The sequence below is a fragment of the Achromobacter sp. HZ34 genome, assembly GCF_002209485.1.
GTDB lineage: Bacteria > Pseudomonadota > Gammaproteobacteria > Burkholderiales > Burkholderiaceae_B > Bordetella_C.
Genome location: NZ_NJIX01000006.1, coordinates 402,222 through 459,892, shown reverse-complemented (window position 1 = coordinate 459,892; position 57,671 = coordinate 402,222). Strand labels below are relative to the sequence as shown.

The 57,671-nt window shown below is 59.6% G+C and carries 46 protein-coding genes (2 of these 46 cut by a window edge); 27 read left to right on the top strand and 19 right to left on the bottom strand.

Annotated features, from left to right (window positions below; all coding sequences use genetic code 11):
- The 3 genes in view from drmA to drmC are tightly spaced (at most 2 nt apart) and all read left to right on the top strand, a layout consistent with a single transcriptional unit that may run on beyond the window.
- On the top strand, positions 1 to 2,356 hold the 3' portion of the coding sequence (gene drmA, locus CEY05_RS24075; protein WP_088599778.1) for a DISARM system helicase DrmA. 1,712 nt of this gene lie to the left of the window's left edge; the window shows 2,356 of its 4,068 coding nt (coding positions 1,713–4,068); its start codon lies beyond the left edge, outside the window; it ends in the stop codon at positions 2,354 to 2,356.
- A 2-nt stretch (positions 2,357 to 2,358) separates the two neighbouring features.
- Positions 2,359 to 4,218 carry a DUF1998 domain-containing protein gene (drmB, locus tag CEY05_RS24070; protein WP_088599777.1) on the top strand — a complete coding sequence of 620 codons (1,860 nt, stop codon included), beginning with the start codon at positions 2,359 to 2,361 and terminating at the stop codon, positions 4,216 to 4,218.
- Position 4,219: 1 nt separating this feature from the next.
- Positions 4,220 to 4,981, top strand: a complete 762-nt coding sequence (gene drmC, locus CEY05_RS24065) for a DISARM system phospholipase D-like protein DrmC (protein WP_088599776.1) — start codon at positions 4,220 to 4,222, stop codon at positions 4,979 to 4,981.
- Positions 4,982 to 4,999: 18 nt separating this feature from the next.
- Here the strand turns inward: drmC and CEY05_RS24060 are convergent, their stop codons facing one another.
- Positions 5,000 to 5,629, bottom strand: coding sequence for an inovirus-type Gp2 protein (locus CEY05_RS24060; protein WP_088599775.1), 630 nt, complete (start codon positions 5,627 to 5,629; stop codon positions 5,000 to 5,002).
- A gap of 413 nt (positions 5,630 to 6,042) precedes the next feature.
- Between CEY05_RS24060 and CEY05_RS24055 the strand changes: the two genes are divergently transcribed.
- From CEY05_RS24055 to CEY05_RS24030, 6 genes are all read left to right on the top strand, one after another.
- A complete protein-coding gene (locus CEY05_RS24055; protein ID WP_088599774.1) occupies positions 6,043 to 6,891 on the top strand; it encodes a hypothetical protein in 849 nt (282 codons plus the stop codon).
- A 634-nt stretch (positions 6,892 to 7,525) separates the two neighbouring features.
- On the top strand, positions 7,526 to 8,194 hold the full coding sequence (locus tag CEY05_RS31070) for a DUF6538 domain-containing protein (RefSeq protein ID WP_143220619.1): 669 nt from the start codon (positions 7,526 to 7,528) through the stop codon (positions 8,192 to 8,194).
- A 501-nt stretch (positions 8,195 to 8,695) separates the two neighbouring features.
- Positions 8,696 to 9,823: an ABC-three component system protein gene (locus CEY05_RS24045; RefSeq protein WP_088599772.1), complete on the top strand. Its 1,128-nt coding sequence runs from the start codon at positions 8,696 to 8,698 to the stop codon at positions 9,821 to 9,823.
- Positions 9,775 to 10,326, top strand: a complete 552-nt coding sequence (locus CEY05_RS32020; protein WP_369825985.1) for an ABC-three component system middle component 2 — start codon at positions 9,775 to 9,777, stop codon at positions 10,324 to 10,326. The genes CEY05_RS24045 and CEY05_RS32020 overlap by 49 nt, the downstream gene beginning before the upstream one ends.
- Position 10,327: 1 nt before the next feature.
- Positions 10,328 to 12,175, top strand: coding sequence for a hypothetical protein (locus CEY05_RS31065; RefSeq protein ID WP_143220617.1), 1,848 nt, complete (start codon positions 10,328 to 10,330; stop codon positions 12,173 to 12,175).
- 84 nt (positions 12,176 to 12,259) lie between these two features.
- Positions 12,260 to 13,408 (top strand): helix-turn-helix domain-containing protein, encoded by a 1,149-nt coding sequence (locus CEY05_RS24030; RefSeq protein ID WP_158219409.1) that lies wholly within the window; start codon positions 12,260 to 12,262, stop codon positions 13,406 to 13,408.
- 263 nt (positions 13,409 to 13,671) lie between these two features.
- Here CEY05_RS24030 and CEY05_RS24025 read toward each other — a convergent pair whose 3' ends face one another.
- From CEY05_RS24025 to CEY05_RS23995, 8 genes are all read right to left on the bottom strand, one after another.
- Complete coding sequence (locus tag CEY05_RS24025; RefSeq protein ID WP_233161687.1) at positions 13,672 to 14,304, bottom strand: hypothetical protein; 633 nt, start codon at positions 14,302 to 14,304, stop codon at positions 13,672 to 13,674.
- Positions 14,305 to 15,577: 1,273 nt separating this feature from the next.
- Entirely contained in the window at positions 15,578 to 17,041 is a 1,464-nt protein-coding gene (locus CEY05_RS24020; protein WP_088599769.1) for a hypothetical protein, read from the bottom strand.
- 1,116 nt (positions 17,042 to 18,157) lie between these two features.
- Entirely contained in the window at positions 18,158 to 19,528 is a 1,371-nt protein-coding gene (locus tag CEY05_RS24015; RefSeq protein WP_088599768.1) for an adenylate/guanylate cyclase domain-containing protein, read from the bottom strand.
- Positions 19,529 to 19,537: 9 nt separating this feature from the next.
- Positions 19,538 to 20,095, bottom strand: a complete 558-nt coding sequence (locus CEY05_RS31060; protein ID WP_143220615.1) for a Pycsar system effector family protein — start codon at positions 20,093 to 20,095, stop codon at positions 19,538 to 19,540.
- 530 nt (positions 20,096 to 20,625) lie between these two features.
- Positions 20,626 to 20,871: a hypothetical protein gene (locus tag CEY05_RS24010; protein WP_088599767.1), complete on the bottom strand. Its 246-nt coding sequence runs from the start codon at positions 20,869 to 20,871 to the stop codon at positions 20,626 to 20,628.
- Positions 20,872 to 20,995: 124 nt separating this feature from the next.
- Positions 20,996 to 21,646: an isoprenylcysteine carboxylmethyltransferase family protein gene (locus CEY05_RS24005; protein ID WP_088599766.1), complete on the bottom strand. Its 651-nt coding sequence runs from the start codon at positions 21,644 to 21,646 to the stop codon at positions 20,996 to 20,998.
- A 174-nt stretch (positions 21,647 to 21,820) separates the two neighbouring features.
- Positions 21,821 to 23,869, bottom strand: a complete 2,049-nt coding sequence (locus tag CEY05_RS24000; protein WP_088599859.1) for a TonB-dependent siderophore receptor — start codon at positions 23,867 to 23,869, stop codon at positions 21,821 to 21,823.
- A 340-nt stretch (positions 23,870 to 24,209) separates the two neighbouring features.
- Positions 24,210 to 24,812: a TetR/AcrR family transcriptional regulator gene (locus CEY05_RS23995; protein WP_088599765.1), complete on the bottom strand. Its 603-nt coding sequence runs from the start codon at positions 24,810 to 24,812 to the stop codon at positions 24,210 to 24,212.
- A gap of 236 nt (positions 24,813 to 25,048) precedes the next feature.
- Here CEY05_RS23995 and CEY05_RS23990 point away from each other — a divergent pair, with 236 nt between their 5' ends.
- The gene (locus tag CEY05_RS23990; protein ID WP_198952885.1) at positions 25,049 to 28,492 is read left to right on the top strand and encodes an acyl-[ACP]--phospholipid O-acyltransferase; all 3,444 of its coding nucleotides are present in this window, start codon (positions 25,049 to 25,051) and stop codon (positions 28,490 to 28,492) included.
- A gap of 6 nt (positions 28,493 to 28,498) precedes the next feature.
- Positions 28,499 to 29,002, top strand: a complete 504-nt coding sequence (locus CEY05_RS23985) for a hypothetical protein (RefSeq protein ID WP_143220614.1) — start codon at positions 28,499 to 28,501, stop codon at positions 29,000 to 29,002.
- 19 nt (positions 29,003 to 29,021) lie between these two features.
- Here the strand turns inward: CEY05_RS23985 and CEY05_RS23980 are convergent, their stop codons facing one another.
- Both CEY05_RS23980 and CEY05_RS23975 read right to left on the bottom strand, forming a co-directional pair.
- A complete protein-coding gene (locus CEY05_RS23980; protein ID WP_088599762.1) occupies positions 29,022 to 29,597 on the bottom strand; it encodes a YceI family protein in 576 nt (191 codons plus the stop codon).
- A gap of 89 nt (positions 29,598 to 29,686) precedes the next feature.
- Positions 29,687 to 30,217, bottom strand: a complete 531-nt coding sequence (locus tag CEY05_RS23975; RefSeq protein WP_088599761.1) for a helix-turn-helix domain-containing protein — start codon at positions 30,215 to 30,217, stop codon at positions 29,687 to 29,689.
- A gap of 126 nt (positions 30,218 to 30,343) precedes the next feature.
- Here CEY05_RS23975 and CEY05_RS23970 point away from each other — a divergent pair, with 126 nt between their 5' ends.
- A complete protein-coding gene (locus CEY05_RS23970; RefSeq protein WP_088599760.1) occupies positions 30,344 to 31,525 on the top strand; it encodes an MFS transporter in 1,182 nt (393 codons plus the stop codon).
- A gap of 44 nt (positions 31,526 to 31,569) precedes the next feature.
- Here the strand turns inward: CEY05_RS23970 and CEY05_RS23965 are convergent, their stop codons facing one another.
- The 3 genes from CEY05_RS23965 to CEY05_RS23955 form a co-directional block, all read right to left on the bottom strand.
- Complete coding sequence (locus tag CEY05_RS23965) at positions 31,570 to 32,211, bottom strand: GntR family transcriptional regulator (RefSeq protein ID WP_233161686.1); 642 nt, start codon at positions 32,209 to 32,211, stop codon at positions 31,570 to 31,572.
- 186 nt (positions 32,212 to 32,397) lie between these two features.
- Positions 32,398 to 33,363 carry a tripartite tricarboxylate transporter substrate binding protein gene (locus CEY05_RS23960; RefSeq protein WP_088599758.1) on the bottom strand — a complete coding sequence of 322 codons (966 nt, stop codon included), beginning with the start codon at positions 33,361 to 33,363 and terminating at the stop codon, positions 32,398 to 32,400.
- A gap of 91 nt (positions 33,364 to 33,454) precedes the next feature.
- Positions 33,455 to 34,366 carry a TauD/TfdA family dioxygenase gene (locus CEY05_RS23955; RefSeq protein WP_088599757.1) on the bottom strand — a complete coding sequence of 304 codons (912 nt, stop codon included), beginning with the start codon at positions 34,364 to 34,366 and terminating at the stop codon, positions 33,455 to 33,457.
- Positions 34,367 to 34,774: 408 nt separating this feature from the next.
- Between CEY05_RS23955 and CEY05_RS23950 the strand changes: the two genes are divergently transcribed.
- Genes CEY05_RS23950 through CEY05_RS23940 form a run of 3 tightly spaced genes read left to right on the top strand, consistent with a single transcriptional unit; the run spans position 34,775 to position 38,746 of the window.
- Positions 34,775 to 36,280: an MBOAT family protein gene (locus tag CEY05_RS23950; protein WP_088599756.1), complete on the top strand. Its 1,506-nt coding sequence runs from the start codon at positions 34,775 to 34,777 to the stop codon at positions 36,278 to 36,280.
- Positions 36,281 to 36,287: 7 nt separating this feature from the next.
- A complete protein-coding gene (locus CEY05_RS23945; protein WP_158219408.1) occupies positions 36,288 to 37,547 on the top strand; it encodes a DUF459 domain-containing protein in 1,260 nt (419 codons plus the stop codon).
- 5 nt (positions 37,548 to 37,552) lie between these two features.
- Positions 37,553 to 38,746 carry a GDSL-type esterase/lipase family protein gene (locus CEY05_RS23940; RefSeq protein WP_088599754.1) on the top strand — a complete coding sequence of 398 codons (1,194 nt, stop codon included), beginning with the start codon at positions 37,553 to 37,555 and terminating at the stop codon, positions 38,744 to 38,746.
- On the opposite strand, the gene CEY05_RS23935 is transcribed toward CEY05_RS23940, so the two are convergent.
- From CEY05_RS23935 to CEY05_RS23925, 3 genes are all read right to left on the bottom strand, one after another.
- Positions 38,731 to 39,069, bottom strand: a complete 339-nt coding sequence (locus CEY05_RS23935; protein ID WP_088599753.1) for a hypothetical protein — start codon at positions 39,067 to 39,069, stop codon at positions 38,731 to 38,733. The genes CEY05_RS23940 and CEY05_RS23935 overlap by 16 nt on opposite strands.
- A 599-nt stretch (positions 39,070 to 39,668) precedes the next feature.
- Positions 39,669 to 41,033: a ParB/Srx family N-terminal domain-containing protein gene (locus tag CEY05_RS23930; protein ID WP_088599752.1), complete on the bottom strand. Its 1,365-nt coding sequence runs from the start codon at positions 41,031 to 41,033 to the stop codon at positions 39,669 to 39,671.
- A 239-nt stretch (positions 41,034 to 41,272) separates the two neighbouring features.
- A complete protein-coding gene (locus CEY05_RS23925; protein WP_088599751.1) occupies positions 41,273 to 41,995 on the bottom strand; it encodes a CerR family C-terminal domain-containing protein in 723 nt (240 codons plus the stop codon).
- Positions 41,996 to 42,109: 114 nt separating this feature from the next.
- Here CEY05_RS23925 and CEY05_RS23920 point away from each other — a divergent pair, with 114 nt between their 5' ends.
- The 4 genes from CEY05_RS23920 (at position 42,110) to CEY05_RS23905 (ending at position 46,910) form a co-directional block, all read left to right on the top strand.
- Positions 42,110 to 43,360: an HlyD family secretion protein gene (locus CEY05_RS23920; RefSeq protein WP_088599750.1), complete on the top strand. Its 1,251-nt coding sequence runs from the start codon at positions 42,110 to 42,112 to the stop codon at positions 43,358 to 43,360.
- Positions 43,353 to 45,032 (top strand): MDR family MFS transporter, encoded by a 1,680-nt coding sequence (locus CEY05_RS23915; RefSeq protein WP_088599749.1) that lies wholly within the window; start codon positions 43,353 to 43,355, stop codon positions 45,030 to 45,032. The genes CEY05_RS23920 and CEY05_RS23915 overlap by 8 nt, the downstream gene beginning before the upstream one ends.
- Positions 45,033 to 45,039: 7 nt before the next feature.
- Positions 45,040 to 46,569: an efflux transporter outer membrane subunit gene (locus CEY05_RS23910; RefSeq protein WP_369825984.1), complete on the top strand. Its 1,530-nt coding sequence runs from the start codon at positions 45,040 to 45,042 to the stop codon at positions 46,567 to 46,569.
- A gap of 119 nt (positions 46,570 to 46,688) precedes the next feature.
- On the top strand, positions 46,689 to 46,910 hold the full coding sequence (locus tag CEY05_RS23905; RefSeq protein WP_088599748.1) for a hypothetical protein: 222 nt from the start codon (positions 46,689 to 46,691) through the stop codon (positions 46,908 to 46,910).
- A gap of 193 nt (positions 46,911 to 47,103) precedes the next feature.
- On the opposite strand, the gene CEY05_RS23900 is transcribed toward CEY05_RS23905, so the two are convergent.
- Complete coding sequence (locus tag CEY05_RS23900; protein ID WP_088599857.1) at positions 47,104 to 48,453, bottom strand: MFS transporter; 1,350 nt, start codon at positions 48,451 to 48,453, stop codon at positions 47,104 to 47,106.
- A gap of 163 nt (positions 48,454 to 48,616) precedes the next feature.
- Here CEY05_RS23900 and cyoA point away from each other — a divergent pair, with 163 nt between their 5' ends.
- From cyoA to CEY05_RS23865, 7 genes are all read left to right on the top strand, one after another.
- Positions 48,617 to 49,660: a ubiquinol oxidase subunit II gene (gene cyoA / locus CEY05_RS23895; RefSeq protein WP_088599747.1), complete on the top strand. Its 1,044-nt coding sequence runs from the start codon at positions 48,617 to 48,619 to the stop codon at positions 49,658 to 49,660.
- Positions 49,661 to 49,713: 53 nt separating this feature from the next.
- Entirely contained in the window at positions 49,714 to 51,717 is a 2,004-nt protein-coding gene (gene cyoB, locus CEY05_RS23890; protein WP_088599746.1) for a cytochrome o ubiquinol oxidase subunit I, read from the top strand.
- Complete coding sequence (gene cyoC, locus CEY05_RS23885) at positions 51,710 to 52,345, top strand: cytochrome o ubiquinol oxidase subunit III (protein WP_088599745.1); 636 nt, start codon at positions 51,710 to 51,712, stop codon at positions 52,343 to 52,345. Before cyoB ends, cyoC begins: the two co-directional genes overlap by 8 nt.
- Positions 52,342 to 52,746, top strand: a complete 405-nt coding sequence (gene cyoD, locus CEY05_RS23880) for a cytochrome o ubiquinol oxidase subunit IV (RefSeq protein WP_088599744.1) — start codon at positions 52,342 to 52,344, stop codon at positions 52,744 to 52,746. The genes cyoC and cyoD overlap by 4 nt, the downstream gene beginning before the upstream one ends.
- Positions 52,747 to 52,880: 134 nt before the next feature.
- Positions 52,881 to 53,804 (top strand): SURF1 family protein, encoded by a 924-nt coding sequence (locus CEY05_RS23875; protein ID WP_088599743.1) that lies wholly within the window; start codon positions 52,881 to 52,883, stop codon positions 53,802 to 53,804.
- Positions 53,805 to 53,826: 22 nt separating this feature from the next.
- The gene (locus CEY05_RS23870; RefSeq protein WP_233161693.1) at positions 53,827 to 55,308 is read left to right on the top strand and encodes an ATP-binding protein; all 1,482 of its coding nucleotides are present in this window, start codon (positions 53,827 to 53,829) and stop codon (positions 55,306 to 55,308) included.
- On the top strand, positions 55,298 to 55,858 hold the full coding sequence (locus tag CEY05_RS23865) for a response regulator transcription factor (protein WP_198952884.1): 561 nt from the start codon (positions 55,298 to 55,300) through the stop codon (positions 55,856 to 55,858). Before CEY05_RS23870 ends, CEY05_RS23865 begins: the two co-directional genes overlap by 11 nt.
- A gap of 1 nt (position 55,859) precedes the next feature.
- Here the strand turns inward: CEY05_RS23865 and CEY05_RS23860 are convergent, their stop codons facing one another.
- Positions 55,860 to 56,843: an AraC family transcriptional regulator gene (locus CEY05_RS23860; RefSeq protein ID WP_088599742.1), complete on the bottom strand. Its 984-nt coding sequence runs from the start codon at positions 56,841 to 56,843 to the stop codon at positions 55,860 to 55,862.
- A 342-nt stretch (positions 56,844 to 57,185) separates the two neighbouring features.
- Between CEY05_RS23860 and CEY05_RS23855 the strand changes: the two genes are divergently transcribed.
- Positions 57,186 to 57,671: the 5' portion of an aldo/keto reductase gene (locus CEY05_RS23855; protein WP_088599741.1), read on the top strand. Its footprint extends 564 nt past the window's final position; only the first 486 of its 1,050 coding nucleotides appear in the window; it begins with the start codon at positions 57,186 to 57,188; its stop codon lies beyond the right edge, outside the window.

Sequence of the window (57,671 nt, the reverse complement as noted above, 5' to 3'; positions counted from 1 at the left end):
ACGCGTGCGCAGCCAATACGCGCTGGCCATGCGCCGGGGCGAGGATGTCACCATCGACAAGTTCGATGTGCTGAAGAACCGCAGCTGGCGTCCATTCCAATTGGCGTTCCTGCTGCTCTCGATCCCATCACTGGCAGACCCGAGTCACCCGGATCGCGTCCAGCCCGTCGAGGCCTATGCCGATCTGCTTTGGTTCCCCACCGGTGGTGGCAAAACCGAAGCCTATTTAGGCGTGGCCGCCTTCACCATGGCCATTCGACGCATGCAGGGCAATCTCGGCGGGTTCGACAGCTCGCGCGGTTTAGCCGTGATCATGCGCTACACGCTGCGCCTGCTGACGCTGCAACAGTTCCAGCGTGCCACGGCATTGATTTGTGCCATGGAAGTATTGCGACGTGAAGCCCTGGACATGGGCGACAAATCCCTCGGCACGGAGCCCTTCACCATCGGTCTGTGGGTTGGCAACAAGGTTACGCCGGGCACTACCGAGGACAGCCACCGCGCCATTGAGGATGTGCGCAACCCCGGCAAATACAACGCCGGAGTGGCCTCACCCGCGCAGCTTACTAGTTGTCCGTGGTGCGGCTCGGAAGTGGCCCCCGGACGCGACGTCGAGGTCGACAAAGGCGCTGGTCGCACCTTCGTATTCTGTGGCGACAAGAAAGGTCGCTGTAATTTTTCCAAGGGTAAGTCCAGCAAGCAGCCGCATCCGGGGATTCCGGTGCTGGTGGTCGACGAAGAGATTTACCACCGCCCACCGACGATGATGATCGCCACCGTGGACAAGTTCGCCATGATGGCGTGGCGTGGTCAAGTGCGCACGCTCTTTGGTCGCGTCGGGCAGGAATGCGAGCGCCACGGACTGCTTTGGCAGGGTGCCGATTGCAATGGCAATCATCAAGCGGCCAAGGGCCAACCTTCCTCCAAGGTGAAGGCCATCAACCCGATACGTCCGCCAGATTTGATCATTCAGGACGAGTTCCACCTGATCAGTGGGCCGCTGGGCACCATGGTAGGCTTGTATGAGACCGCCGTGGACGAAATGTGCGGCTGGACGCTCAATGGCAAGACGGTCAAGCCCAAGGTCATCGCCTCCACGGCGACGGTGCGAAAAGCGAAGCAACAAATTTCTGGAGTTTTCAACCGGCAAATTTCAATCTTTCCGCCATCTGGATTGGATGTGGAAGATAACTATTTCTCAGTCCAGAGATCTATCAAGGACAAGCCGGGGCGACGTTACCTTGGAGTGTGCTCACCCGGTAGTTCGCGCCCCGCGATGTTGATCCGCGTCTACACCGCGTTCCTGACAGCAGCGCAGGAACTGTTCGATCACTTTGGCGAACCCGCTGATCCTTACATGACCATGGTCGGCTATTTCAACTCTTTGCGTGAGCTGGGCGGCATGAAGCGCTTGGCAGAGGACGATGTGCAGACACGTTCTTATCGCGTACAGATGAGCATGGTAGAGCGCCCTGCACTGGCACAACGCAGCATCAGCAACATTCGCGAACTGACGTCCCGAGTATCAAGCCAAGACATTCCCAAGTATCTCGATAACCTGGAGGTCAAGTTCAAGTCCGAGTTCGACACAACAAGCGGCAAGTATATGACCCGCTGGCAGGACGGCGACACGCGCGCCATAGATGTGGTGCTGGCGACCAACATGCTTTCCGTCGGTGTCGACGTAAACCGACTCGGCCTGATGGCCGTGAACGGGCAACCCAAAGGAACTGCTGAGTACATTCAGGCCACCAGCCGTGTCGGGCGTTCTTTCCCGGGCCTGGTCTGCACGGTGCTGACGTGGGCCAGACCACGCGACCTGTCTCATTACGAAACCTTCGAGCACTACCACGCCACTTTCTATAAGCACGTCGAGGCGCAATCGGTAACGCCGTTCTCGCCACGCGCGATGGATCGTGGTCTGACGGGATCGTTGTTGAGTTTGATGCGTCTGGAGAACGACGGGTTCAGCCCGAACGAAGGCGCTGGCCAATTAAATATGTCCAATCAGGCCGAGATCGTCGATGCCATCAAGGTGTTGGCGACTCGCGCAGGCAATGTCGCTGAAGACAACTCACGTAAGCAGTTGGCTGAGACCGAGCTGAAAGAGCGCGCCGACGAATGGGCGAAAGAAGTCAGCAAGGGCGGACGGATCTTGGCCTATGAGAAGCGCGGCCCCGAAAAAGACAAGACCGTGGCATTGATCAAGTCGCCAGGACTTCAAGCCTGGGACAACTGGACCGTGCCTATGTCGATGCGAGAGGTCGAGCCCGGCGTGCGTCTGATCATGAACACGAGCCATATCACGGACTATCACGATTGGAAGCCTCGTCCCGCAGCGAAGGATGAGGATTGAACATGATCATCAATAACAAAACGCCAGTCGGCGAAGTACGACCCAGCCAATTGCTGTGGACATATGGCCCCGGTGCGCTGATCGACCTGCCCAGCCTTTCCGTCGTGACGCTTGGTATCGACCGCTGGGAAAAGGATCGCTGCCAGCCGATTCAGGAGGCGCGGCTGCTCGCTGCAGTTCGGAAGGTTCTGGGAACGCAGGTCGAAAACCTGCGGATGCCGCCTTTCCAGAAGAATGAACTCGTCGACGTCTGGTCTGCCGAGGCCAATATCGGCGTTCCCGTCCGGCCATTCCCGCGCTGGATGCGTTGCGTGAAGTGCGGCCTGCTGTCGCCCTTTGATGCAGGTCTGTTCGAGATCAAGGAGAACCGTTTCAGGCCAGAGCGAACCCGTTTCGTGCACAAAGGCTGCCGTGGCTCCAAAGGCGACCAACCGGCCAAGGACGCAGATGCCGTCCCCGCACGTTTCCTGTTGGCCTGTCGCGACGGCCATCTCGATGACTTCCCTTGGCACTACTTCGTTCATGGCGGCATCAGTCCGTGCAAGGGCACGCTGCGCTTCTTCGAGAGTAGCGCGTCGCTGCAAACGGAAAACCTGTGGGTGAAGTGTGATGCCTGCGGGGCGTCCAGAAGTATGGCGCACGCCTTTGGAAAAGCCGGGAAAGAGAATCTGCCAGGGTGCCGAGGACGCCATCCGCATCTGGATCACTTCGACAACGAATGCGACGAGGAAGCGCGCGCCGTTCTGTTGGGGGCCACGAATAGCTGGTTTCCGATCACGCTCTCGGCGCTCGCGATTCCGCAGACCAAAGACCCGCTCAGTCAGCTGATCCAGGATGGCTGGGAATTTTTCGAAGATCTCGATTCCGAAGCCGAGGTGTCGGTGACGGTGAAGACGTTGAAAAAGACCGGGGCGCTGCCAGGCATCGACAAGTATGAGGTGGCCTCAATCTGGTCGGCCATCGAGGCGCATCGCTCCGGTGGTGGACAAGATGTCGTGGGTGAAGCCGACATCAAAGGGCCCGAGTGGGACGTGTTGACCGAAGCCAACCCGCCCACGGACTACCCGCACTTCATGAGCAAGAAGGTCGGTACGCCAACGGGACTCGGTGGTCATGTCAGTCGAGTCTTGCTGCTCGAACGTTTGCGCGAGGTGAATGCGCTGCTGGGTTTCACTCGTGTCGAAGCACCCGAAGAGTCTGGCGACCCCAATGAGCGTCCGCAGATGGCCAGCCTGTCACGCAGCAAGCCGGATTGGGTGCCAGCCAACCAGGTTCATGGTGAAGGAATCTTCATCCAGTTCGACGAAGCTGCGCTCGTCAAGTGGGAGGCTCTGGATGGTGTCAAGAAAGTCGACCAGATGCTCCGAGGTGGTCATAGGGGATGGCGCAATTCACGTCATCTCGACCCGAACGAGGGCTACCCGGGCATTCGTTATGCAATGCTGCACACGCTCTCTCATCTACTGATTCGGGAGTTGGCGCTGGAATGCGGGTACAACGCTGCGAGCATTCGTGAACGCATCTATGCCGACACTTCTGGCGATACCCCGCAGGCAGGCATCCTAATCTACACGGCAGCCGCCGATTCGGACGGCACCTTGGGCGGTCTCGTCGATCTCGGCAAGCCTGAAAACCTCGGTCGCTTGTTGGAGCAAGCGTTGAATCGCTCGAAGATCTGCTCCTCTGACCCACTCTGTTCGGAGCATGATCCGGAGAAGGATCGCTCCCTGCATGGTGCTGCCTGTCATGCGTGCAGTTTGGTAGCGGAGACCTCTTGCGAGCGAGGCAACCGCTATCTGGATCGATCGCTGCTCGTGCCCACGCTCGAACGCACCGACGCTGCTTTCTTCAAGGGTTTCTGAAATGGACGAACTCTTGGATGCCATTGCAGCATTGGTTTCTCTGGTTTCTCCCGAAAAGGTGCAGGCCATTGCCGCACGCATTCGTCGAACCGAAGCCAGCAAAGCTGCGTCGACGTTACCGAGCGTGGTGGGAACCCCGGTGGCCAGCACCGTGGTCGAGCAACTTGCAGCCGCATGGCAAAACACCGAGGTCGGTTCGGGCGAACTGGCGTTGATGCTTCTCGCTGCCAGCCACGTCTATACCAAAGCTGCGTTGGAGCAATCCACCGAACTCGTGTGGACTGGCCCGACGACGCCTTTCGTATCGGCTCGCCGAACAGAGCAGGCGCTTCTTCAGGTCATTAATTCCGCTGAAAGATCCCTATTTATTACGAGCTTTGTGGCCTACGACGTGAGCACGATCGTCCAAGCATTGAACGCTGCTAATGAACGGGGGACGGGCATTAATATTTTGCTCGAATCCTCACAAGACCATGGTGGCAGCATTAATATTGATGTCATTGGCAAGATGCGAGATCTTGTGCCTGGCGCGGCATTCTACGCTTGGCGCGAACGAAAAACCGCATACGTAAATGGGAAAGTTCACGCCAAGGTCGCTGTGGCCGACAGCACCATGTGCTTCATCACAAGCGCGAATCTGACGGGGCACGCGATGGAGCTAAATATGGAGGCAGGGGTTCTAATTACAGGCGGAAAAATTCCAAAATTGCTGGACGAACACTTGCAGGCATTAATCGATACAAAGACGGTATCACCGGCATGAACGGTTTGCATGTGGTAACTAGCGCTGGCTGAAATACCTCACCCCGAACAGCTTGTCGTCATCGGTGCGATCCTTCGGCACTTGGTTGGACTTCGCCATGTAGTTTTCGATGAAGAGGCGCAGGGAGTCACGCTTCGGATCGTTATGACGATTGACCTGCCCGAGGCCTACGCCCCATTGATGTTGTAGATCGGCCTTATGGGCATTGGAATTCCAATAATCCCCCCATCCCTTCGTGATGTCGTGTTCCCAGTATTCGCCGAGCATCCTGCAAATGGGTACATCAGCTCTACGATCACCTCGATAGAAGACGAGTAGATGCAGATGCAAGCCTGAGCGCTTGCCTTCTTCGAGCTTCCAGATCAGTCCTCGAATGTCATGCAGCAGTTCGCTGTCGTAGTCTTCGATATGACGGAAGAGTCGATCTCGATGATGCTGGATCGTGCCGAGCATCACGTCTTCGCGATACCGCTTCTTGTAGGTCAGCGTGGGGAAGAGAATTAGATGGCGTGAGCTATCTTCGAACATGTCCTCTTCGAATGCCAGACCTGTACGTCTGTTCCTGCGGACTCTGGCTTGTTCAGCCTTACGGCGTTTGATCTCGTGGTCACGGCTGATGTCGTGGTCATAGCTGCTTTCATCGAACATGGTTGATCTCGTTGGTTATGCCAACGGATCACCTGTGTTGATATTTTTTTATTCGATGTGAGGGTCGTGTAGCTGATCGCTACCCTCATCCATCTGTCGATGAAGGGCTTGATCTACATGCATTGACCTGATGTTCATTTCCCTTACTCGGCTACTTGTGCTTTATCCCATAGATTGAGATTGTTTTTTCTATTACATAAAAAGCAATGACGAAGGACAGGGAAGCAGCCTGCCGCAAAGACAAATCCCCGATGCAGCTCAAAGCTAACGTCAGGAAAATATGGTTTCTAGCTCGGGCTTTTATGTCACCATCCAGAAGAAAATTGTCGCACCAGTAGTGGTAGCCTGTTGATGGAAGCGAAGTGCGTTCTCGCAGCGCATCGGAAGGGAACATTTTTGGGATGAGACTGGCGATGTTTGAAGAAACAATCCGCGCACTGGAAAAGCTTGGCAACGAAAAATCTACTGTTTCCATCTCAGCCGACGATGACAACTACTTCGACCGCGAGTGTCCCGCGCCAGAATGTTTGGCTCAGTTCAAGGTGTTGATGGCTGACTGGAAGGACAAGGTCAGGGACGAGGAGGTTTTTTGTCCATTCTGCGGCCACACCGCCGATGCACAGAAGTGGTGGACACAGGAACAGCTTAACCACGTTCGGGACGTTGCGCTGGCGAATATTCAGGGAGCAATCGATGGTGCGCTTCGCCGTGACGCGCAGAAATTCAACCAGAGACAGCCCAAGGGCGGATTCATCTCGATGAGCATGAGGGTGGACAGCCGACCGCAGCATGTACTGATTCCCTATACTGCGGCAGCGCCCATGCGTCTCAAAATCACTTGTACTGAATGCGGATGTCGGTATGCCGTTGTCGGCGCGGCGTATTTCTGTCCGTCTTGTGGAGCAAACGCAGCGGAGCTTGTTTTCGATCTCACGGCCCAGGGCATCCGGCAGTCGCTCGAAGCCATTGACACTATCAAAATTTCCATTCCAGATGCGGACACTGCGGAAAACACGTGCCGTCTGATCGTCGAGAGCGCTTTACAAAACGTGGTGACTGCATTCCAGCGGATTGCAGAGGCGCTTCACGCACGTGTTGCACCGACAACCAAAATCCGGCGCAACGCATTTCAGAACCTTGCCGAGGGTTCAGCTCTTTGGGTTGCCGCCATTGGGCACGGATACGACAAGCACCTCACTGTCGCCGAGATGGAACAGCTGACAACGGTTTTCCAGCAGCGTCACCTGCTCGCCCACACATAGGGCATCGTCGATGATGATTACATTAGGAAAACTGGCGACACGCGGTATAAGTCTGGGCAGAGATTGGTGATCAAACACGAGGCTGTGGCTGAAGCACTAACTCTGGTCGAGCAATTGACGCACGGTGTTCGTGAAGACGCCAAGGGTAACGGGTGACCTCATTAGTGACTGCTCTTGGCTGAACTCAACCCGTCAATATTCGTGGGCTGCTTTTGCCATAACCTCTAGAGGTCCCCTATTTGCTCAGGGCCAGTGATTCCGCCAAGCCATCCATTGCCCCTGAGCAACGGATGGTTGGTCGCGTAAAATACGTTCCCAAGATTTTAAGCCTGATAGCGTGTGTGTAGACTTTGTCCGAAGCGCTCCGACTGAAGCCAACATCTTTGCGGGTAGTAAAGGGGGTATCTCGGCTTTCGTTTTTTTAGAAAACCCATCATCTTCAATGGCTTGCGATTCCGATAGGAATGACACCCTCTCCGCCAAATTTTTGTAGGCTTTTGAATTCTCAAGAATTCAGTAGAACGCAGGGTGTTTTTGACACCGCGTTCTACACAAAGCCTCTACACATCGGCCAGAGCTTAGGTCATGACTTTTTCTTTTTCCTATACCAGGAATTTTGGAAGAGTCACGACCCATGCCAGTCCTGCCCACAGGCCTTCAGCGCCACTCAAAATCCGGAACCTACTACCTTCGTAGGCGCATTCCGACCGACCTACTGACTTGCTACCCAGGCAAGAAAGAGGTGATTCATTCCCTGAAGACCAAGGACTACCGCACGGCGCTTGAGCGACACCGGCAAGGTGAAGCCGAGTTGACTCGTGAGTGGCAACTGCGTCGACAGAAGATGGCACGCGAGTTCCGGCAGCAGGCTAAAGCCACTGCAGCCCAACAGGGTTGGCCGCCAATCCGCATCGACGACCTGACGGCCCCTGCCATCTCGAGCATTTGCTCGCACTATCAATCCGCCAGCTTGGCGGGTGACGAGCGCAGGCGCACCAACTCAGGCTACGACCTTGAAGACGTTCACGAGTATCGGCAAGGATATGCCGAGGTCTTGCAGACGCTCAAAGACGCAACGGCCACCAACGACATCAAGATGCTGCAGCAACCCCTTGATGAGTTCCTGCGCTTCTACCGCTACGAAATCAATCATTCTTCCACCGCCAGATGGACGCCCTACTCCTCGAGTTCGGGCACACGCTCATCCGCACCAACGAGAGCCTTCTTCAGCGCTTCAACGGGCAAAGGGTCGCGACGCCGGTCGCCGCGCAGTTCGCCGAGACCCCTCGCCTGTCAGAGGTGACGAAGGCCTACCTTGAGTACTACGAAAAGCTCGAGCACAGCGCGATGCTGCGCAAAGTCCAGACAGTCATGCCCCTGCTAGTGTCTCTGGTCGGTGACAAGCCGATTGGAACACTGAGGCAATCCGACTTCGAACACTTCTTCGAAGCCATCCAGCAGCTTCCTCTCGCTGGAAAGATGCCTGCCGCCAAAGGGGGATTTCCCCGTCGGAGCTCGCCAAGCTGAAAATCGGGGAAATCAGTAAGGGGACCAACCATTCAATAGCAAGACCGCCTTCACACTAACTGCGAGTGCAATGAAGCAAGCTGTGCCCAAAGTGCAAAGCCCGAAGCAAAGCCAGCTCAATACCGACTAACAAGACCCGAGTGATAGCTCGCTGTCAAACTTTGCGGCCGCTAGGTGAAATAAGCTGGCAACAATAATGCTAAGGCGCCTACGGGAAACTGCCCATTTATAAAGCCTCGGAAGGCGTTACACTTCGGCAAAATCATCAGATTCTTCTATGACTACCAAATCTCAACTAGCACAGCGCCTCGAACTGGATTGCCTACCAGCCCCAACGCCCTGGCCCGGTGCCAATGCTCGACTTTTGGGCCACGGCTTAGGGCTACCCATAAAGCCATTAGACCGCTTGGCAGGATTCAGCCCGGACGAGTTTGAGCGGTTTACGTTGGAGTGGGCCTGTGATTTCCTCGCAAAGCAGGATGACATTTACGAAGTTCAAGCTCGCGGAGGAGCTGGGGACAAAGGAAGAGATGTGATTGTTTGGCTAGATGCCCCAGGAATAGCGCCCAGGCGAAGTCGCTTTTATCAGTGCAAACGGTGGCAGGATAAACTTGGGCTAGGCTCGGCCGGCGTCGAAATCGCAAAACTACTTTTCTATACGCATAGGGGTGATTACCCCATCCCGCTTAGTTATCATTTCGTCACACACAAAGGGGTTACCGGCCCGCTCCAAGACCTGCTCGATGATGGCAAAAAACTAAGGAATGAAATTATTGCCACATGGGATGACTACAAAACCAAGGTTCGAAAAGACCCGCCCATCGAATTAACAGGCGAATTTCTAGACTATGTAAATAATTTTGATTTCAAAATTTTCCATGCAAAGCAACCGCATGAACTGATAGAAGAACATTCGAAGACCCGATTTCATCTAACGGTATTCGGCCTACCTCTGATTGAACGTGCGCCACCCCCAAGCCCGCCCTCTACGGCAGCCGCTAGCGAATCCAAATATATTCAATGCCTCTACAATGCCATTGCCTTCGATTTGAAAAGAACAATAATTAAAGAGGCAGATTTTGATGAACACTCTAGCCACCAAAGGCTGTTCAAGCGTTCCCGCCTAACTTTCTACAGTGCAGAGGGGCTGCGCGAATTAGCCAGGGACAACATGAGCAATTCGCAGTACTTTGACACTCTCTTAGAAGAGTTTTCTGGCGGACTTTATCATTGGTACGCTGACCCGACAGGAAGCCCGCTCGGTCGCCTGCACCAGACAGTGAAAGGCGCACAGAGCCTTGCCCTAGCTGCGCATCCACTCACTCCGCACGTCAATGCAAATGACCGTGAAGGAATGTGCCATCAGCTTGCCAATATTGGACATATCGACTGGTGCAAGCCGTGACGCCAAGTATTGAAAGAGTGCCATACAAAAGACCCTATAACTCGCCATTAGAGTGTGGGCTACGCGCGCTATTCATACTTAGTGCGAGCCCATGCGCTCTTGATTTACAGCGACTAATCTCCTACGACTATTTTCTCGTGCACTCGGGTGATGTTCCAAGCGGTCCTATGAGCTTACACCCCGCAGTTCCACATCGGAGCGGAGAATTCCTAGTTCGGCGGGAGATTCTTCAAGCAGGGCTTCATCGGATGCTATCCAAAGAACTCATCGAAGTAGAGTTCTCAAACAAAGGTTTCTTTTATAAATCCACACCCCTCACACAAGCATTCATAAAGCTTCTAAAAACGCCATATTGCAAGCACTTACAGGACAGGGCAAGGTGGGTGAGCCAGCATTTTTCTGGAACCACTGATGACCAGCTCAATGATTTTATGGCAAAACGCATTGGCGAATGGGGTGCAGAATTTGAAAACCTGACCGCCATGGACTCCCTGGAACTCTAAAATGCTTCAGATTTCAAAAATACTACTCCGTGGCCATGGAGTTAAAGATGCCGAAGTTGTTTTCGAGAGTGGTGCAAATGTACTCGCGGGAGAGTCGGACACCGGGAAGAGTCATATCATTACGTATGTTGACTACGTACTTGGCGCTAAGGACTTGGCAACAGAAGATGCCGGCGCGGAATACAATATATTTCTTGTAGAATTTAAAAACCTATCGGGAGAGCGTTTAACACTAGCGCGCAAGCGCGGAGAGAATTCTCTTCAAGTACACAGAAAAGGTATCGACAACATAGCAGAGGCCGGCGACTTTATTCAGGCCTATCGAACCGGGAAGAGCACAAAACCAGACGTATCCTCAATACTTCTCCCCTTCGCAGGGATGAAAGAAGCGCGACTGCGTAAAAATGTTGATGGGCACACTCAGCGCCTCACAATTAGAACTCTTTCGCTTTTGTTTCTGATTGATGAAGTCTCGGTAATTAACATTTACTCCCCGGTAACGGGAAAGAAAGACTTTGACTTTACGCCAAGAAAGCGGGCTTTTTCATACTTGCTGTCGAACACCGACGACAGTGCGGTCCAGGCGACTGAAAGCGATGAAATTGCAAAGGCTGGTCTCAGAGCGAAGCTCGACTTAATCGCGCTCCTTATCGAACCATTAGAGAAGAAGAGGCTTCGAGGACTTGGCGAGGCTGACGAGCATTTCGACGATGAAGCTCTGGATAGAGCTATAAAGACCTTGGAGGCTGAGCTCGAGCGCGTCAGCGAACTTCGGGACATTTACCATCAGGACTCGCTAGAAAACGCGAACCGCGCCATAAAAGTGGAGTCCCAAATATTGGGCTCGGAGCAGCTTCTATCTAGGTACGATTTATTAAAGCAACGGTACAAATCGGACCTTAATCGTCTCGATTTCATCACAGAAGGTGCTTTTTATTTAAATGAGCTTCAAGATGTCGCCTGCCCTATATGCGACCAACTCATAACTCCCGAGCACGCTCTTACACATCAAGAAGGTTTTGGTTTAATTAGAGATTCTGCTGTAGCAGAAGCCACCAAGATTCGAACCCTTGGAGAGAGCTTAGACAACGCAATAGCAGACTTAAATTCTCATCGCACCAAATTCCTTCGGGAAAAGCAGCAACTTGAGCGAGAGCAGAATTCCATAGATTTGAAATACAAGCTTTCCATATCTTTAGGAATTGAAGATGAGCTTCAACGGCTCAACAAACTCATTTCAGAACGCACGGAACGCGAGGCTTACCAAAATGATATGGAGCGGCTCGACAACTTTATAGCTCTTCGTCAGGAGATTTCAGACCAGCTTGGACGCAGCGCTGCTCCTAAGCGCGAATGGTCTGCCCTCCCAACAGAGAACCTGAGAAAACTCTGTGCTCATGTTGAAAACGTGCTAAACGACTGGAACTGGAAGGGAAATAGAACAGTTGAATTCGATGAAAAGAAATTTGACATATTGGTTGGAGGCAAACCTCGACACTCACACGGTAAAGGTGTTCGAGCCATCCTTTACTCGGCTTTTGCGATTGGCCTACTCAAGTATTGCGCAGCCGAAGGATATCCTCATCCTGGATTTGTCATAATCGACTCGCCATTAACAAGCTACATGAAGAAGAAATCGCAAAGCATAACCGGCCAACTCGGAGAAATAGAATCAGACGTAGAAATGGCATTCTGGAAATCTTTAGTCGATATACCCAAGGATATTCAGATAATAATTATTGAGAACAAAGAGCCGCCTAGCGATGTGGCGAAGAAAATTCACTACGAGTGGTTTGCAGGCGAGCACGCCGTGGGAGGCCAGCGCGTCGGTCTCATTCCTACTATTTAGTCAATAGTATTAGGCACCTTTGCGCCCAACTAGCAGCCGGACTTTTCCATGCCATTACCGTCAAAGCTAAGCGATACTTCCCAAGTGCATCTCGAACAACTCATCTCCGAGCAAACGCAGGAAGGACCAAACCTAGACCTCAAGCGGCAACTGCCCACTGCATGGGATGGCGGTGCGAAGCATGAGCTATTTGCTGACGTATCTGCATTCGCAAATGCCGGCGGCGGCGACCTGATTTATGGGATGGAAGAAGACGACGAAGGTAGGGCGACTGCGTTGGTTCCATTGCAGGACAATTCCGACGAAACCACTCTACGCATCGCCGACCTGCTCATGACAGGCATCGAACAGAGAATCCCTGGGATGCAAGTGCAGCCCGTTCCAGTAACGGATGGTGGCGTGGCCGGGACAGTCTTCGTCATCCGAGTACCTCAAAGCTGGGCCGGGCCACATCGTGTGAAGTCGAACTTCAAGTTCTACATCAGAGAAGGAAATCGAAAGCGAGAAGTCGATGTCCCCGAGCTACGCGGGCTCTTTCTCCGCACAGAAAGCCAAGCCCAGAGAATTCGTGATTTCCGGACCCAACGTCTCGGCAGGATTCTCACGGGCGAGCTTCCCTGCCGATTAATACCGGGTCCCAAATGGGTGCTTCATGTGATACCCACACAAGCCGCCCTTGGCATAGGAAGCCTGAACCCACTCCCTTATCTCGATTTCACGCGACAAATCCCGTGTCTCGGAGTGGAGCATCCTGGGCATCCTCGAATAAATATCGACGGTGCGCTCGGCGTCAGAAATACAAACTCTGAAGGTCTAACCCACGGATACACTCAGCTCTTTAGAGATGGATTTGTTGAAGCTGTTTATACCCTTCCGTCGCGCGGTGGGGAGACATTCCTTCCTGGTGTCGCGTACGAAAAATACGCTGCTGACTTTGTGACAAGAATTCGTACCGAGCTTATCTATGCGGGATATGACCCAGAAATGGCGATTCTGATGTCACTTTTGGATGCCGACCGAGTCGAGCTTTCATTTAACCGGTTCAACTGGAATGTCGACATGAGCCAGGGCTTTTTCGACCGAAAAACGGTCATCCTGCCTGAAGTGCTAATTTCCGGGAATGAGCCCCCGCTAATGGCGTTGAAACCCATGTTTGACCTGGTATGGCAAGCTGCAGGAATGCAAGGCTCAATCAATTTCGACGCAGGCGGAGAGTGGCGGGCTCATGCATAAGAGCTAGTAACTCCGGAGTTGCGGCCATTGCATCGCGAAGCTATGGGCTTTGGGCTTGTGCCCTTTTCCTCAACGAAGGCGCGTGTACGCCTGTGTTCATCATAGCAGTGCGCAACGTCCACTCATAAGTCAGTCTTCAGAGCACGACTGTTGCATTGCCCGCAAAACCTCACTCACAAATCTACGAATTACGTAGTTTTGCGTTACATTACCCACTGTACAAGACACCTTGTGTGCGTAGCCTCGGGCTGACAATAATTGCGCTATGCAATGGCAATTCGCTTCCCATGGCCAATCTTCTGGATGTAGAACAGGAACGGGAGCTCTTCTGGGTACCCCCGAGTGCGCGCTTCTTGGCAGAGGCGCCAGGACTGCCCCCGAACCCCATGAAATCCCGGCTGCGCCGCCACCCGCTCGAGTGTCGACTTGACTGCATCCCATCGTCTTCGCCGTAGTTGGTCGTCTAGCAGGATGTACAGGTCCTGCATCTGCCCCGGCTCTCGACGCCAAGTCCATCGCACGCCGCCCTTGTAGTTGTACCGAGTGAGCTCGTAGCCCAACCACCTGAGTCGTGGCTTTTCAGAGACGCTTCGTAGCGCCTCATGGGCACCCAGCTCGCCATCTGTGAAGAGCATCAACCAGGAGACATATTCAGCGCCATCGGGGAAGAACACAGCGAGCACGGCATTGGCCTTCCCGTTCTTCTTTCTGGTGATGCGCTGAGCAGCGGATGCAGCGACTCCGTAGAGGTTATGAAACTTGCTGACCAGGGCACCCAGTTTGGAGGCCGCAACGGTTCCGGAGGTGTACCGGGTGTAGCCCCGCGGGATGCAGTCAAGAACGCGGGCGAGCGCAGCCGCTGTAGTGCGGGCCAATGGGGTTGTAGGTGCACGCATGGAAGGCTTCCAAAAAATATTCTTACCTTCGTATAGCGCGCGCAGTGCGTGTGATTCGCTTTGCTGTTGTTCTATGCAGGTGAGACAAATAGATGTTCCGAGCGAAGCTCGGGCTATACGCTCATAGGAACACAATGCGCGGAGCTGAAGCTCACGCGATTTACATCAGGCAGTTCTGCGTTGTGCACCTTCCCGCAGGGTGCACAACGCAGGACCGCCAACTTGCAAACACACACGGGGGAGACCCCACGCGAAGGCTCGCCAAGCCTTCGAAAACCGCCGTAGCTCTATGCCTCTTAATGGGGGCTGGTAGGGCTGCAACGGGCGCTGCAATGGGACACCATTGCTTCGACCCACTCCGACGCATAACGGGCCAGGTAGCTTGTTTGCCGGCGACGTTGGGCGACACGGAAACGGGAGCTGTGGCAACACAGACGAACCCTGTTCAGCGTGAAGCAGTGTGAATCTGCATTGGGGGGTGTTCGGAAATGAACGGCACAACCCAGTCTCGGCAGGTAGGCTGATGAGGTCGCAGAAATGCGGCAGGGGCACGAGGGGAAACCTGGACTGCTCGGCACCACGCGGAAATGCGTGGGTCTCTAGATAGCTTAAGCCTGTAATTGCCAGTGAGAGTCTGGCATCCGAGTAAAGACCCTTGGATATGCGCCCCTGTGGCGTGATGAGCTGATGAAGGTTCGGGACGGTAACCCGATGCTATGGAACATCGTAGGGCGAAAGCGGCGACAGCCGTGAAGCGTATGCGACTCCTTGAACCTGAGGCTCCATATCTCAAATCGTGAGTCTGACACGATGAACTAACGTGGGAATCTCTGACGGCCAATTGACCAGGGTGGCACCTGGGACGGCGCAAGAGAGGGAGAGGCGGATAGTAGAGTCTGAGCGACAGACAAGACCTAATCAGTCGAGTCTGAAGCGAGCGTGCAAACGCACTCGAAAACTGCCAGCGGTTGAAATGTGTGTGCCCCGCAAGGGGATTTGAGCTTGGCGGCTCACTGCAAGTCGATAGCTGGAAGTGCTTGGCGGCACCGACAGCGAAAAGCCCATCGCTTGGCGGCAATGGGTCAGCAAAACGTGGAACGGACAAGGCGGCCTGGAACACTCGCGCGCCATGTGGACAAACAGCGTCAATAGGAGGAAACCTTCGAATCTCGCCCCCCAATTCTTTGGGGGGTTATCCCCATCTACCAGATGGATTCTCGCAGAAGTCTCGCGAGACACTAGGCTACGGGTCTGCTCTGCACGGCTTTCCCGCTCATCGCGGAAACAACGCCTGCCGAACCCCGTGCCGTGCAAACAATCTATCAAAGAACTCAGCAACACGCTGCTCTGCTTCGGGACCGACATGGGGTTTCTCAGAGAGATTCACGTCCCGGAACTCGTATCCACCAAAGCGGTACACCTCGTAGCCCATCAGCCTCAGCCGGCGGTCCTCTATCGCCATCTCGGCGTAGAGTTTCGCGTTCGCGATGTAATTCTGTGGAGAGCGCCTGTCTAGCACTCCGTAATGGTGACGCCCATCTATCTCGATGACGATGCGAACGCCGTGCTCAAGCATGAGAAGGAAGTCCATACGCTGCCGCGCCAAGAATTTCTCATCGCCTCGCTCGCGGAGTGTATATGGGTCATAGTGTAGGTAGACCTGGGGGACTAAAGCAGGCAACCTATCACCAAGCAATTTGGCAAATCGGTCGTAATAGCCACGAAAAATTGCATACTCCCCGGGGGAATTAGCGCCGATGACGGATTGCCGCAGGCGCCCGTACAACATCTTCGAGCCCTCGGCTGGGTCTACCGCTTGAGTCTCAGCGTACCAGTCGCGGAGGTCATTCCACAGCAGCATGCCCGAGCTCGGAAGCGGCCGGTCGTACACCAGCACTTTGTCGGCGTGCTTCGTGATTTCGACGTCGTTGTTCAATGCGTCACGAATGACCAGTTCAGGTTTCTCACCAGTCGATGCAAAAATTAGGTTCTTCATCGCGCCGGCGACGCCGGCCTCAGCACGAATAACTCTGTAGATAGGATATCCGGATTCGACCGCAGCTTGCTTCAGCACAAAACCGTCTCGCTTCAAGGCGTCACTAATAGCCCCGGCCAGCGTAGCCTGCTCCGCGTCGCGGCGGGTCATAGGATGGACAATTTTCTCGAGTAGCGCGAAGAAGCGAAACTGAGTGCACGTCAAGGCACCGCATTGAATGAGCATCTCCTCATTGGACAAATCCGGGTGACGAATGTAGTGCTGCTCTATCTGCGCCCTGACGCTCGAGTTGCCAAGCCGCAACGAGTCCCTCTCCTGTAACGCTGCAATGCCAAACACTTCTTCCAGGCATTCCATGACGGACGAATCACCGAACAGCGAGTCAAACCGGTTCAGGACCTTAAGGACGTCGCAACGAACAAGCTTGCTCACTCGATGCCGACTATGCTCAGTTAACTCCACTAGCGCCTCCCGAAGGTCTTCGCTCGGATATTCGCAAAGTACCTTGCCTGCAAGCTCGACTAGGCCATCCGCGCTCAAGTCGGCAATTCTCGCTAGAACATAGGACCTTTTGCTGGAGTGCGCCTCTGCCTCGTCATCTGGAGCAACGGACGCCTGAATGCCCAGATGCATGCACACCCGAGGAAGCTCATACGACTTGACGTCGTGCAGAACATTGGGAATCAGTGCCCTGATAGCCTCGAAAGAGGCTTCCGGGAGCTTGGCGCTCGACCCGGCCATGAAATATATCTCCAAGTTTTCGCGATGTAGATTGCCCCACCAGAGGGCTCACCGAAAGAAAGTAGGCCTACACTCTGGAGGAATAGCAATCGCTACAACGGGAGTCAAAGGCCTGATGGTATGCGCACGTAGCCCACTTCCCCAATGGCGACCAAAGGCGCAAGCCGAAGAACCACCGCGTGGTCAACAATTGCACGACAACTCGCCTCCTCCCCCGACCTCCAGGCTCGCAGGCCATCGTTTCGTCATGTCGGCCGTCGCCCCGACGCGAAGGTCCTTAATTGTTTCCCGCACTGCCGTTTGGGCAAGCAAAGCCCCCTTAATTGTTCTCCCCAATGCCGTTCGGGTGAGCAAAGCCCCCTTAATTGTTCTCCGAAATGCCGTTCGGGTGAGTCAACAATGGGCTCGCCCAATTCCGGGGGCCATTCTTGATAAATGCATGTGCAGAACAGCCGAGGGAGCCTTCGTAGTTCCACACCCTATGCGAAACTGCCACCTTAGAAAAATTCATAGATAACAATCACTTAAAAAGATTTTTTTCGGAAAATCCGCCCTTTTCGCGGGATTCTACGGTGGCGTGTCCGCATACGCCGAACAGGAATGGGGGATACAGCAAGTCGCGTGGGAGTTGGACTCAGCTACCTGGACAGCAGCTAAGCCCCCTAGTCTGATGCTGCAAGATGCAGAGGACTTGCTCAAAATGCGCCCAGTGCCGCAGCAACGTGTGAAAAGCCGCATGCAAGCAGCGCTAGATGCCCGGCATCTCACGTAGAAATCCGCGGCCCTGACACCACCAAATGGGCCAGCGCTCCTGAAAGTTGTAGACCTGCTTTACAAAGCTGGAGCGCGAAGGTTGCACCGTTAAAGCGCTTCCTCGCGCCGACGCGGAACGACTGCCTAGGTTTCCGAACATGGCTTTCATCTCCACTACGACGCTGGGCAACGAACAAGCCAAACTGGACTTCTTTGCTAGCGAGAAGCAAAAAGCAGGTCATTGATGCGCAGTACGGACGCATGCGACGGAATTTATGACAGCATTTCTGCGTAAACCGCAAACGTCACGGTCCGATGCCCCAAGAGCAGTTGAGCCCCTGCTGACTGTACGCATTATTGCAGTCAGCGGATATGAACACCTATGACGTCAGAGAACACGACGGTGCCGTTGCCATCAGATATCTTCACCTCCATAGTATGGATGCCACGAAATGAAGCATCGCGAGACCAACGGTACTTCTTAGGCAAACCACCTCGCGCACTCGTGCTCTGTTGAACATCAAATGTATTGCGCTCATCCGCAGTCATGCTTGCATTCTCTGCCTCTGCTCCGTAGTTTTTTCTAATCCACAAACAATTCAGTGGCGCACGCAGTCCGTCGAGAGCATGAGGAGCTATGGAAACCTCAAAGTGCAACTCGGAATCTTTATCCACACACCAAGCGACAGACGGGTAAGGTGTTAAGCCATGCTTTGTTTCAACAAACGCTTTGAATTCAATCCCCGGCCTGGACTTAAGCCCAGACGCCAAGCTCTGCCTCATACCGAGAGGAATCGGCAATATTTTTGCAAACTTATCGATATCTAATTCATGAATCTTGTAGTTTAGAGTCGTGCCATCCGCGAGCTGGTAATTTGGCCTCAAATAAGGAACATTCACAGGCTCCCCATTTTGAAGCTCCGTTTTTATGGCAGTAAATGCGTCGGAGAGGTCTAAATAGCTAACAAGGTTGTGACCTAGCATCGTCTTATCCTTAGATGCCATTGACTGCAATTTAGCAGCCACATCTACGTAAAAAGACGTGGCCGTGACCTCGGAGACGGCCGTATACCCGTATGAGGACCAAAGGACTTGGTCATCACCACCATAGTCGATGCCTATTCGGAATCCTATGTCGCTAGCATCGCAGCCTTGCCGAACAAGACCGGGGACAATGGCTTCCTTCATCAATAGACGCAACATAGCAGCGCAGTTCACCGCTGCCATGCAAGTACTTTCTCGGTCTTGTCCACTCCCTCCAAAATACGCCATTAGCGCATCGCCCATAAACCTATGAACATGCCCATCTAACGCACGAACAGTTTCAGAGGCAGCCCGTAAAATGCTATTTTTTATTACCCTAACCTTTTCAAGGTCATAAAGAAATGAGAGCCGGGTTGAATTCTTGATGTCTATAAAAACCGTTGTTATATAATGCAGCCTGGTTTCATCAGTTCCTTCAATCCACTGAAAATCAGGGTGCGCACCAATACTTCCTTCATTAAGTCCAGCCTTTCCAAACCAATCACGTATCGGCGCTTGAATTGCGTACTCACCCACATCCAACGCCAAATCGAAACCTTGATGCCTCCCACCCCCTTGAGCATTTGCTGATTTCTGCAGACTCTCTAGCGATAGGCTGCCCGAATCCGATGCGGTAATAGTTCTGGATTTTTTACTCTGCTTTTCATAAAGATAATCAAAACTAGAGCGAAACAAATCTTCTTTAGACATGGCCACGCCTTAGGGAAGTGTCAAGCATAGAAGCAGTATGGTCGCAAGACTTAGTGGCAATTGCGCTTTTACCAGAGTGGCAATTGATTTTTTCAACGACATCATTTTTTTAGATACTATGCTTGCCAACACAAACGCTTGGCATGCAAGGTCATCCACTATCTCAGCCTCAGAAATAGTATTAATTCGACTGACGTAGCCGTCCCTCCCTCCTTCCAGACTCGCTACATCACCAAAGAAAACTATAGACGGCTGCTCATGCTGAGCGCGTCCTGGGGGCGTCTGAGGGTTTAACGCAGCGTAGGCAAGCGACGCCGCATAGAACGTGGAGGCAATTGACAGGGCAGCCAAAATTAGAGCGGCCCACCAAATATCATCATGTGTTCTTTTGGCAGATAAATCTATCACCTTAAATACGACACCACCGATATATGCCATTGAGTACGACAAAATGACTGCAACCTTAGCATTCGCCGCGGCAATGTATCCGTCGTACCGCTTTATTATTTCAAACAAAAGCTTTTGTTGGCTCTCAGCCCGTTTCAATGCAATAGCAGCGTCTTCCACGACTCAACACCTCGACTATTTTGCGTTGGAGCAAAAATTTTATTAATACATCGCAGCACTTAAGCATGCTCCGAAGCGCCATTCGCACTGTAATTTACATATGGCAATAATTATGACGAGATATTGAAACCCTGGCAATGCCCGCGTGCCCGTCAAACCATTGGGAGAGGCTCAGCCGCCAGGCAAGTCTCAACACAAACAACCAAGACAGACGGAATCAGTGTCTTTATCACCTCAAAGGAAACCGCTGCGAGCTTGGTTGCTCGAGCCGACCATGAACGATGCCTCCACGTTTTGCTCTGTGCATTGCCACGACAGTCGCAAGCCCCAACAGAAACTGGCCTAATTCCTGTCGCAATAACAGCCGCTTCGGCAGGCGCCCGGAGACAGCGTGTGCTAAGCTTGAAGTCACCTCTTCTACACTACGCAGCTACACCTAGTTGTGTAGAAGTGGTAAATCTAGCCAGGAAAAGTCATAGCTTTTCGCTAAGATAGGGAATCCCACCCTCTCCGCCAGATAAATCAAGCGCTTAGCTTGCGGAAAGCCCGCCCTTACCGGCGGGCTTTTTGTCGTCTTGGTGGGGAAATTTCGGACCGTTGATGGACTCACTGGTCGGGCGCGCGATACGCAGCGCCGTGGCCGTGATGGCGTCCGCGGACGATGCCTCTACCCGGTAATTGGCACCGATCAGGGGCACGCCGCACTGCTGCTCCAGGACAGAGAGGATCGGCAACACCGTGAGGTCGATATGAATATCCCTGACACGCGTGCGCAATCGATGCCTTGATCGTAAATTAAGCCTCACCAACCCATTGGAAGCATTCGCCATCGAAATGGAGGGAGGGATTCACCTGGAGAAAAGACGATATGCGTAGACGGCCGGCGGCGGGCGCTTTGTTTCAGGGAAGACGAAGCAATACCGCCAGAACGTCGTGAGCCTGCAGCGCCTCGATGGATTCCAATATCGGAATGGCCAGGAGGAACAACAGCGCCTCGCGCACCGTCTTCTCCCAAGCTTCCAGCGAGATGGTCAGTCTCGCCGTGTTGCGCCAGTTGCCGAAGCGGGGCCCAAACCGCGGAGTACTACGGCAGTACTCCGCGAATGTATCGGGGAATTTTCGCTTCAGCACGGATTCCTCGTGGCGGATTACCAGGCTGAATACCGCGAACACGACCACGCCTAGAGCAAACGCCAACGCGACGCTACCCGATTGCGCCCCGATGCCGAACGCGCCGAGCAACGAAAACACGTACAAGGGATTCCTGGAAATCGAATAAGGCCCAAGCGCTATCAGTTCGCGGTTCTTGTTGCCGCCCAGGTAAAGTGAACACCAGCCACGACCGAGTATCGCAACGAAGATCATGAGCATCCCGACCACTTCGATGTTGTGATGCACGCTGCCGTCGATGTCCCAGGTGGACTGGAAGAAAAGCGCGGCAATCGCCGTGAGTACTCCCACGATCCAGAGAGAGAGCCGGCGGGCGTTCTGGATGCGTTCAAGTCTTGCGCTCACTGTACCGGTCGGCTGAGCAGTCTTGTTGACTATCAATTCCCTGATCCTTTCCTATAAGAATTCCTCTGGAAGTGTGCGGTAAGGTTTGTGGAATTTTCGTCAACCGCCTGGCCGGCCGTCCAAACCGCGTGCGCGCGGATCGATACAGGGAATTCAAAGCAAAAAAGCCCCTGACGCGCGTCAGAGGCTTTTCCTATCCGAGGCGCCGGATCAGAACTGGTACTTCACCTGCATATCCACGGTGCGGCCACGGCCGTAGTAGCAATAGAAGTCGCAACCGCTGATGTAGTTCTTGTCGGTCAGGTTGCGAACGTTCAGCTGCACCGACCAGTTGCGGTTGATCTCGTACAGACCCATCAGGTCGATCAGGGTGAAACTGCCGACCTTTTCGTCCGGGTAGTAGGTTTCATCCACGGTGGAGCCGTTATAGCGAATGCCGGCTGCCAACGTCAGGGCTTGCGAGCTGGGCAGCGTCAGGCGATGGCTGACCCAGGCGCTGGCCTGGTTCTTCGGGATCAGGGGTACACGCACCGTCTGGTCGGAACTCACGTCCTGGTGCGCATGGTTGTGCGTATAGGCCAGCTTCAGGTTGGTCGCCTTGCCGAGGCGCAGATCCGTGGACAACTCGATGCCCTGGTTCTTGCGCTTGCCGATCTGCGTCTGGATGTTGGTCGAATCCGCCGCCAGCGCATTCTTCTCTTCCAGATCGAAATACGCCAAGGTCACGGTGCCGTTGAGCCAATCCGGATTGAACTTCAGACCCACTTCACGCTGCTTGCCTTCATACGGCTTGTAGCCTTGGCCATAACCATCCGAACCCGCGATCGGCTGGAACGATTCGGTGTAGTTGAAGTAAGGCGACACGCCATAGTCGCTGATGTACATGGCGCCAAAATTATGGCTGTTGTGGCTGACGTCGTAATCGGCATTCGTGCCGGACGACAAGCTGTCACCCTCGGCCTTGTCGTGGCGGATGCCGCCAGTGAACAGCCAGTTGCTGCCCACTTTCACCTGCGAATTGAAATACGCGCCAAGCTGCCTGGTCTTCAGGTTATAAGGCGTCCCGCTGACGTCGAAAGGCTGGCCATAGACGGGGTTGAACATATCGATATTCGGAACGAAGCCGAAGCCGTTATTGTCCCCATCCGTCTTGGAATGCAGGTAGTCGAAGCCAATCGTGGGGATCCACTCGACGCTGCCCCAGCTGATCTTGCCCTTGACGCGGTTATCGATGTAGTTGTTGTTGGTGTCGCCATTGGTATAGCTATACCCACGCAACGCCTGGCGGTTGCCGTCCGAACCGTAGGCAAACGTGTTCTGCTGGTCGATGTCCAGGCGCGTGAACTTGTAGTTCTGCGTGAACTCCCAACCATCGGCGAATTCGTGGCGGAACAGCCAACCGGCGCTGACCTGCGTGCGCCGCAGGTAATCCGAATACGGTTCACCCAGGTTGGTGGTCCGACCGATATGGCCATAGGGCGTATCGATCAGGGAACCGTAGGCGGGCATGAAGCCGTTGGTCGGCGTGCCGTTTTCACGTTGGATGCTGGTCAGCAGCGTCAGGGAAGTACGGTCGCTGAAATCCACCGTGACGCTGGGCGCCAGGTAGAAAGTCTGCATATCGGTATGGCGCTGCTGCCCATCTTCCTCGCGCGCCAGTCCGACGACGCGGTAGTACACGGATCCGCTTTCGTTGGCGATGCCGTTGTAGTCGACGCTGAGGCCACGCCGGCTATTGGTACCCACCTCGGCGCCCAGGCTCAAGGCTTCTTCCTTGTGCGGCCGCTTGGTGACCAGGTTGACCACGCCACCCACCGCCGATGCGCCAAAGATGCTCGAATCGGCGCCCTTCACCACTTCCACCGACTCGACGCCAAATATCTCGGGTTTCCACACGAAAAAGCCGTTGGGCGTCGTGGGAGTACCGTCCAGCGACGTCGAAGCGTCGAAGCCGCGGATCTTGAACCAGTCGACCTTGTTGTCGCCGCCAAAGGGCTCGCTGACGATACCGGCCTGGTATTGCAAAGCCTGATCCAGCCTGCGCGCGCCCTTTTCCTGGATGGAATCCTGGCTGATGGTGAAGTTCGAGCCGGGAGACAGGAAGTCCAGGCTTTGCAAGGCGTCCACCGTCCCGACTACGGTCACTGCGCTCATCTCCTGCACGGGAGCAGCGGCAGGCGCTTGCTGGGCATGGACGGAGCAATTCAGGCCAAAGGCCCCCAGGATGGCCGCGTTGAGGGCGGTAAGGTAGGTGCGCATGAGATCGGGTTTCATAAAAATGAAAGGAAACTGGACCGAATGGTAATAGAACCTATTCTCATGCACAAACATTCTGTTTCCACATTGCGACATTTTCACCACAGGGGTAGATCAGGTGGGAAGTCTCACAACCCGATGTGTCGAATGCACAGATGACGGTCCAAGCAGCTCGGCGCGGGGCCGGTTGACTATCAACTCAAATGAATAGCGTAGCGGGCCCCGAACCTTGCGCCCTGTTCGGCTGGCTGGCACCGCGCTGGCTGCATCACGTGCAGGGCCCCTGACGTCGAACGCCCGGTAAACCGTCCAGTCATACGCCTCGTCAACCACCGGGTCGCTCTCACCCTCCGCCGGCAATCGCCTCGCGGGTCCGGGCAATGGCTGCGCCAAGGGGATCGGCTTCACCCAGCAGATCGAAGGTGCCGTTCAAGGCAAAGAAACAATGTCCGTGCACGGTGGCGAACACCGAGCGGGCCAGGTTCGCCCCTTCGGACTTGCGTGTGTCGGGCAGCGCAGCGATGACTTCCTCGATCAGGATATCGATCACACCGGCCAGCTTGTCCGCATAGAACGCCGGCAACGCGACGTCGGCCGGCAGGCGGAAGTCATATAAAGCAGCCCAGGCGTGCCGATGGCTGGCCGCGAAATCGAAGTAAACCGCGACGGCCTGCTCCAGTCGGTCCAATGGCGCCGCTGCTTTCGCTCCGTCCAGCTTCGCTTCCAGCGCCGCCCGCCACAAGTCCAAGGTCCGGCCGTTGATGGCCAATATCAGGCCATCGTAGTTGCCAAAGACGTTGTAAAGCGTGCCGACCGAATACCCGATGCGCTTGGCCACCTCGCGCGCCGAAAACCTGGCGAAGCCGACTTCGGACAACAAGGCGTGCCCCTCGGCGACGATCAGTTCGGCAAGTTCTTCGCGGGTGTGGTCGGATCGGCGGCTCATAGGACAGGCAAGACAGGGTAAAAACGGGCGCCAGATAAAAAGACGCGGCCACCCATTCCCACAAGATAAAGAGAAAATTGAACACTGTCCAATAATTTATTGATCACCGATCAAAATTTTATTGAACACTGATCAATTTCATGCCACCATGCACTCCGCAACTCAGAATCGGCGTCTCCCAGCAGAGATCCCGGAAGCACACAATACGCCCTTGCCGTCTTGAGGAAGAGAGCAAAATGTCCCCCTCCCCCCATTTCTCGTTGCTAGCCAAACGCCGTCTCGGCCCGCTCTTCGTCGTCCAGTTCCTGGGGGCCTTCAACGACAATCTGTTGAAGTACGCCCTGCTGTTCCTGGCCAACTTCGGTCTGTATGCCGCCGACCCGGCACGCGCCAAGATGCTGGCCACGGTCGCCACCGGGTTGTTCATTCTGCCCTACTTCCTGTTCTCCGCGCTGGCCGGACAATTGGCCGACCGCTACGACAAGGCCCGCCTGATCCGCTGGATCAAGGCCGCCGAGATTGCGATCATGGTACTGGCGCTGGCCGGTTTCTGGCTGCTGTCCGTGCCGCTGCTGCTGACGGCCCTGTTCTGCATGGGCCTGCACTCCACCCTGTTCGGCCCGGTCAAGTATTCGATACTGCCGCAACAACTGGCGGAAAACGAGATCATGGGCGGTACCGGCCTGATCGAGGCGGGTACCTTCCTCGCCATCCTCGCCGGGCAATTGCTGGCCGGGGTCATCTCCATCCATGACGCGGGCATCGTGCTGATCGCCCTGGCCGCGCTGGGCTTCGTCGCCAGCCTGGCCGTCCCCAAGGCCCCGCCCATCGGCACGCACCCGCCTATCGACTGGAACATTTTCAAGAGCACCTGGGAAATACTGTCCATCGCGCGGCGCACCCGTGGCGTGTGGCTGGCCATCCTGGGCATCAGCTGGCTGTTCGCGGCCGGCGCGGTCCTGGTCTCGCAATTCGCGCCGCTGGTCTCGGACAGGCTGGCTAGCTCGCAAGACGTGGCGACTATCTTCCTGATCGTCTTTTCGCTGGCGATCGCGGCCGGCTCCATCGTCGTCAACCGCCTGCAGAAAGGCGAGGTTTCCGCTCGCTACGTGCCGATTTCGGCGCTGGCGATGGCGCTGGGCCTCATCGACTTGTGGCTCTCCACCAGCGGCTTCGTGGCGCAGACCACCAACGCCACGGTGGGACAGTTCCTGGCGACGTCCGGCGCTATCCGCATACTGGTGGACCTGGCCGTCGTCGCCTTTGCCGGCGGCATGTTCGTCGTGCCTCTCTACGCCATCATGCAGGTCATGAGCCCGCCGGAGGAATGCTCGCGCGTCGTGGCCGCGAATAACATCGTCAACGCCGGCGTCACCGTCGTCGCCGTGCTCGTGGTCGCTGGACTGCTGGCGGCCAACGTCGACATTCCAGGCATTATCGGCGTGCTGGGCTGCGCCACGCTGGTCGTTGCCGTGGTCTCCATCTGGCTGCTGCCGGAGACCCTGTTCAAGGACGTGGTGCGCCTGATCCTGCGGGTGATCTACCGCGTGGAGGTCAAAGGGCTGGAAAACATGCCGCGACCGGGCGAACGCGCCGTCGTCGTGGTCAACCATATTTCATTGCTCGATGGCCTGCTGCTGGGCGCCTTCCTGCCCGGCAAGCCGACCTTCGCGGTCAACACCACCATCGCCCAATCCTGGTGGATCAAGCCCTTCCTTAAATTGTTCAAGGCCTTTCCCGTCGACCCGACCAATCCGATGTCGACCAAGGCGATGATCAAGACCGTGCGCGAAGGCAATACGCTGGTGATCTTCCCGGAAGGACGCATCACCGTCACCGGTGCGCTGATGAAGGTATTCGATGGCCCCGGCCTGGTCGCCGACAAGGCCGACGCGGCCATCATTCCCGTGCGCCTGGACGGCCCCCAATACACGCCGTTCAGCTACCTGAAGGGCAAGGTGCGGTCGCGCTGGTTCCCCAAGGTGACGCTGACCGTGCTGTCGCCGCGCCGCTTCCAGATAGAGGAAGGGCTGACCGCGCGCCAACACCGCGAAGCCGCCGGCCGCCGCCTCTATGACGAGATGAGCGACATGCTGTTCTCGACCTCGGGCACCCGTACCACCTTGTTCGACGCGCTGTGCGAAGCGCGGGTCGTCCATGGCGGCAAGGCGAAGGTCCTGGAAGACGTCAAGCGCAAGCCCTTGACCTACGACCGCCTTATCGTCGGCGCGCAACTCCTGGGCAAGCGCCTGGCGGCACACACCCAGGCAGGCGAGGCGGTGGGCATCCTGCTGCCGAACATCAACGGCGCGGTCGTCGCCTTCTTCGGCGCGCAGGCGAGCGGCCGGGTGCCGGCCATGCTCAATTTCACCGCCGGCCTGACCAATATGCGGTCGGCGTGCACCACGGCGCGGATACGCACCCTGGTCACCGCGCGCGCCTTCGTCGAACAGGCCAACCTGGGCGAAACGGTTGCCGCGCTGGAAAGCGACGGCGTGCGGGTGATGTGGCTGGAAGATCTGGCCGCCAGCATCGGCGGCATCGAGAAAACGTGGGCGATGTTGACGGCACGCCGCGCCGCCGCGCGCCACGCAAAACTGGCGATCAGTCCCGATGCGCCGGCGGCGATCCTGTTCACTTCCGGTTCGGAAGGCACCCCCAAAGCCGTCGTGCTGTCGCACCGCAACCTGCTGTCGAACTGCGCCCAACTTGCGTCCCGGGTCGACTACAACGCCAGCGATGTCATCTTGAACGCGCTGCCCATTTTCCACAGTTTCGGCCTGACCGGCGGCACGCTGCTGCCGCTGCTCAACGGCATACGCACCGTGATGTATCCCAGCCCGCTGCATTACAGCATGGTGCCGGCGCTGGCTTATGACGCCAACGCCACCGTGCTGTTCGGCACCGACACCTTCCTGGCGGGCTATGCGCGCATGGCACATGGCTACGACTTCTATTCGGTGCGCTATATCTTCGCCGGCGCCGAGAAGGTGCGCGCGGAAACCCATAAGGCCTATGCCGAAAAATTCGGCCTGCGCATCCTGGAAGGTTACGGCGCCACCGAATGCGCGCCGGTGATCGCGGTGAATACGCCCATGCATTTCCGCGTGGGAACGGTCGGACGTCTGCTGCCCGGTATCGAGACGCGGCTGGAAGCGGTTCCGGGCATCGATGAAGGACAGCGGCTGTTCGTGCGCGGTCCCAATGTCATGGCGGGCTATATGTTGGCCGATGCACCGGGCGTCTTGAAACCGCCAGTCGACGGTTGGCATGACACCGGCGATATCGTCAGCCTGGACAGCGCGGGCTTCATCACCATTCGCGGCCGCGCCAAGCGTTTTGCCAAGATCGGTGGCGAAATGATCAGCCTGCCCGCCGTCGAAAACAATGCCACCGCGTGCTGGCCGGGTTTTGAACACGCCGTGGTCACCCGTCCCGATCCCAAGAAAGGCGAAACCCTGGTGCTGTTCACCACGGCGCCCGAGGCCACCGCCAAGGCCTTGCAGCAATGGGGCCGCGCCCACGGCGCAACGGAGTTGATGACCCCGCGCGACATCCGTGTGCTGGACCGCCTGCCCGTCCTGGGTACCGGCAAGGTCGACTACGTCACGATGTCCGCCATGGCGGCGCAGGCGCCGGCCCTGGCCGACGCCGAGGAAACGGAGGCCGAGGAAGCGTAAAGCGCCTTGCCGCCATTGTCGGAAAAGCCCGGGATCCGCATGGTCCCGGGCAAAAGCATCGTCGAAATGGAGGATGGGCTTACAGCACACTCCCCGTTAGATTCCGTAACGGCAATCCCGCCGTTCAAGGAAAACGCAATCATGAAGGCAGCGACGTGGGCGAGACTTTCGGCGGTGTCCGGGCTTTCCTTGATGACTACCTGCTGCGTCGCCGCCATTTGCGATGCTGCCCTGGTCCAGTCGACGCAGCTGGAGCCGGCCAAATACCAGTTCCGCTTCGCCGTGCAGATGGATCATTGCCCCTTCGTCGCCTGCGAAACGACGATCAAGTACAAGGTCAACTATACGGAACTGCTGAACGGAGGCCGGATCGCGTTGGACCGGCGCTATCTTTTCTCCGCCCGCCTCAGCAACGGGCAAAAGCAGATCGACGATACCGTCACGGTAAGCGCCAGCCGCTTCGATCCCAGGGTGGAAGACCTGGAAATACTCGGGGTTTCCTGTTTGTAGGACGGGTCTATGAAACCGCCTACTGGCGCAGCCCCTCTGCCTGGATGTGCAACACGGTGTCCGTCTTGAAACCGTATTCCTTGCCAAACCCCACGCCATAGGCGTCGCGGTCGAAATGCCCGGTCGATTCCGTGCCGCAGACTTCCTTCTTCAATATTGGATTCTCGTAGCACTTGAAGGACAGGATATCCAGCGTCAAGGGATGCGTCACACCGTGCAGGGTGAATTCGCCGCGTGCGCTGACCGGTTTGCCGTCCTTGAAGCTGACATCCTGGCTTTTGAATGTGGCCGTGGGGAACTTGGCGACGTCGAAGAACATGTCCGAACGCAGATGCTTGTCCAGTTCGTCGTGGCCGATGTCGACAGACGCCATGTCGATGGTGACGTCTATGCTGCCCTTGCCGGCTTTTTCATCGAGCACCACGGTGCCGCTGGTTTTCTTGAACTTTCCGCGCCAGATGGATGCGCCGTTGAAGTGGTCGGCTTCGAAGCTGGGATACGTATGATCCGGGTCCAGTTGGTAAGTGACCGGCTCGGCATGCGCAAACGTGGTCATGGCGAACGCGCCCAGCAGGCTGGCATACAACTTCTTCATTTTGGCTCCCATCTACCAATCAGTCCGTCCCGCGGTCGCGGAGCCGCGCCGCGCCAAACTGACTCGTAGATTAACGCAAGCCCGCAAGGCTATTCGTCTTCAGTTTCCCGACCAGGCGGCTCGCCCAGCACGCGCTGGTTGCGGCGCTGTATCAATTCCAGGGTGGCATCCGTCGCACCCGGCCCAGGGACATACCGGATGTCACGGAGCGACAAGGCAGGCCCGTCCCCGGCATGCACGGTGATTCTCTCCACCGGCCGGCCAGTCCCGTCTTCCACCAGTTCCAGACGCTGCCTGCACGTCTCGTCCAACCAGTCGTCGCCCCACTGCTTCAATGTCACCAGGACCGGGAACAGCGCCTCGCCCTTGGGCGTCAGCCGGTAGCCCTCGGTATTCGCCCGTCCTTCCAAAGGGAAGCGTTCGACGATGCCCAATTCGATCAGCCGCTCGAAGCGCGAAGTCAGGACGTTGCGGGCGATGCCCAGATGACTCTGGAACTCGTCGAAGCGCGTCGTGCCCTGGGCGCATTCGCGCACGATGAGCAGGCTCCACCACTCGCCAACCTCTTCGAGGGCGCGGGCGATCGAGCAATTCATGCCAGTGAAGCGTTTTCGGTACATGGCGCTTTTTTACCACTCAAGGTTTCATGACACAACTTTCCATGACGATATAGTTGCTTCACGAAACTCTAATCGATATAGTTTCGTCACGCAACTTCCTGTGCGCAAGCACAAAGGATCTCTTTCATGGACCGCCGCCTTCTCATCCTCGCCCTGGGCATGTTTGCCTTGGGCACCGACAGTTTCGTCGTGGCCGGCATCCTGCCCCAGCTTGCCCACGCCTACGGGGTGAGCATCGGCGCTGCCGGGCAGATGACCACCGCCTACGCCATCACCTACGCCCTGCTGGCACCGACCATCGCCGCCCTGGCGGCCGCCGTCCCGCGCAAGCGGCTGATGCTGGCCGGACTATCCCTGTTCGTACTGGCCAACCTGGCCACGGCATTGGCGCCAACCCTGGGCGTGGCGCTGCTGACGCGGGTGCTCGCCGGCCTGGGCGCTGCCATGTTTTCTCCCACCGCCACCGGCGCGGGCACCATGCTGGTGCCGCCGCAACGCCGGGGCTATGCGCTGTCCATCATCATTGCGGGCCTGACCGCCGCCACGGCACTGGGATCCCCCATCGGTGCCTTGATCGGCGGCCTGGGAGACTGGCGCTGGACCATGGCCTTCGTTTCCCTGCTGGGCGCGGTGGCCGGCATCGGTGTCTGGACGCTGCTGCCGGAACTGCCGCTGCCGCCGGCCGTGACCTTGCGCCAACGGCTGGCCCCGCTGGCTGACCGCCGCGTCGGCCTGACCCTGATCACCACGCTGATCGCGATGAGCGGCATCTTCACCGTCTACACCTATTTTTCCGTCGTCTTCAATCAAGCCATAGGCGGCAGCACCGTCACACTGGGCGTGCTGCTGGTCATCTGGGGCGCGGCGGGCACCGCCACCAACCTGATCGCCGGCCGCCTGATCGACAGGGTGGGCTCGCGCAAGGTGTTGTTGACGATGTTGACGGTGCTCGTCATCGACATCGCCCTGCTCCCCTGGACCGCCGACAATCCCTGGACGGCGGCGCTGGCCATCGCGTTGTGGGGGGGTGCCGGTTGGGGGCTGCTGGTGCCGCAGCAACATCGGCTGGTCACGTTGGCGCCCAGCATCGCTCCGGTACTTTTGGGTCTGAACACGGCGTGTACCTACATCGGCGTGTCGGCGGCGGGCGTCATCGGCGCGGGCGCGATCGGCACCTTGGGTGTGCACTACCTGACCTACGTGGCAACCGCGCTGCTGGCGGCCTCGTTCATCCTGGCCGAACTCGCGGCACGTCGCATTGCGGCCGTGCACAGGGCGCATCCCGCGCCGATACCGGCTTCTGTGTGACCAGAGCCCGGGCGCGCCACGCGGCCCGGGTTCCGGACAAGCGCTCAGGCGATGTCGCCCAGGCGCTCCTGCACGGCACGGAACGAAGCGGCGAGCAACTGCTTGGCGCTCTCCTCCGCGGCAGCGGGCTCGCCAGCCTCGACAGCGTCCAGCAGTCTCTGCCAATCGCCCGCAGATTCACTGCGCCGCTGCGGTGTCTGGAAGCTGAGCGAGCGGCCTCGCACAGAGATCTTCCAAAGCACCTGATTGCCCAAGCCTTCGTACATCGCGGGCAATTGCTTCCAGCCGACGGCGTTGATCAGCAATTGCTGCGTTTCGATCGACGTCCTGGCGTAGACAGCGGGAGAAGTGGACGATTTATCGGCCATCTGGCGCAGACGCTCGATCTGCCGTCGCAACTGCGCCAACGTGGCCTCGTCGCGCGACTGTGCAACACGCCGTGCCGCCAGTCCTAGCAGTTGCGCGCGGATGCAGAAAATTTCCTCGATGCCGCTGGCGTCGATTTCGCGGACGCGGGCGCCAAACCGGGGCACCCGCTCGACCAGTCCCCGGCGCTCCAGCACACCGATGGCTTCACGCACCGTCGTGCGGCTGACGGCATAGCGGTCAGCCAGCGTTTCCTCTTTCAAGCGCTCCCCGGGCCCGACCACCCCGTTCTGTATGGACAACTCCACCTGATTGGCCATCTGTTCAGATAGGGATTTGGACCTGCGTCCCAATGGAAGCACGTCGTCCTCAACCAGCTTTGATGTTCGCGTCATAGGAAGGAATACGGGGCGGCGGCGTGGTGCCGGCATCATTGGAATAATGGTGCGCTAGTATATCGCCCGGGTTCAGCGGGCCACGCTTTGCACACCATGATGCCGCCATGCTCAATTGATTTGAATATTGGCCGAGTGGATCACCTTGCCCCACTTGGCCACCTCCGCGGCAATGAAAGCGTCGGTCTCGGCCGGACTGCGCGCGACCACTTCACCGCCCAGTTGCCCGAGCTGGGCGACGAAGTCCGGATCGGCGGAGACCTTCTTCAAGGCATCGCTGTATGCGCTGACGATCTTGTCCGGTGTACCGGCCGGCGCCAATAACGCGAACCAGCCGAGCACCTCGAAGTTCGGATACCCGCTTTCCGCAACGGTAGGCGTATCCGGCAGGAACTTAGATCGCGTCTTCGACGTGATGGCGAGCGGCCGCAGCGTTCCATCCTTGATATGCGGCAGCATCACGGCAATATTGTCGAACATCATCGGCACGCGTCCGCCGATCAGATCGGGCAAAGCCGCCGCGCTGCCCTTGTACGGGACGTGCATGATGTCCACGCCGGCCTCGATCTTGAACAGCTCGGCCGCCAGGTGTTGCCCCGTCCCAGGGCTGGCCGAGGCGAACTCCACTTTGCCCGGGTTCTGCTTGAGATACGCAACGAAGTCATGCAGATTTTGAGCCGCGATCTTGGGATTGACCACCAGCACATATGGCGTCACCGCCACCAGCCCGACGGCTCGGAAGCTCTTTACGGTGTCGAAGGGCTGATTGTTGTAGAGCGACGCATTGGTGGCGTGACTGCTCGGCGCGAACAGCAGGGTCTTGCCGTCGGCGTCCGCCTTGGCCACCATGGACGCCGCCAGGTTGCCGCTGGCGCCACCGCGGTTCTCGACCACGATGGACGTCTTCAGCCGCTCCGCCATCCGCTGCGCGACCAGCCGTGCGATGACATCCGTCGTGCCGCCTGGGGGGAATCCCACCATGAGGCGGATCGGCTGCTCTGCACGAACCTGGCCATACCAGAGCGGCAACATTGCACAGGCGATAAGCAGTACCGCCTTCCGTAGTGTCTTGATCATTGGTTGTCTCCTGATTTATAGGTTTTGATTTTTGCCGGCGACGCCGCCCCCGATACCGGCGTTCGTCCCGGACGCTGCGTGGGCCGCCAGGTCAGGACACCGCCGCGATGGCACTGCGGGCGGCCTGTTCGTCCATCGGCTGGTCGTCCTGAATTACGTATCCCGAAGGCTCACCCAACAGCGAGCAGCGCATCATGTGGCGTGGCTTGGTCTGGTCGAAGTCGGGCAGCGCAATATGCAGCGTGCAGCGGTTGTCCCACATGACGATGTCATTCACGTCCCAACGATGGCGATAGACGAATTCCGGCGTCGTGGCATGGCGGTTCAGGAAATCGAGGATGGGACGGCTCTCTTCTTCCGTCATGCCGACGAAACTGCGCACGCGGTCGCTGATGAACAGCAGCTTGCGCCCCGTCTCCGGGTGCGTGCGCACCACGGGGTGTGCAATCGGCGGATTACGCTTCTTCAACTCGGCGATCTGCGCAGGGTCGCGTCGCTCGAAGCCCTTGATCAGGGTGATGTCATGCACGGCATGAAGACCGTCGAGAAAGCGCTTGAAGGTCGTGCTCAGCGTGTCATAAGCCATATACATGTTGGCGAACATCGTGTCGCCGCCCACCGGGGGCTTTTCCTTACACATCAACACCGACCCCATGGCCGGCCGGTTGGTGTAGCTAAGATCGGAATGCCAGTTCCTGCCGGTATTGCGCGTCTGCGAAGGTTTGCCGTCGCGCGGCTTGTTCGTCACCAGCAGGACCTCGGGGTGGTCCGGATCGCGGTAATACGGAACGCTGTCGTTGCGCTCGACTTCTCCGAAGTTGCGGGTGTAAGCGATCAACTGCTCCGCGTTCAGGTCCTGCCCAGGCAGCACCAGGACAAGGTGCTCGCGCCAGGCGGCACGCAAAGCCTCCAGTTGATTCGGCCGCAGGCCAGCGCGCAAATCCAATCCCGTTACCGATGCGCCGGCGGCATAACCCAGCGGGCGTACTGTGATTTCACTCATCTTTTGTCTCCTAAGGGAGTGGCGCGAGACGGCTAGCACCGAAGTCGATGCAAGCGATCCGCCACGACGTTGATCATACCTCCCAATCTTGCACATTGTCGACATAGACAATATTCATAGATATAAGTAGTTGATATACAATGATTTATTTTCAACAAAGTTGAAAAATTACGATTTTTCGACGATTAGGCCAACTCGATGATCGGCTTGAATGCGAATTGCTCGATAGCAACAATTTCCATAGAAATCGTTCCCATTTATCCCTCTGTCAACTGACCCCCGTTATGCTGTCAGCCGCGCGCGATTCCCCCGCGCTGACGGATCGATGAGCGCAGCATCGCCCCCCGCAACGCCAATCCGTGGCGATTGCCGCGCCACCAATAACAGGATGAAGAAGAGAGTAGTTTCGTGGGCCTGATATCCATAGAATTCGGCTTGGGATTTCCCATTTTCTTTCTTTTGTATTGGGCCTTTCGTCCGCGGCCCGATATCCAGAATCTGTTATTGACCCTGGCCAGCCTGCTTCTGCTGGGTTATTACGGGTCCGGCCGGGTGCTCGCCTGCGTCGTCATATTCACGGTGCTGGTTTACCTGCTGACCAAGGCCATGCAGGCCAGCGCGTCAGCCCGGGCGCGCAAAGCCTGGCTGATCCTCGGCGTGGTGCTGGCGATCCTGAACCTGGCGTTTTGGAAATACGCGGAACAGCTGCGTGTGCCGTTGGCCGACCTGCTGGCGGACCGGGGCCTGGATATCGACCTGCAGAACCAATGGCTGCTGCCGCTGGGGCTGTCGTATTACACCTTCCAGGGCATCAGCTACCTGGTCGCCTGCTACCGCGGTGACGTCGAGGTGACGCGGCGGCTGAGCCTGGTGGATCTGCTCGGGCACTTCGGCCTGTTCCTGACCGTGACGGCCGGCCCTATCCATCGGACCACCGCCGCCAAGGGCTTGACGGACTACGACGGCGCGCCTTGCGGCGCCGTGGACCAGATCAGGACCCGTGAGCCGCGCCACATCATCGCGCCGACCTTCGCGCTGTGCCTGATTCTGGCCGGCCTTGCCAAGAAGTGGTGGTTATCCGGGTGGCTGGCTTCGCATGTGGTAACGCCGGTTTTCGCCAATCCCTCCCAATACCATTCCCTGGATATCTTCACCGCGATCCAGGGCTATACCTTGCAGCTTTTCTTCGATTTTTCCGGGTATAGCGACCTGGTCGTGGGCATGGCCCTGCTGCTAGGCCTGCGCCTGCCGGTCAATTTCCGTGCGCCCCTGCTGGCGCATAATCTGCGCGAGTTCTGGAACCGCTGGCACATCAGCCTTTCCACCTGGATCCGCGACTATATCTACCTGCCCTTGGGCGGCAGCCGCCAGGGTTTCGTGCGGACGCAAGTCAACTTGCTCCTGGCCATGGGATTATCCGGCGCCTGGCATGGCTATGGCTGGAAGTTCGCCATCTGGGGCCTGCTGCATGGCGCCGGGCTGGTGCTGCTGAATATCGGCGACCGCATCCTGGCGCTCGTGCCCGGATGGCGCGACAGCGGGCGCAAACGCGATTTCATTGCCAGCCTGGGTTGGCCGGCAAAAGCCATCTCGGTATTCCTGACCGTGCAGTTCGTGTGCTTCTGCTTCGTTCTCTTTCCCATCCAGGACCTGAACGAAGTGACGCAGATATACAGCGCGCTGGTGCACAACTTCCATGACGTCCGCATCGGCCCGTGGACGCTGCCCGTGCTGGCGGCCATGCTGCTGCTGTGGCTCGCCTATCCCAAGCTGCGCCGCCTGCCCGAAACGGGCGCGGCCGCCTTGGCGCACTTTCCCGCCCTGCTCCGTCCGGCATTGATATTCGCCGGCTTCGTCCTGATCGTGCTGCTGGCGCCGTCCGGCATCCCCGGTTTCATGTATGCCAACTTCTGAATCCATCATGGCATCCCCGCGTACCCAATCCGTGTCCACCGTGACTACGCTGGTTTCACTGGTTTTCCTGGCACTGGCCTCGCTGTGGCTGATGCAGGGCCCTATCGGTATTTATTATCAGCAAACCTATCACCGCGGCTATCCGCTGGCCGTCCTTGAGGAAAGCGAAATCTGGAAATCCGGCCAGCAGATATGGGCCAGCCTCAACGGTGCCATCGACGACGCGGGCAAATCCCTGGATGCCGACTCCGTCAGGCTGACCGACGACGCCAATCAGAAATTCGTGTTGACCGAAGATTTCTACCTGCGCGAGCAACAAGCCAAGGTGGCAGAGGAAAACCAGCGCCGCGCCGCCGCTGAATTGCTGGCGCGGCAGAAACAGGAAGCCGAAGCAAGCAGGCTGGCGGCCGCAGCCCGGCTGCGCCAGGAACAAGCCGCCACTGAGGCCGCCACTACAGCCGCAAAAGACGCCGCAAGAGAAGCGGAACAGGCGGCCTCGCAGCAAGCCCTGCAAGCGCAGCAAGCGCAACAAGCCGCGCTGGACGAACGCAGCCGGGCCTTGGCCCTGGCGGCGCAACAGGGCGCCGAAGAACAAAGGCGCGCGAACTACCTGATGATCGCCGCGCCCGGCAAGGTGTTCATGGCCGGCGATTCCCTGATGCAGGGAATCGCGCCCCACCTGCTGCGTACGCTGAAGACCCAATACGGCATCGAGGGCGTGGACCTGAGCAAGCAAAGCACCGGCTTGTCCTATCCGAACGCCTTCAATTGGCCGGAAACCATTTCCCGCACCATCCTTAAGGACCCCGGCATTCGCCTGCTGGTCATCATGCTCGGTCCCAACGATCCTTGGGATATGCCGGACCCCGCCAACCGGGGCGGCAAGTTCCTGCGCTTCAAGACCCCGGAATGGGAAGCCGTTTATCGGCAGCGCATCGCCGGCATCATCCAGTCCAATGCGGCCCACGGTGTCAGCACGTTATGGATAGGCGCCCCTGGCATGAAGGCCAGCAAACTGGACGGCCAGATGCTATGGCTGATGCAGATCGTGCAGGACGAAGTGGAGAAACAAGGAGCCGTCTTCGTGGATACCCGTCATCTGCTACCCGGCGAAAATGTCGGTTACAGCGACTCCATCCTTTTGGACGGTAAGAACACGAAAATGCGCAGTGGCGACGGCATCCATTTCTCCGTCGCCGGCCAGAAATACCTGGCGCGGCAGATTTTGGATAAGCTCCGTCTGCCTCAACCGGCTACGCCACAGTGAGTCCCATGCTTCCAATGCTTCGCCCCCGTACCTTTCTTGCCACCCTGATGCTGGGTGCCGGACTGCTGGCGCTTACGCCCGCTGCGCGGGCCAATGCGCTATATGACTACGGCGACAAAAACGCGGCGCGCATCGCCTCGCTGCTGAATCCCGCCACCAGCCGGCAAAGCGTTTTCCACATGGTCCAGATCGGCGATTCGCATACGGCGGGCGACTATTTCACCGATTATCTGCGCACCGAGTTGCAGCAGCGCCTGGGCGACGGCGGCATAGGCTGGGCCATGCCGATGTACGCCAGCGGCCAACGCCTGGCCCGGGTGGGCTACGAAAATGAAGGGTGGGAACTACTCAATAGCCGCAATGCCGGTGAAGCCGATTATCCCTTCGGCGGCATGATCGCGCGCGGCACCGGTGTGGGTGGACAGCTGACCCTGAAGACAAAAGCGGACGACAGCCCGCAGCAGAACGTCACCGTGCTGGTCAGCCAGGCCGCCGGCGATCCGCCGCTGCACATCATCGATGCGGACAGCGAATTGCAGGACGTCAAGGCCCGCCGCGCCGACGGCTCCTGGTCGCAGGCCACGTTCACAGCCCGTCTGCCTTTTATCGTGACCACCGAAGGCAGCCCGAACACGCGCATCGGCGGCTGGTGGATGACCAGCGGACGGCCCGGCGCCATCGTCTCCGCGGTGGGCATCAATGGTTCCGAACTGTCGCAATGGGACCGTTGGCGTTCCGGCTGGATGGACGATCTGGCGGTGGGCAAGCCCGACCTGATCGCGCTGGCCTACGGTACCAACGAAGCCTTCCGCGGCACACTGGACCCGCAGGATTTCCGCCGGACGCTGGAAACGGCCATCGACCAGTTACGCGCAAAATTTCCCCATAGCGCCATCCTCATCATCGGCGCGCCCGAATCCCTGTCGTCCCTCAGGGGTGGCGCATGCGGGCAACGCGCGCCGTCCCTGAACGTCGTTCAGCAGGAGCAACGCGCGATCGCCAAGGAAAAGCACACGCTTTATTGGGATTGGCAGCAAGCCATGGGCGGCGGCTGCTCGATGCGCAAGTGGGTCAACCAGAAACTGGCCCGCAAGGACGGCGTCCACTTCAGCCAGGAGGGTTATGAGCGCGCTGCCGGTGACCTGCTGGGTGGGCTGCTGCACCTGCGCGCAGCCGCCGGGCATCAAGCCGGGTTTTGAATCGGCGATTGACGCCGCGCCCTGGCCGCGGCCTCCTCCTGTTTCTTCAACGCCACGGCGGCCTCACCGGCCGGAGTGATCACATAGGCGCCGCCACGAACCTGTTCTATCGTACTGTCGATAGTCACCAGCCCCGCCTTTACCAGCTTGTTCAGCCTGCGTATCCGGGTTTTGTAATCGTCGTTGTATTCGCGCGCGAACTGCATCCGTTCACGCGCCAATGTGGCGACGTACGGATGTTGGGGTTTCATGGAACCCAACAGCATGTAATCGCTGCGGTCCAGCTGCCTGGCGCCGCGGATCTTGTCGGCGCTAACGTGCACGACGTTTCGCCGCAGTGCGGACGTCCCTTGCCGAACTTCGATAATCCCCACTTCCGATGATGCGCGCCGTTGCCGCGCTGCGGCGGCTCGTGCGGATAGCGCTTGATGCAGTCCGGGAGACGGGGGAAGCAGCGGGGACGTCGAGCCGACGCCGCGCGGTTCGTCGCTCCATGCAGGCGACAAAGCGTCCCTTCCTCCGGGAATAGGGCTCAGTCGATTGGCCGAACATGGCCAGGCATCGGGATCCCGAGCAAAAAAATCACAGGGGAAGTACTTGTCGAGGCCGCGATCGAAATGCGGCCGGGCATCCGCCGACGCAGCCACATGATGACGATCCGCTGCCGGCCGCCTCATCGCTGCGCGTGCGGTATGAGGGCTTGCGTGCGTCACGCTGGCGACCAGGCGCGTGGGGCCGGAAGTCGGCGGGCCGACAGGGCCGAATATGAGGATGTCGGGAGACGGCGGTTGCGTCGTGGAGCAAGAGGGAAAGGAAGAGGAAGAGGGATGATCCAGCATTTGATGAGGCGCTCACACGGCTTGCTTGAATCCGTGTGAGTAACCTGCCGGCCCTTACCAATCCCACTCTGTCCCTGAAAGCCTCAGTAGCCCCAGCAGGTTCCCGCTGCCGGCTTGCCGCAAGAACGATAATTGGCGGCGAACCACAGCTTGCCCGCATTGCGTGGGTCACCGCTGCTCTTCACGTCATTGCGCGGCAGTTCTTCCAGCGTGTCGCGCGCGTCCTTGGTGGGCGTGCCGCTGGCAGCGCCAGACACCAACACGATGCGGCCCAGTTCCGCCGCGGTGGTGCTACCTGAAACCACGGCATTGTCCGCCAGCGCCGTCATCTTCAGCGACGCATCGCGCACGGCTGCTGCGTAGCTATCGGTCGAATCGGTAGGCGCCAGGGAGCTGTTCAACTTGCTGACCGCCAGGATCTGCGCCAGCGTATTGGGCGCCGCGGTACGGTAATTCGTCAGCGGCTGCAGATTGCCCAGCGCGACCTGCCCACGCAGCCAATCGCCCCATTGGAATTCGGCGAATTCCGGCAAATCGCCGTTCGAATAGGCGATATCACGCGTGAAATAGACCAGCGAACGATACATGTCCTCGCTCATGCCGCCGGGGTCGTTGTCATGCGGCAGGCCGACGCGGGTGGGCAGTTGATCGACGGTGATCGGCTGGTTGTTGCCGTCACGCAGCCAGGCCTTCTTCTCGTCGACCATGCGCGTCCAGAACGCGGAGGCCGAGGTCATATCGCTATAGTTGGCGTCCACCTTGACCCAAACCGGCAGCTTGGGGCCGCCGTCGGGGATCTCGCGCAGGGACGAGAAGGTGTGATGGCCGTCGGTCAGGTACAGGTTGCCGTCCCAGCCCACCACCACGGTTTTCAGGACATCGTCGTGGGTGCCCGGCGCATCGGCGCAAGTGAAGGTGGTCGGGTCGTCCAGGCGCGCGGCCTGGGCCTCGGCGATGGTGGCGAAATCGGCAACGCGCTCGCTCATGCCCATGTCTTCGCAGAAGTCGTCGAACTTCTTGCCGACCGTGCTGTTCAGGTAGTCGAGCTGGTTCGTGACATTGCCGGCCCAGGTGGGGCGGGCGAAATCGCCCTGCCAGCGGCCCAGCTTGTAATAGATCTGCTCGTAGCCGATGGCGTCCTGCGTGGGATGCAGTTCCTCGATGCGCACCTGGATGATGTCGCCGGCCTTGGCCTTCAGATAGGCCTGGTTGCGGGTGTCCGGCTGTTCCGTCGGGACATCCGGCGTGGCCGGCGTCGCGGGCGTCTCGACCGGCGCCGTGGCGACGGGGCTGTCGTCATCGCCATCGTCACCGCCGCCGCAGGCGGCCAGGGCCAGCGGCAGCACCAGCATGGCGGCTACGGCCAGGCGGCGCAGACGCGCCAGGGCCAGGGCATTCGAAGGGGTCGCCGAGGACGCGGCGTCAGCAGAGGCAAAGGCTACGGGCATGGGAGTCGATCGCTCTTCATATGAGACAAAATGAAGGGGGCATTCTGACTACACAATGTGTCGGAGATATTGCTAGAAGTATCTCAAACGATATTTCTCCCTCTATATCGTCGATTCAGGCGTCTTCTTCATTCATTTATCGTTATCAGTAGCTGACTAAAAACTGACGAATAAAGAATTGCGGCCCGCTCGTCCGGTTTTTGAGCGGGCATCGGCCCTGCGGTTCCAGTGCCGTGGCATCAAACCGCCGCGCCGTTTTTACGCGCGTGCTGGTTCCAGCTTTCCAGCAGCAATCGAGTCTGCGCACGCACCGTGGACTTGATCAGTTCGGCCTTCTCCGCATCGATGTCAGTCCAGCCGAACAGCGTGAGCGTGGAACGCCGGGCGATATGGAATACCAGAAGCTGGCCGTTCAAACTCATCATGCGGACCAGATTCTCCGGGGCGTCGGGCGCGCTACCGGTCAGCCGCCCCAGCAATTCCGCACAAAGATCGTTCAGGGGCTTGCGCAGGCGGCACTGCAACACTTCGGACGCGATGCCAGGCTCGTGGCCCGCCTGCTCGCGCGCGAAGAACATGCGGGGGTCCGGCTCGCGCTTGCGGGTGAACATCTTGTCGGCGATGGTTTCCTGGATGCGGATGAAGGCGTCGATCAGGCGCTGGGCGTCGCCGTTTTCCGCCAGCACCTGCCGCGCATTCAGCACGACAGGCTCGAAGAACGCCAGCGTCTCGTCGGCGATGTGCTCCGCGCAGGCCCGGTACAGGCCTTCCTTGTTCTCGAAGTAGTACTGCAGGGCAGGCGCATTGACCCCCGCTCGCTGGGCGATATCCCGCGTGGAGGCGCCGTCGAAGCCTGCTTCGCCGAAGCGTTCGATGGCCGCGTCGATGATGCGCAGGCGCGTTTCATCCCCGCGGGCATAACCGCCCGCGGCAGGGCGCCGGGGTCGTTTGGCATCGATCATTGTTTTTCTCCCGCAACCATAACAAGCCACACAAGGCAAAAATATAACACTTGATAAATTTGTTCCGATCGATAAAAATATTCCAATCGTTAAATTTTCGTTGACCCTCTCCCCATGTCGACCACTGCTGAAACGCTTCCCGGCGCCCTTCCTGGCGTGCCTGCACCCGCGTCCGCCGCCGCGGGCGCCGGGTCTCCTACACGCGCCCCCTCTCGCAAACGACTGGTGCTGTTCACCGGCGCCGGCCTGATCATACTGGCCGGCGCCGCCTGGCTGGGACAGTGGTGGCTGGTGGGCCGCTATTTCGAAAGCACCGACGACGCCTATCTTCAAGCCGACGCCGTGACGGTGGCGCCGAAAATCAGCGGCTATGTCGCGGAAGTCTATGTCGCCGACAACCAAACCGTGAGGGTGGGCGATCCCCTGTTGCGCCTGGACGACGGCACCTACCGCGCCGCGCTGGACCAGGCCAAGGCAACCGTGGCAGCGCGCGAGGCCGACCTGACCCGCGCCCAGGCCGAACTGCGGCAGCAACAGGCCAGTCTCGAACAAAGCCAGGCCCAGCAACGGGTGGCGCGCCTGAACGCCCAGCACGCCGAAGACGAAGTGCGCCGCTACCGCCCCCTGGCCGCCAGCGGCGCCGAAACCAGCGAACGGCTGGCGAATCTGGTCAATACGCGCGACCAGGCCCAAGCTACGCTGGCAGCCAATACGGCCGGCGTCGCCGCGGCCCAGGCGCAGTTGGCGGTGACCGCCGCGCAGATCGACCAGGCCCGGGCCCAGCTGGAAGCCGCGCAAGCCAGTACCCGCCAGTCCAACCTGGATCTGCAGGACACCATCGTGCGGGCAGCCCAGCCGGGACGCGTCGGCGACCGCAGCGTGCGCGTCGGCCAATATGTACAGCCGGGCACCCGCGCGATGACAGTGGTGCCTGTGCAAAACGTCTATCTGGTGGCCAACTTCAAGGAAACCCAGATCGGCCGCATGCGCGCCAACCAGCCCGTGACATTGCACGTGGATGCCTTGCCGGGTACCGAACTGCATGGCGTGGTGGACAGCTTCGCGCCTGGCACCGGCTCTCAGTTCGCCCTGTTGCCGCCGGAGAACGCGACGGGCAATTTCACCAAGATCGTGCAGCGCGTGCCGGTGCGTATCCGCATCGACACGGGACCGGCTACCCGCAACGTGCTGTTGCCGGGCTTGTCCGTGACGGCCGAGGTCGACACGCGCGGCGCCCGCGATGACGAACAGAAGCTGCGCGAGGAAAACCGCGCGGCGGCGGCCACTGCAGCCGATACGGCCCATGCCGGATCGAATGGCGGGTCACATACCGGCCTTCACTCCGTGGAAACCAGCCATGGCTGAAGCCGCCACCTTGGGCGCGCCGGCGCCTGCATCCGGCGGATCCGGACAAGCGGGACAAGCGGGACAGGCCGGCCAGGCCGGACAAGCCGGACAAGCCGGACACCCCGGCGGCGGCGGCGCCCAGCCCGCGGCGCGCGCCTCGGCGGCGGACTGGATCGCCGTCGCCGCCGGTGCGCTGGGCGCGCTGATGGCCACGCTGGATATCTCCATCACCAACTCCGCCTTGCCGCAGATCCAGGGCTCGATCGGCGCCACCGGCACGGAAGGCACCTGGATTTCCACCGGCTATCTGCTATCCGAGATCGTCATGATTCCCCTGGCGGCGTGGCTGACGCGCGTCTTCGGCCTGCGCAACTTCCTGCTTGGCAACGCCGTGCTGTTCGCCATGTTTTCGGCCGTGTGCGGCCTGTCGGGCTCACTGACGCAGATGATCGTCGGCCGCATCGGCCAGGGTTTCGTCGGCGGTGCCATGATTCCCACCGCGCAAACCATCATCCGCACGCGCCTGCCGCGCGAACAGATGCCGCTGGGCATGACCATGTTCGGCCTGATCGTGCTGCTGGGCCCGCTGCTGGGGCCGGTGGTGGGCGGCTGGCTGGCCGAGAACATCAGCTGGAGCTGGTGCTTCTTCGTCAACCTGCCGGTCTGCGTGGGCCTGGTCACCCTGCTGGTGCTGGGCCTGCCGTCCGAAGGATCGCGCTGGAGCGAATTCATCAAGGCCGACTGGCTGGGCATCGTCGGCCTGTCGGTGGCGCTGAGTTCGCTGACGGTGGTGCTGGAAGAAGGCCAACGCGACCGCTGGTTCGACTCGACCATGATCACCACCTTGAGCATCATGTCCGTCATCGGCTTCATCGTGCTGGGCGTGGCGCAATTCACCGCGCGCAAACCCATCGTGCGCCTGAGCCTGCTGCGCAATCCCCGCTACGCCAGCGTGATCCTGATCGTGTTCGCCGTGGGCGCCGGTCTGTATGGCGTGTCCTACCTGGTGCCGCAATTCCTCAGCCTGATCGCCGGCTACAACGCCCTGCAATCCGGCGCCGTGGTGTTGCTGTCCGGCGTGCCGGCTTTCCTGATGATGCCGCTGCTGCCGCTGCTGCTGCGCAAGGCCGACTTCCGTGTGCTGGTGATCCTTGGCCTGCTGATGTTCACGGGCAGCTGCCTGCTGGATATCAGCCTTACCGCACAGGCGGTGGGCCATGATTTCTACGGCTCGCAACTGCTGCGCGGCGTCGGCCAGATGCTTTGCATGATGCCGCTGAACCAGGCATCCATGGCGGCAGTGACGCGCGAAGAGTCCGGTGACGCCGCCGGCCTGTACAACATGGCGCGCAACCTGGGCGGGTCGGTGGGCCTGGCGCTGATCGGCATCGTCATCGACCGCCGCAACAAGTATCACACCGACGTCATCCGCGAATCGCTGACGGCCAATTCCGTGGCCGGGCAGGACCATATGGCCGCCAACGCCGCATCCTGGTTCGCCCAGACCGGCGACATGGCCTATTCGAAGATGCGTGCGCTGGGACAACTGGCCGCGCAGATCCAGCAGCAGGCCGCGGTGATGACGTATTCCGACGCCTTCTATCTGCTTGCCCTGGCCCTGCTGGCCTGCGTCCCGCTGGCCTTGCTGCTGAAAACTCCACGCGGCCCGGTGCCGTCCGCCGGACATTGAATCCGCAATGAATGCCATGAAGTCCTTCCTGTTTTCTACGCCCTTGCGCGGGTCTGCCCTGCGCCCTTTACTGACGCCGCTCATCGCCGCCCTGCTGCTGGCCGGCTGCGCGGTCGGTCCTGACTACCACGGCGCGCCTGACGCGGCGCCCAGGGCCAGCCAGGCGAAGACGTTCGTGCGCCAGACCGACGCGACAGGCACCGACGGCGCCATCGGCGCCGGCCGGGCAACCGCGCCCGCGCAATGGTGGCTGGCACTCGACGACGCACAATTGAATGCCTTGATCGACGCCGCCCTCGCGCACAATCCCGATGTGCATGCGGCCCAGGCGCGCCTGCGGCAGTCCCGCGCACAACTGCGCCAGAAGCAGGCCAACGAGATGCCGACCAGTTCGGCCACGGCCGCGGCGCTGCGCACCAATACACCGGAAAGCAGTTTCACCAATAGCGGCCCGATGACGCTCTATACCGCGGACTTCGACGCTTCATGGGAGCTGGACCTGTTCGGCGGCAAGCGCCGCGCGGTCGAAGCGGCATCCGCCGAGGCCGAGGCGGTGGACGCCGATCTGGCCGATACGCAAGTGTCACTGGCGGCGGAAGTGGCCCAGGCTTACGTCGGACTGCGCGACCAGCAACAGCGCCTGCGGCTGGCCCAGTCATCGGCGGAACTGCAGCAACGCATGCTTGACCTGACCTTGCAACGGCGCGCCGCCGGCACCGCGGCCGACGTCGACGTCGAGCGCCTGACCACGCAGGTCCAGACCACCCGCGCCACCTTGGTGCCGCTGGACGAGCAGATCAGCGAATCGCTGGATCGCCTGGCGGTGCTGACTGGCCGCGAACCGGGCGAGCTGGATCAGACCTTGGCCCCGGTCGGCACCCTGCCGGCGTTGCCGGCGACCGTGGATGTGGGCGATCCGGCCGCCATGATGCGCAGGCGGCCCGACATCCGCGCGGCCGAACGGCGCCTTGCGTCCGCCAATGCCGAAATTGGCGAACACACCGCCGACCTTTTCCCCAAGGTGTCGCTGTTCGGCACCCTGGGGTTCAGCGCCGACACGCCTGGACATTTGTTGCGCAAGAGCAACTTCAGCTGGGTCGGGGTGCCATACCTGCAGTGGAATGTCCTGGATTTCGGCCGGACCCGCGGCGCCATCCATGCCGCCGAAGCGGCCCGCGACGAGGCGCAGGCCAAATACGCCCACACCGTGTTGCAGGCGCTGCAGGACGCCAATGGCGCCCTGTCTCGCTATGGCCACCAGCGGGAACACCTGGAGCGGTTGCGCCAGGTCCAGGTGTCGGCGCAACGGGCGGCGGACCTGACGCGCCAGCGTTACCGCGCCGGTACGACCACGCTGATCGACCTGCTGGACACGCAGCGTACCGAATTCGCCGCCCAGCAGGACGTGGTGGCCGGCGAGGCCGAACTCCTGGACGATTTCGTATCGCTGCAGAAAAGCCTTGGCCTGGGCTGGCAGGAAAAGCAGGCCCCCCTATCCGGGCAGTCCCCAATGACGGCCGGCCGAGACTCGGGTTAAATAGCAGCGTTTCGCCCACAAACCTGAAACCCGCCACCACGATGGCGGGTTCGAGACATTGCAGCAGAGCAGCACCGCGTAGCAACCCTGGTCGTCCGGCCGGGGCATAGGGAGACGGTATGCATCGCTGGTCGAAGGCCCGGTTGCGCTATCAAATCATCCTGTATCACGGGGTCGCCGTGGTCGCGGTGGTCATGGCTGGCTGGCTCTGTGCCCGCGCCACCCGCCTGGACCCGCCGCCAGGCGTATCGCTCAGCGCCCACCTCCGCACGGATGACGCCAGTTTCATGTCCCGCCTGGGGGCAATCCAGCCGGCATTCGATCCCGTCTCTATATATTGATGGGCAGCGCGGGATCGCAGGCCCCCGTACCCGCCCGGGTACGAACCAGACTCCTACCCAATAAAAAATGCCCTGGATTGGAATCCAGGGCATTTTTGTTTCTATTGCAAAGTAGCTGGCAAGGCCAAGCTTGGCCCGGTCGGGCCGGGCCGGGCGCCGCCTGAGCCAGGAGCCCAGGGCGGCCGCCCCGCCCTTAATCCGCCCGCGTTTCCAGCGCGCGGTTGATACGCAGCGCCAACAGCGTGCAGACCACCCCCGACAGCAGGTAAGCGCTGACCGCGATCACCCCGAAATGGGATGACAGGCTCAGGGCCACCAGCGGCGCGAAGGCAGCGCCCACCAGCCAGGCGAAATCGGACGTCAAGGCCGCGCCCGTGTAGCGGAACTGACGCGTGAAGTTGGCCGTCACCGTCCCGGAAGCCTGGCCATAGGACAGTCCAAGCAGGAAGAACCCGATGACGATGAAAGCATCCTGCCCGGTGGTTCCACCTTCCAGCAGCAAAGGCGTACACAAGGCGAAGACACCGATCAGGCAGGCCAGCCCGCCCAGTGTGTTGCGGCGCCCCAACTTGTCAGCCATCCAACCCGACATGATGGTACCCACGATGGCCAGGAAGCCACCGAAGATTTCCGCCGTCAGGATGGAATTGACCGATTGCGTGGACTGCAGCGACAGCCAGGAAAGCGGGAAGATGGTCACCAGATGGAACAGCGCATAGCTGGCCAGGCTGGCGAAAGCGCCCAGGAAGATGTTGTAGCCCTGGCCCTTGAACATGACCAGCGTACCGACCGGCTTGAGCTCACCCTCTTCCAGCAGCCGGGTGTATTCGTCCGTCATCACCAGGCGCAGTCGGGCAAACAGCGCGACCACGTTGATGGCGAAAGCGACATAGAACGGGAAGCGCCAGCCCCAATCGAGGAAGTCGTCCGCGCTGAGAACGCTGTGCAGGTACAGGAACAGGCCGCCAGCCAGCAGGAACCCGATGGGGGCACCCAACTGCCCGATCATCGAATACCAGCCCCGCTTATGGACAGGCGCATTCAGGGCCAGCAAGGAAGGCAGGCCATCCCACGCACCGCCGGTCGCCACGCCTTGTAATACGCGGAAGATGGCCAACAGGACGATGGCATGTGTCCCCAATGAAGAATAATTAGGGACAAATGCAATCCCTGCTGTCGCCGTCCCCAGCAGGAACAGGGCCGATGTCAGTTTTACGCTACGTCCCCATCGCCGCTGGATCGCCATGAATATCGACGTGCCGAAGGGCCGTGCGATAAAGGCGAAGGAGAACAGCACAAAAGCCATCAACATGCCGTCCAATTGCGGCAGATAGGGGAAAAATACCTTGGGAAATACCAGGACGGAGGCGATCCCGTACACGAAAAAGTCAAAATATTCGGATGCCCGCCCAATAATCACACCGATGGCGATTTCGCCGGGGGCGACTTCAGAGTGTCCTTGATAGCCGCCCCGATCCGCCTGGGCGTCTCTCTGAGAGTCTGGTTGGGCGCTTTCGTTGTAGTCCAGCGTACCTGTAGACATCATGCTGCCTCCCGATTCGAGCTAAACTTCAGCGGCCCTCGAACGGACCGCTCTCTCTGCCATGCGTTGCACTTGGACAAAATGTCCACTTTGCGCAGCGCATCAATGAGCGTACATTTCGCGTTATTTTCCATAATTTGCGCCCTTGTCTCGTCTCACCGCAATGCCTCCATACAAGCCTCCCCGCGGATTACTCCTGCTACCCCTCCTTGCTGCCACCCTGCTATTGGGCGGCTGTAATGCCGTTCTGCTGTCTCCGTCAGGGGACATAGCGGTCCAGCAGCGCGACCTGATCATCATATCCACGATTCTGATGTTGGTGATCATCATCCCGGTAATTATCCTTACGTTGGTATTTGCGTATCGTTACCGCGCGGCCGCCAATAATCCCGATTACGACCCGGAATGGAACCATTCCACCCGTATCGAACTGATGGTGTGGTCCGCTCCGCTGATCATCATCATTGCGCTCGGCGCGATCACCTGGGTGAGCACGCACCGCCTGGATCCCTACCGCCCCCTGGACCGCGTGTCCGAAGGACGGGAACTGCCCACCAACGTCAAGCCGCTGGTGGTCGAAGTGGTCTCGATGGACTGGAAGTGGCTGTTCATCTATCCGGAGCAAGGCATTGCGACGGTGAACGAACTGGCCGCGCCGGTCGACCGCCCCATCCAGTTCAAGCTGACTTCGACGACGGTCATGAACGCATTCTTCGTGCCCGCGCTGGCCGGCATGATCTATACGATGCCGGGCATGGAAACGCAGTTGCACGCCGTGATCAACAAGTCGGGCACGTATGACGGCATGTCGTCGAACTTCAGCGGTGCCGGTTTCTCGGGCATGCGTTTCAAGTTCTACGGTATGCCCGCCGGTGATTTCGACAAATGGGTGCAACAGGCTCGTGAAGGCGGCAATACGCTGGATCGTCCCACCTACGTGGAACTGGACAAGCCCAGCGAGCGCGTGCCCGTGCAGCGCTATGGCAAGGTGGCGGCCGACCTGTACGACGCCATCCTGAACCGTTGCGTGCTGGCAGGACAGACGTGCATGAAGGACCAGATGGCCATGGACCAGCGGGCCAACAAGGGTCTGTCGGGCCGTTATAGCCTGGCCAACAACGACCTGTCCGCCCGTGAGTACCTGGGCAGCATCTGCACCTCCAGCAACCCCACCGGTGCTGGCGTGCTTGAAAACAAAGTGCTGTAACCCGGCCATCCGACAGATTTTTCGCCTAGCGGCCCGCCGCTACGGGAACAACGATGCCTGATCATCTAGATATAACCAAACTGCTATTCGGTCGACTTTCGCTCGACTCGATTCCCTATCACGAACCCATCCTGGTGGGTACGTTCGCTGTCGTCGCCCTGGGCGCCGTGGCGCTGCTCGCGCTCCTGACCTACTTCAAGGTCTGGGGTTACCTGTGGCGCGAATGGTTCACCAGCATCGACCACAAGAAAATCGGCATCATGTACATCGTGCTGGCCATCATCATGCTGCTGCGCGGCTTCGGCGATGCCATCATGATGCGGGCGCAGCAGGCCATGGCCTTCGGCGATAACGCCGGCTTCCTGCCGCCGCACCACTACGACCAGGTTTTCAGCGCCCACGGCGTGATCATGATCTTCTTCGTGGCCATGCCTCTGGTGACGGGCCTGATGAACTTCGTCGTGCCGCTGCAGATCGGTGCGCGCGACGTGGCCTTCCCCTTCCTGAACAACTTCAGCTTCTGGATGACCACCGGCGGCGCCGTGCTGACGATGATTTCGCTGTTCGTCGGCGAATACGCGCGCACCGGCTGGCTGGCCATGCCGCCGTTGTCGGGGATCCAGTCCAGTCCGGACGTGGGGGTGGACTACTACATCTGGGCATTGCAGGTGGCCGGGGTCGGGACATTGTTATCAGGGGTCAACCTGCTGGTGACGATCGTCAAGATGCGCGCCCCCGGCATGTCCATGATGAAGATGCCCGTCTTCACCTGGACCTCGCTGTGTACCAACGTCCTGATCGTCGCGGCCTTCCCGGTGCTGACCGCCGTGCTGGCCCTGCTGTCGCTGGACCGCTACGTCGGCACCAACTTCTTCACGAACGATCTCGGCGGCAACCCGATGATGTACGTGAACCTGATCTGGATCTGGGGCCACCCCGAGGTGTACATCCTGATCCTGCCCGCCTTCGGCGTGTTTTCCGAAGTCGTGTCGACCTATAGCAGCAAGCGCCTGTTCGGCTACACCTCCATGGTGTACGCCACGGTCGTGATCACCGTGCTGTCCTACCTGGTCTGGCTGCACCACTTCTTCACGATGGGGTCCGGCGCCAGCGTCAACTCCTTCTTCGGCATAACAACCATGATCATCTCCATCCCGACAGGGGCGAAGATATTCAACTGGTTGTTCACGATGTACCGCGGCCGCATCCGCTTCGAAGTGCCGATGCTGTGGACCATCGGCTTCATGATCACCTTCGTGATCGGCGGTATGACCGGCGTGCTGCTGGCCGTGCCTCCCGCTGACTTCGTGCTGCACAACAGCCTGTTCCTGATCGCCCACTTCCACAACGTGATCATCGGCGGCGTGGTGTTCGGCATGTTCGCCGGCATCAACTACTGGTTCCCCAAGGCCTTCGGGTTCAAGCTGAATGATTTCTGGGGCAAGTGCTCGTTCTGGTTCTGGTTCGTCGGCTTCTACGTCGCCTTCATGCCCCTGTATGTCCTGGGCCTGATGGGCGTGACGCGCCGCCTGAGCCACTTCGACGACCCCACGCTGCAGATCTGGTTCCAGGTCGCCGCCGTTGGCGCCGCACTGATTGCCCTGGGTATCGGCAGCTTCCTGATGCAGATCTTCGTCAGCATCCGCGACCGCAAGAAGCTGCGCGACGAGACGGGCGATCCCTGGCACGGCCGTACGCTGGAATGGTCGACCTCGTCGCCCCCGCCGAACTACAACTTCGCTTTCACCCCGCAAATCCATGACGGCGATGCCTGGTGGCAGATGAAGCAGCTCGGCGCCAAGCGTCCCCTGGCCGGCTTCCTGCCGATCCACATGCCCGCCAACACCGGTGCCGGCATCATTCTGGCCGGTCTGGCTACCGCCTTCGGTTTCGCGATGATCTGGCATATGTGGATCCCCGCGGTCGTGTCGTTCGCCGCCCTGATCCTGGGCTCGATCTACCACACCTTCAACTACAAGCGCGACTACTACATTCCCGCCGAGGAAGTAGCCCAAGTCGAAGCCGAACGCACTCGCCTGCTCGCCAACCATGTCTAATACACACGCCATCCAGCAGCCCGGCGCCAAGTCGGGTGAGCTGAACTTCTTCCTCAAGGAAGAACACCACCCGCAGAACGGCACCTTGCTGGGCTTCTGGGTGTACCTGATGAGCGATTGCCTCATCTTCGCCTGCCTGTTCGCCACCTACGGCGTGCTGGGCCGCAGCTACGCCGGTGGCCCCACCGGCGCCGAACTGTTCGATCTGCCCCTGGTGGCGATCAACACCTCGATGCTGCTGCTGTCCTCGATCACCTATGGCTTCGCCATGATCGAGATGCGCAAGCAACGCATCGGCGCCGTGCAAATATGGCTGCTGATCACCGGCCTGTTCGGTGCCGCCTTCATCGGCCTGGAACTGTACGAATTCCTGCACCTGATCCATGAAGGCAACGGTCCGCAGCGCAGCGCATTCCTGTCGTCCTTCTTCGCCCTGGTGGCCACCCACGGCCTGCACGTGACCTTCGGCATCATCTGGCTGCTGACGCTGATGGTGCAGGTCGGCAAGCACGGCCTGATCCCGGAAAACCGCCGTCGCCTGATGTGCCTGTCGATGTTCTGGCACTTCCTGGACGTGGTCTGGATCGGCGTCTTCACCTTTGTCTACCTGATGGGAGTGCTGCCATGAGCGACCATTCCGCAACCGCACACGACCACCACGGCCACGGCCACGGCCACGACGATCACGACGACGGCGCTGCCCACAGCACGTTCGGCGGCTACATGACGGGCTTCGTCCTGGCCGTCATCCTGACCGTGATTCCGTTCTGGCTGGTGATGGGCAAGGTGTTCGAAAGCTCCAGCACCACCGCCTTGATCCTGCTCGGCCTGGGCGCGATCCAGATCGTCGTGCACATGATTTACTTCCTGCACATGAACGCCAAGTCGGAAGGCGGCTGGAACATGCTGGCGCTGATTTTCACCATCGTCCTGGTGGTCATCACCCTGGCCGGTTCCTTGTGGGTCATGTACCACATGAACGTCAACATGATGCCGCACATGAACATGCACGACATGCAGACGTCCTGATACAGGGTGTGTGCACAGCCCCGCCGGTTATGCTGGTGGGGCTTTTTTTTTAACTGCCGCCGGCAGATCTGGGGTTTCGTGGTTTGCCCCGATGCGTCCGACTGGCGTTTTTACCGCCCACCGGGCCGGCTCACATGGTTTCCCCCTCTTCCTCCGCGGCCGCCGCGCCGCGCCGCCGTAGCAACAAGAATCGCAGCAAGGCCAGCCTGGTATGCCTGGCCCTGATCGGCGTGCTGCTGTTCGCCGTTTTCTGCGCCCTCGGCACCTGGCAAGTCCAGCGCCGTGCCTGGAAGCTGGACCTGATCGCGCGAGTGGACCAGCGCGTACATGCCGCGCCCACGCCGGCTCCCGGTCCCGCCGAGTGGCCGAGCATCTCCGCCGACCGCGACGAATACCGCCGGGTGCGGCTGGACGGCACCTGGCTGGCCGGCAAGGACACGCTGGTCCAGGCGGTCACCGACCTGGGCAGCGGCTTCTGGGTCATGACGCCACTGCGCCTGGCCGACGGCAACATCGTGCTGGTCAACCGCGGCTATATCCCGGCCGGACAGCGCCCGGCGGCGCCCGACGGTGGCGCTGCTGGTGGCGCTGCTGGTGGCGCTGGGGGTGGCGCTGCAGGTGGCTCAGCCACCGGCGCGGCTGCGGCTTCGCCCCCTGCCTCGGTCACCGGCCTGCTGCGCCTCAGCGAGCCCGGTGGCGGCTTCCTGCGCAAGAATGAACCGGCGACTGACCGCTGGTTCTCGCGCGACGTGGTTGCCATCGCCACCACGCGCGGCCTGCCAGCCACGCAGGTGGCACCGTACTTCGTCGACGCGGATGCCGCCGCAGCACCCGTGCCCGCCGACGCTGCCGGGACAACGCCCCAGGCCGGGACTCAGGCCGGGACTCAGGTTGCGACCCAGGCCACGGCGGCCGCGGCGCCGGTCGGCGGCCTGACCGTGGTCAAATTCCCCAACAGCCACCTCGTCTACGCCATCACCTGGTACGGCATGGCCTTGATGGTCATCATCGGGGCGGTCTACGTCGTGCGCGACGAACGCCGCCGTGGGGAGCGCTGAATTGGGCGACGATATCGCTCCCTTGGGCGCGCCAGCCGACGCGTCGGCGGATGGCACTCCCCGCCGGCGTTTCGACAGCACCGGCCACAAGAACATGCAGCAGCTGGTCCAGCTGCGCTGGATCGCGGCGCTGGGGCAGTTGATCACCATCTACGTCGTCTACCTGGGATTCGATGTCCGCCTGCCGCTGGACTACATGCTGGCCGTGCTGGGCTGCCTGGTGGCCTTCAACGCCGTCAGCATGCTGCGCCTGCGGGTCTATCCGGAAGTCACCAACGGCGAACTGCTCGTTTCCATGCTGGTGGATGTCGGCATGCTGACCGCCCAGCTATACCTGAGCGGCGGCGCCACCAACCCCTTCGTCTTTCTCTATCTGCTGCAAGTGACACTGGGCGCCATGCTGCTCAAAAGCTGGAGCACGTGGATCCTGGTGACCGTCGCGCTGTTCAGCATCGGCGGCCTGGCGCTGGCGGCACGGCCGCTACCTTTGCCCCTGGACCATGCCAACGGCGTGGGTAGCCTGTACATCCAGGGCATGCTGGTGTGCTTCGCCATCAATGCGGTGCTGCTGGTGGTCTTCGTCAGCCGCATCAGCCACAACCTGCGCGCGCGCGACGCCCACCTGGCCGACCTGCGCCAGCGTGCCGCCGAAGAAGAACACATCGTGCGCATGGGCCTGCTGGCGTCCGGCGCGGCCCACGAGCTGGGGACGCCGCTGGCCACCCTGGCGGTGATCCTGGGCGACTGGCGCCGCATGCCGGCCTTCGCCGACGATCCCGAACTGACCCAGGAGATCAGCGAGATGCAGACGCAGGTACTGCGCTGCAAATCCATCGTCAGCGGCATCCTGCTGTCCGCCGGCGAAGCGCGCGGCGAAGCACCGGTGGAGACGACGGTACGCACTTTCCTGGACGACCTGATCATGGAATGGCGTGACACCCGGCCGGGCGCCACGCTGGACTATCACAACGATTTCGGCCAGGACCTGCGCATCATTTCCGATTCCGCGCTCAAGCAGATGATAGGCAACGTCCTGGACAACGCGCTGGAGGCCTCGCCGGAATGGGTGGGCCTGCGCGCCACCCGTGCCGGTGCCGATCTGACCCTGGTCGTGACCGACCGTGGCCCGGGCTTTCCGGCGGCCATGCTGGCGCAGCTCGGCAAACCCTATCAGTCGAGCAAGGGGCGGCCCGGCGGCGGCTTGGGCTTGTTCCTGGTGGTCAACGTGGCACGCACGCTGGGCGGCCGCGTATGGGCCAGGAACCTGCCGCAAGGGGGCGCGATGGTAACCTTGACGCTGCCGCTGGCGGCGTTGACGCTGGACGACGATGATGAGCCGGACATCACGCTGGACGACGATCCCTTGGACGACGATCTGCTGGATGACAGGCTGGAAGACAACCCGCTGACCGGGACTGGTGACCAGGACGAGGACGCGCAAGGACGGCTGCGCGCAGGTCCCCGCCCAGCCCAAGACAACAAGGAACAGGGCCATGCAAGCTGAACCGTTGACCCAAACGGGCGTGGGCCGCCTGCTGCTGATCGTCGAGGACGACGAGGCCTTTGCCCGCACCCTGGGCCGCTCGTTCGAACGGCGCGGTTATACGGTGCTGCATGCGACCAGCCTGGAAAACGTCCAGCAACTTCTGGAATCGCACGCGCCGGCGTATGCCGTGGTCGATCTTAAGCTCAAAGGCGAGGCCACCGGCCTGGCTTGCGTGCAAGCCCTGCACGCCCACGATCCCGCGATGACCATCGTGGTGCTGACCGGCTATGCCAGCATCGCCACCGCCGTGGAAGCGATCAAGCTGGGGGCTTGCCACTACCTGGCCAAGCCCTCGAACACCGACGATATCGAACAGGCTTTCGAGCGCGCCGAAGGCGATACCGGCGTCAGCGTCACCGAGCGCACCACGTCCATCAAGACGCTGGAATGGGAACGCATCCACGAGACGCTGGCGGAGACGGGTTTCAACATCTCCGAAACGGCACGGCGGCTGGGCATGCACCGCCGCACGCTGGCGCGCAAGCTGGAGAAGCAACGGGTGAAGTAGCTCAGGCGCTGGCCCGCATCGGTTCCATTATCCAACGCCGCTTGTCGCGCATCGGCGGCGTGCCGAACAGACGGCTGTATTCCCGGCTGAACTGCGAAGGACTTTCGTAGCCCACCTGGCGCGCCACCACGGCAACGTCGCCGTCGCCCATGAAGATCAGGCGGCGCGCCTCCTGCAGGCGCAGCTGCTTCTGGAACTGCAGCGGGCTCATCGCCGTCACCGACTTGAAGTGATGATGGAAGGACGACACGCTCATGTGCGCGTCGCGCGCCAGGTCGTCGACCCGCAACGGCTGGTCGTAGCAGACGCGCATCTGATGGATGGAACGTGCGATGCGCTGCGTGTGGCTGTCCTGCAAGGCCGTCTGCCGCAGCGCCAGGCCCTGACCATTGACCAGCAGGCGATAGAGGATCTCGCGCTTGATCAGCGGCGCCAGAATGGGAATGTCGAGCGGCGTGTCGAGCAGGCGCATCAGCCGTAGTACCGCGTCCAGCATGGACGTCCCCAGCGGATGCACATGCACGCCGCGCGGTGCTTCGGCGGGCCCGGGCGGCGGCAGGTGTTCGTCGCGGATCAACGCGCCGATCTCTTCCACGTCCAGGTCCAGGCGCAGCCCCAGATAAGGCTCGCTGGGGCTCGCCACGCGCACCTTGCCCACCACCGGCAGGTCCACCGACGACACCATGTAGTGGAAAGGATCGTATTCATAGACGTCCTCGCCCACCAGCAGGCGCTTGCCGCCTTGCGCGATGACGGACAGGATGGGGTTCTGGATACTGTGCCGCGGACCGCACTCACACATCAGCCGGTGCAGATGCAAGCCCGGAATGGCGGTCAGTACCGAGCCTTCCAGGCGGTCGTCGGTGTGGCGCGCAACCAGCGCCACCAGCTCGTTGCGGGCCGCTTCATCGCGCTGGCGTGCCTGCGCCGCCGCGTCCTGATCTAGCGACGGCAAGGCTTCATAAGGCAGGTCGTGAGATCCCATGGATACTCCCGGATAAGACGACAAGATGGAACAATGGTGCAGGATCGGGCAGCCGGCGCCAGGACAATACGATGTCGGCCACCTCGCGAAGTCGATAACGGCGACCTGCAGGAATGCTGCCAGACGCCAGTGCAGACTATATCCCCTTCGTGCGGCTTGGGCATTCAGACTGATCAAGATCGTGCCGAGCTTCGGAGAATCAGGCAAGAATCGTGCAGGATCGGGCACCTTCGGACAGGCCGGGAGGCTCATACTTGACCTCGTTCCCCCCTCCCCCCACACATGTCGCCCTCGGTGCCGGCCCGCCGCGCATCGTGGCGCGGCACATCCAGGAGTCACCTCATGCAGTACAAAAAATTCGGCAGCACCGGCCTCTTCGTTTCCGAGCTATGCCTGGGGACCATGACCTTTGGCGGCTCCGACGGCATCTGGGGCCAGATCGGCAATCTCGAACAGCAGGACGTCGACGGCATCGTCGGCGCCGCGCTGGATGCCGGCATCAACTTCATCGACACCGCCAATGTCTACGCTGGCGGCCGTTCGGAAGAACTCACGGGCCAGGCCTTGAGGAATCTCAAGGTACCGCGCGAAAACGTCGTGGTCGCCACCAAGGTATTCGGCGAGACCGGCACCGGCGGCGTCAATTCGCGCGGCTTGTCCCGTTATCACATCCTGGACAGCGTGAAGCAGAGCTTGCGCCGCCTGCAGCTGGATCACCTGGACCTGTACCAGGTGCACGGCTTCGATCCGGCGACGCCCATCGAGGAAACGCTGGAAGCGCTGGACACGCTGGTGCGCCACGGCCACGTGCGCTACATCGGCGTTTCC

Coding starts and splice junctions, on each gene's coding strand:
- CEY05_RS23915 (WP_088599749.1), top strand. CDS start 43,353: ATGGCTGAAGCCGCCACCTTGGGCGCGCCGGCGCCTGCATCCGGCGGA.
- CEY05_RS23920 (WP_088599750.1), top strand. CDS start 42,110: ATGTCGACCACTGCTGAAACGCTTCCCGGCGCCCTTCCTGGCGTGCCT.
- CEY05_RS23905 (WP_088599748.1), top strand. CDS start 46,689: ATGCATCGCTGGTCGAAGGCCCGGTTGCGCTATCAAATCATCCTGTAT.
- CEY05_RS23945 (WP_158219408.1), top strand. CDS start 36,288: ATGGCATCCCCGCGTACCCAATCCGTGTCCACCGTGACTACGCTGGTT.
- CEY05_RS23990 (WP_198952885.1), top strand. CDS start 25,049: ATGTCCCCCTCCCCCCATTTCTCGTTGCTAGCCAAACGCCGTCTCGGC.
- CEY05_RS23865 (WP_198952884.1), top strand. CDS start 55,298: ATGCAAGCTGAACCGTTGACCCAAACGGGCGTGGGCCGCCTGCTGCTG.
- CEY05_RS23910 (WP_369825984.1), top strand. CDS start 45,040: ATGAATGCCATGAAGTCCTTCCTGTTTTCTACGCCCTTGCGCGGGTCT.
- CEY05_RS24020 (WP_088599769.1), bottom strand. CDS start 17,041: ATGGCCGGGTCGAGCGCCAAGCTCCCGGAAGCCTCTTTCGAGGCTATC.
- CEY05_RS24000 (WP_088599859.1), bottom strand. CDS start 23,869: ATGCGCACCTACCTTACCGCCCTCAACGCGGCCATCCTGGGGGCCTTT.
- CEY05_RS23975 (WP_088599761.1), bottom strand. CDS start 30,217: ATGTACCGAAAACGCTTCACTGGCATGAATTGCTCGATCGCCCGCGCC.
- CEY05_RS24015 (WP_088599768.1), bottom strand. CDS start 19,528: ATGTCTAAAGAAGATTTGTTTCGCTCTAGTTTTGATTATCTTTATGAA.
- cyoA (WP_088599747.1), top strand. CDS start 48,617: ATGCCTCCATACAAGCCTCCCCGCGGATTACTCCTGCTACCCCTCCTT.
- CEY05_RS23860 (WP_088599742.1), bottom strand. CDS start 56,843: ATGGGATCTCACGACCTGCCTTATGAAGCCTTGCCGTCGCTAGATCAG.
- CEY05_RS23965 (WP_233161686.1), bottom strand. CDS start 32,211: ATGGCCAATCAGGTGGAGTTGTCCATACAGAACGGGGTGGTCGGGCCC.
- CEY05_RS23940 (WP_088599754.1), top strand. CDS start 37,553: ATGCTTCCAATGCTTCGCCCCCGTACCTTTCTTGCCACCCTGATGCTG.
- CEY05_RS24025 (WP_233161687.1), bottom strand. CDS start 14,304: ATGCGTGCACCTACAACCCCATTGGCCCGCACTACAGCGGCTGCGCTC.
- drmB (WP_088599777.1), top strand. CDS start 2,359: ATGATCATCAATAACAAAACGCCAGTCGGCGAAGTACGACCCAGCCAA.
- cyoD (WP_088599744.1), top strand. CDS start 52,342: ATGAGCGACCATTCCGCAACCGCACACGACCACCACGGCCACGGCCAC.
- drmC (WP_088599776.1), top strand. CDS start 4,220: ATGGACGAACTCTTGGATGCCATTGCAGCATTGGTTTCTCTGGTTTCT.
- CEY05_RS23955 (WP_088599757.1), bottom strand. CDS start 34,366: ATGAGTGAAATCACAGTACGCCCGCTGGGTTATGCCGCCGGCGCATCG.
- cyoB (WP_088599746.1), top strand. CDS start 49,714: ATGCCTGATCATCTAGATATAACCAAACTGCTATTCGGTCGACTTTCG.
- CEY05_RS23960 (WP_088599758.1), bottom strand. CDS start 33,363: ATGATCAAGACACTACGGAAGGCGGTACTGCTTATCGCCTGTGCAATG.
- CEY05_RS31065 (WP_143220617.1), top strand. CDS start 10,328: ATGCTTCAGATTTCAAAAATACTACTCCGTGGCCATGGAGTTAAAGAT.
- CEY05_RS24055 (WP_088599774.1), top strand. CDS start 6,043: ATGTTTGAAGAAACAATCCGCGCACTGGAAAAGCTTGGCAACGAAAAA.
- CEY05_RS24060 (WP_088599775.1), bottom strand. CDS start 5,629: ATGTTCGATGAAAGCAGCTATGACCACGACATCAGCCGTGACCACGAG.
- cyoC (WP_088599745.1), top strand. CDS start 51,710: ATGTCTAATACACACGCCATCCAGCAGCCCGGCGCCAAGTCGGGTGAG.
- CEY05_RS24045 (WP_088599772.1), top strand. CDS start 8,696: ATGACTACCAAATCTCAACTAGCACAGCGCCTCGAACTGGATTGCCTA.
- CEY05_RS23995 (WP_088599765.1), bottom strand. CDS start 24,812: ATGAGCCGCCGATCCGACCACACCCGCGAAGAACTTGCCGAACTGATC.
- CEY05_RS23925 (WP_088599751.1), bottom strand. CDS start 41,995: ATGATCGATGCCAAACGACCCCGGCGCCCTGCCGCGGGCGGTTATGCC.
- CEY05_RS31070 (WP_143220619.1), top strand. CDS start 7,526: ATGCCAGTCCTGCCCACAGGCCTTCAGCGCCACTCAAAATCCGGAACC.
- CEY05_RS23900 (WP_088599857.1), bottom strand. CDS start 48,453: ATGTCTACAGGTACGCTGGACTACAACGAAAGCGCCCAACCAGACTCT.
- CEY05_RS23875 (WP_088599743.1), top strand. CDS start 52,881: ATGGTTTCCCCCTCTTCCTCCGCGGCCGCCGCGCCGCGCCGCCGTAGC.
- CEY05_RS23980 (WP_088599762.1), bottom strand. CDS start 29,597: ATGAAGAAGTTGTATGCCAGCCTGCTGGGCGCGTTCGCCATGACCACG.
- CEY05_RS23930 (WP_088599752.1), bottom strand. CDS start 41,033: ATGCCCGTAGCCTTTGCCTCTGCTGACGCCGCGTCCTCGGCGACCCCT.
- CEY05_RS23970 (WP_088599760.1), top strand. CDS start 30,344: ATGGACCGCCGCCTTCTCATCCTCGCCCTGGGCATGTTTGCCTTGGGC.